Origin of the sequence: Desulfovibrio sp. 7SRBS1 (genome assembly GCF_049723905.1) — a bacterium.
Classification (GTDB): Bacteria; Desulfobacterota; Desulfovibrionia; order Desulfovibrionales; family Desulfovibrionaceae.
In genome coordinates, this window is sequence record NZ_JBJKFD010000001.1 from 2,410,224 (window position 1) to 2,467,894 (window position 57,671).

47 protein-coding genes (1 of these 47 only partly in view) are annotated in these 57,671 nt (G+C 57.0%); 27 read left to right on the top strand and 20 right to left on the bottom strand.

Going from position 1 to position 57,671, the window contains the following annotated elements; genetic code table 11:
- Window positions 1–873, bottom strand: the 5' end (the start) of a protein-coding gene (locus tag ACI0FJ_RS10960) for a dipeptidase (protein ID WP_424303099.1). The gene continues 873 nt to the left of window position 1, outside the view; the window shows 873 of its 1,746 coding nt (coding positions 1–873); the start codon lies at window positions 871–873; its stop codon lies off the left edge, out of view.
- 764 nt (window positions 874–1,637) lie between these two features.
- Between ACI0FJ_RS10960 and ACI0FJ_RS10965 the strand changes: the two genes are divergently transcribed.
- The gene (locus ACI0FJ_RS10965; protein ID WP_424303102.1) at window positions 1,638–2,738 is read left to right on the top strand and encodes a linear amide C-N hydrolase; all 1,101 of its coding nucleotides are present in this window, start codon (window positions 1,638–1,640) and stop codon (window positions 2,736–2,738) included.
- A gap of 166 nt (window positions 2,739–2,904) precedes the next feature.
- Here ACI0FJ_RS10965 and ACI0FJ_RS10970 read toward each other — a convergent pair whose 3' ends face one another.
- Window positions 2,905–3,801, bottom strand: coding sequence for an AEC family transporter (locus ACI0FJ_RS10970; RefSeq protein WP_424303104.1), 897 nt, complete (start codon window positions 3,799–3,801; stop codon window positions 2,905–2,907).
- Between the two features lie 153 nt (window positions 3,802–3,954).
- Here ACI0FJ_RS10970 and ACI0FJ_RS10975 point away from each other — a divergent pair, with 153 nt between their 5' ends.
- The gene (locus ACI0FJ_RS10975; RefSeq protein WP_424303107.1) at window positions 3,955–4,842 is read left to right on the top strand and encodes a LysR family transcriptional regulator; all 888 of its coding nucleotides are present in this window, start codon (window positions 3,955–3,957) and stop codon (window positions 4,840–4,842) included.
- Between the two features lie 66 nt (window positions 4,843–4,908).
- Here ACI0FJ_RS10975 and ACI0FJ_RS10980 read toward each other — a convergent pair whose 3' ends face one another.
- The 5 genes from ACI0FJ_RS10980 to ACI0FJ_RS11000 all read right to left on the bottom strand — a co-directional run bounded on the left by ACI0FJ_RS10980 (window position 4,909) and on the right by ACI0FJ_RS11000 (window position 10,185).
- On the bottom strand, window positions 4,909–5,481 hold the full coding sequence (locus ACI0FJ_RS10980) for a UbiX family flavin prenyltransferase (RefSeq protein WP_424303110.1): 573 nt from the start codon (window positions 5,479–5,481) through the stop codon (window positions 4,909–4,911).
- Window positions 5,482–5,954: 473 nt separating this feature from the next.
- Window positions 5,955–6,626 carry a S1 family peptidase gene (locus ACI0FJ_RS10985; RefSeq protein WP_424303113.1) on the bottom strand — a complete coding sequence of 224 codons (672 nt, stop codon included), beginning with the start codon at window positions 6,624–6,626 and terminating at the stop codon, window positions 5,955–5,957.
- A gap of 2 nt (window positions 6,627–6,628) precedes the next feature.
- Entirely contained in the window at window positions 6,629–7,537 is a 909-nt protein-coding gene (locus ACI0FJ_RS10990) for a glycine betaine ABC transporter substrate-binding protein (RefSeq protein WP_424303116.1), read from the bottom strand.
- Between the two features lie 24 nt (window positions 7,538–7,561).
- Window positions 7,562–9,199, bottom strand: coding sequence for a BCCT family transporter (locus ACI0FJ_RS10995; RefSeq protein ID WP_424303119.1), 1,638 nt, complete (start codon window positions 9,197–9,199; stop codon window positions 7,562–7,564).
- Between the two features lie 335 nt (window positions 9,200–9,534).
- On the bottom strand, window positions 9,535–10,185 hold the full coding sequence (locus ACI0FJ_RS11000) for a flavodoxin family protein (protein WP_424303121.1): 651 nt from the start codon (window positions 10,183–10,185) through the stop codon (window positions 9,535–9,537).
- Window positions 10,186–10,387: 202 nt separating this feature from the next.
- Here ACI0FJ_RS11000 and ACI0FJ_RS11005 point away from each other — a divergent pair, with 202 nt between their 5' ends.
- The 5 genes from ACI0FJ_RS11005 to ACI0FJ_RS11025 all read left to right on the top strand — a co-directional run bounded on the left by ACI0FJ_RS11005 (window position 10,388) and on the right by ACI0FJ_RS11025 (window position 14,597).
- On the top strand, window positions 10,388–10,819 hold the full coding sequence (locus ACI0FJ_RS11005) for a winged helix-turn-helix transcriptional regulator (protein WP_424303124.1): 432 nt from the start codon (window positions 10,388–10,390) through the stop codon (window positions 10,817–10,819).
- A 242-nt stretch (window positions 10,820–11,061) separates the two neighbouring features.
- Window positions 11,062–11,805, top strand: a complete 744-nt coding sequence (locus ACI0FJ_RS11010; protein WP_424303127.1) for a (Fe-S)-binding protein — start codon at window positions 11,062–11,064, stop codon at window positions 11,803–11,805.
- A 5-nt stretch (window positions 11,806–11,810) separates the two neighbouring features.
- Window positions 11,811–13,265: a LutB/LldF family L-lactate oxidation iron-sulfur protein gene (locus tag ACI0FJ_RS11015; RefSeq protein ID WP_424303130.1), complete on the top strand. Its 1,455-nt coding sequence runs from the start codon at window positions 11,811–11,813 to the stop codon at window positions 13,263–13,265.
- Window positions 13,258–14,010, top strand: a complete 753-nt coding sequence (locus ACI0FJ_RS11020; protein WP_424303133.1) for a LutC/YkgG family protein — start codon at window positions 13,258–13,260, stop codon at window positions 14,008–14,010. Before ACI0FJ_RS11015 ends, ACI0FJ_RS11020 begins: the two co-directional genes overlap by 8 nt.
- Before the next feature lie 233 nt (window positions 14,011–14,243).
- The gene (locus ACI0FJ_RS11025; protein ID WP_424303135.1) at window positions 14,244–14,597 is read left to right on the top strand and encodes a DUF3024 domain-containing protein; all 354 of its coding nucleotides are present in this window, start codon (window positions 14,244–14,246) and stop codon (window positions 14,595–14,597) included.
- A gap of 234 nt (window positions 14,598–14,831) precedes the next feature.
- Here the strand turns inward: ACI0FJ_RS11025 and ACI0FJ_RS11030 are convergent, their stop codons facing one another.
- From ACI0FJ_RS11030 to ACI0FJ_RS11050, 5 genes are all read right to left on the bottom strand, one after another.
- Window positions 14,832–15,116, bottom strand: coding sequence for a hypothetical protein (locus ACI0FJ_RS11030; protein ID WP_424303138.1), 285 nt, complete (start codon window positions 15,114–15,116; stop codon window positions 14,832–14,834).
- A gap of 386 nt (window positions 15,117–15,502) precedes the next feature.
- A complete protein-coding gene (locus ACI0FJ_RS11035) occupies window positions 15,503–16,375 on the bottom strand; it encodes a hypothetical protein (RefSeq protein WP_424303141.1) in 873 nt (290 codons plus the stop codon).
- A gap of 236 nt (window positions 16,376–16,611) precedes the next feature.
- Window positions 16,612–17,133 carry a universal stress protein gene (locus ACI0FJ_RS11040; protein ID WP_424303144.1) on the bottom strand — a complete coding sequence of 174 codons (522 nt, stop codon included), beginning with the start codon at window positions 17,131–17,133 and terminating at the stop codon, window positions 16,612–16,614.
- A gap of 24 nt (window positions 17,134–17,157) precedes the next feature.
- Window positions 17,158–18,141 carry an arsenic resistance protein gene (locus ACI0FJ_RS11045; protein WP_424303147.1) on the bottom strand — a complete coding sequence of 328 codons (984 nt, stop codon included), beginning with the start codon at window positions 18,139–18,141 and terminating at the stop codon, window positions 17,158–17,160.
- 68 nt (window positions 18,142–18,209) lie between these two features.
- A complete protein-coding gene (locus ACI0FJ_RS11050; protein WP_424303150.1) occupies window positions 18,210–18,428 on the bottom strand; it encodes a hypothetical protein in 219 nt (72 codons plus the stop codon).
- Window positions 18,429–18,513: 85 nt separating this feature from the next.
- Here ACI0FJ_RS11050 and ACI0FJ_RS11055 point away from each other — a divergent pair, with 85 nt between their 5' ends.
- The 5 genes from ACI0FJ_RS11055 to ACI0FJ_RS11075 all read left to right on the top strand — a co-directional run bounded on the left by ACI0FJ_RS11055 (window position 18,514) and on the right by ACI0FJ_RS11075 (window position 24,336).
- Window positions 18,514–19,194, top strand: coding sequence for a Crp/Fnr family transcriptional regulator (locus ACI0FJ_RS11055; protein ID WP_424303153.1), 681 nt, complete (start codon window positions 18,514–18,516; stop codon window positions 19,192–19,194).
- 49 nt (window positions 19,195–19,243) lie between these two features.
- On the top strand, window positions 19,244–19,855 hold the full coding sequence (locus ACI0FJ_RS11060; protein ID WP_424303155.1) for an HD domain-containing protein: 612 nt from the start codon (window positions 19,244–19,246) through the stop codon (window positions 19,853–19,855).
- Window positions 19,822–20,835: a DUF1566 domain-containing protein gene (locus tag ACI0FJ_RS11065; RefSeq protein WP_424303158.1), complete on the top strand. Its 1,014-nt coding sequence runs from the start codon at window positions 19,822–19,824 to the stop codon at window positions 20,833–20,835. Before ACI0FJ_RS11060 ends, ACI0FJ_RS11065 begins: the two co-directional genes overlap by 34 nt.
- 632 nt (window positions 20,836–21,467) lie before the next feature.
- Entirely contained in the window at window positions 21,468–23,129 is a 1,662-nt protein-coding gene (locus ACI0FJ_RS11070) for a SulP family inorganic anion transporter (protein ID WP_424303161.1), read from the top strand.
- A gap of 289 nt (window positions 23,130–23,418) precedes the next feature.
- Window positions 23,419–24,336 (top strand): sensor domain-containing diguanylate cyclase, encoded by a 918-nt coding sequence (locus ACI0FJ_RS11075; RefSeq protein WP_424303164.1) that lies wholly within the window; start codon window positions 23,419–23,421, stop codon window positions 24,334–24,336.
- A gap of 375 nt (window positions 24,337–24,711) precedes the next feature.
- Here ACI0FJ_RS11075 and ACI0FJ_RS11080 read toward each other — a convergent pair whose 3' ends face one another.
- From ACI0FJ_RS11080 to ACI0FJ_RS11115, 8 genes are all read right to left on the bottom strand, one after another.
- On the bottom strand, window positions 24,712–25,713 hold the full coding sequence (locus ACI0FJ_RS11080; protein ID WP_424303166.1) for an ABC transporter ATP-binding protein: 1,002 nt from the start codon (window positions 25,711–25,713) through the stop codon (window positions 24,712–24,714).
- Window positions 25,714–25,731: 18 nt separating this feature from the next.
- Window positions 25,732–26,703, bottom strand: a complete 972-nt coding sequence (locus tag ACI0FJ_RS11085) for an ABC transporter ATP-binding protein (RefSeq protein ID WP_424303169.1) — start codon at window positions 26,701–26,703, stop codon at window positions 25,732–25,734.
- Window positions 26,700–27,587: an ABC transporter permease gene (locus tag ACI0FJ_RS11090; protein WP_424303172.1), complete on the bottom strand. Its 888-nt coding sequence runs from the start codon at window positions 27,585–27,587 to the stop codon at window positions 26,700–26,702. Before ACI0FJ_RS11090 ends, ACI0FJ_RS11085 begins: the two co-directional genes overlap by 4 nt.
- 9 nt (window positions 27,588–27,596) lie before the next feature.
- On the bottom strand, window positions 27,597–28,571 hold the full coding sequence (locus ACI0FJ_RS11095) for an ABC transporter permease (protein WP_424303175.1): 975 nt from the start codon (window positions 28,569–28,571) through the stop codon (window positions 27,597–27,599).
- A gap of 66 nt (window positions 28,572–28,637) precedes the next feature.
- On the bottom strand, window positions 28,638–30,206 hold the full coding sequence (locus ACI0FJ_RS11100; RefSeq protein WP_424303178.1) for an ABC transporter substrate-binding protein: 1,569 nt from the start codon (window positions 30,204–30,206) through the stop codon (window positions 28,638–28,640).
- A 334-nt stretch (window positions 30,207–30,540) separates the two neighbouring features.
- Window positions 30,541–33,540, bottom strand: coding sequence for an ATP-binding protein (locus ACI0FJ_RS11105; protein WP_424303181.1), 3,000 nt, complete (start codon window positions 33,538–33,540; stop codon window positions 30,541–30,543).
- Window positions 33,541–34,622: 1,082 nt separating this feature from the next.
- Window positions 34,623–35,033, bottom strand: coding sequence for a hypothetical protein (locus ACI0FJ_RS11110; RefSeq protein ID WP_424303184.1), 411 nt, complete (start codon window positions 35,031–35,033; stop codon window positions 34,623–34,625).
- A 244-nt stretch (window positions 35,034–35,277) separates the two neighbouring features.
- Complete coding sequence (locus tag ACI0FJ_RS11115) at window positions 35,278–37,536, bottom strand: methyl-accepting chemotaxis protein (protein ID WP_424303186.1); 2,259 nt, start codon at window positions 37,534–37,536, stop codon at window positions 35,278–35,280.
- A 409-nt stretch (window positions 37,537–37,945) separates the two neighbouring features.
- Here ACI0FJ_RS11115 and ACI0FJ_RS11120 point away from each other — a divergent pair, with 409 nt between their 5' ends.
- The 15 genes from ACI0FJ_RS11120 to tssD all read left to right on the top strand — a co-directional run bounded on the left by ACI0FJ_RS11120 (window position 37,946) and on the right by tssD (window position 57,548).
- On the top strand, window positions 37,946–38,938 hold the full coding sequence (locus ACI0FJ_RS11120) for an HD-GYP domain-containing protein (RefSeq protein WP_424303189.1): 993 nt from the start codon (window positions 37,946–37,948) through the stop codon (window positions 38,936–38,938).
- A gap of 177 nt (window positions 38,939–39,115) precedes the next feature.
- Window positions 39,116–40,291 (top strand): PLP-dependent aminotransferase family protein, encoded by a 1,176-nt coding sequence (locus ACI0FJ_RS11125; RefSeq protein WP_424303192.1) that lies wholly within the window; start codon window positions 39,116–39,118, stop codon window positions 40,289–40,291.
- A 282-nt stretch (window positions 40,292–40,573) separates the two neighbouring features.
- Complete coding sequence (thyX, locus tag ACI0FJ_RS11130; RefSeq protein ID WP_424303194.1) at window positions 40,574–41,209, top strand: FAD-dependent thymidylate synthase; 636 nt, start codon at window positions 40,574–40,576, stop codon at window positions 41,207–41,209.
- A 598-nt stretch (window positions 41,210–41,807) separates the two neighbouring features.
- Window positions 41,808–43,235, top strand: coding sequence for a chromosomal replication initiator protein DnaA (dnaA, locus tag ACI0FJ_RS11135; RefSeq protein WP_424303197.1), 1,428 nt, complete (start codon window positions 41,808–41,810; stop codon window positions 43,233–43,235).
- Between the two features lie 103 nt (window positions 43,236–43,338).
- Window positions 43,339–43,533, top strand: a complete 195-nt coding sequence (locus ACI0FJ_RS11140) for a hypothetical protein (RefSeq protein ID WP_424303200.1) — start codon at window positions 43,339–43,341, stop codon at window positions 43,531–43,533.
- Window positions 43,534–43,662: 129 nt separating this feature from the next.
- On the top strand, window positions 43,663–45,528 hold the full coding sequence (locus ACI0FJ_RS11145) for a potassium transporter Kup (protein ID WP_424303203.1): 1,866 nt from the start codon (window positions 43,663–43,665) through the stop codon (window positions 45,526–45,528).
- Window positions 45,529–46,281: 753 nt separating this feature from the next.
- Window positions 46,282–46,842, top strand: a complete 561-nt coding sequence (locus tag ACI0FJ_RS11150) for a type VI secretion lipoprotein TssJ (RefSeq protein ID WP_424303206.1) — start codon at window positions 46,282–46,284, stop codon at window positions 46,840–46,842.
- A 1-nt stretch (window position 46,843) separates the two neighbouring features.
- Window positions 46,844–48,232 carry a type VI secretion system baseplate subunit TssK gene (gene tssK / locus ACI0FJ_RS11155; protein ID WP_424303209.1) on the top strand — a complete coding sequence of 463 codons (1,389 nt, stop codon included), beginning with the start codon at window positions 46,844–46,846 and terminating at the stop codon, window positions 48,230–48,232.
- Between the two features lies 1 nt (window position 48,233).
- On the top strand, window positions 48,234–48,929 hold the full coding sequence (locus ACI0FJ_RS11160; protein WP_424303212.1) for a DotU family type IV/VI secretion system protein: 696 nt from the start codon (window positions 48,234–48,236) through the stop codon (window positions 48,927–48,929).
- 20 nt (window positions 48,930–48,949) lie between these two features.
- Window positions 48,950–52,411: a type VI secretion protein IcmF/TssM N-terminal domain-containing protein gene (locus ACI0FJ_RS11165; RefSeq protein ID WP_424303215.1), complete on the top strand. Its 3,462-nt coding sequence runs from the start codon at window positions 48,950–48,952 to the stop codon at window positions 52,409–52,411.
- Entirely contained in the window at window positions 52,408–53,241 is an 834-nt protein-coding gene (locus ACI0FJ_RS11170; protein WP_424303218.1) for a TagF domain-containing protein, read from the top strand. The genes ACI0FJ_RS11165 and ACI0FJ_RS11170 overlap by 4 nt, the downstream gene beginning before the upstream one ends.
- Complete coding sequence (tssA, locus tag ACI0FJ_RS11175) at window positions 53,232–54,845, top strand: type VI secretion system protein TssA (protein ID WP_424303221.1); 1,614 nt, start codon at window positions 53,232–53,234, stop codon at window positions 54,843–54,845. The genes ACI0FJ_RS11170 and tssA overlap by 10 nt, the downstream gene beginning before the upstream one ends.
- Before the next feature lie 77 nt (window positions 54,846–54,922).
- The gene (gene tssB / locus ACI0FJ_RS11180; RefSeq protein WP_424303224.1) at window positions 54,923–55,411 is read left to right on the top strand and encodes a type VI secretion system contractile sheath small subunit; all 489 of its coding nucleotides are present in this window, start codon (window positions 54,923–54,925) and stop codon (window positions 55,409–55,411) included.
- 11 nt (window positions 55,412–55,422) lie between these two features.
- Window positions 55,423–56,910 (top strand): type VI secretion system contractile sheath large subunit, encoded by a 1,488-nt coding sequence (gene tssC, locus ACI0FJ_RS11185; protein ID WP_424303227.1) that lies wholly within the window; start codon window positions 55,423–55,425, stop codon window positions 56,908–56,910.
- Between the two features lie 170 nt (window positions 56,911–57,080).
- Window positions 57,081–57,548: a type VI secretion system tube protein TssD gene (gene tssD, locus ACI0FJ_RS11190; RefSeq protein WP_424303230.1), complete on the top strand. Its 468-nt coding sequence runs from the start codon at window positions 57,081–57,083 to the stop codon at window positions 57,546–57,548.
- The last annotated feature ends 123 nt before the right edge of the window (window positions 57,549–57,671 follow it).

Consider the following 57,671-nt stretch of genomic DNA (forward strand, 5'->3'; position numbering starts at 1 on the left):
GGGATGATGAAATTCAACGCCGCCATAGACCTTGGTAAAATCAAGCGAGCCGTCAGCGGGTTTCCACCACCCCTTCTTTTCCGCTATGTCAAATATGTTTTTGGAGTAGCGCATTTCATCAGGTTTGCCCGTGATGATATCGCGGATGCGGAACTGGTTTGCCGCTATGAAGAATTCATCGTCGGAAAGCCGTTGGGCCACCCAAATCCCGCCTGTACCATCCATGTCATATCCGCACATCTCTATGACCCAGGCTTCCTCCGGATCACCGATTGCCAAGGTTTCCCCGGTTCCATAGTAGCCGTACTCATCAATCAACGCCCCAATAAGATCCACGGCTTCCCGGGCAGTTTTGCATCGCTCCATGGCAACCCTTCCAAGTTCCGCTGAATAGAAAATGCGTTTCCCCGGTTCCGGCTGGGGGTGGACTTTGGCCTTGTCGGTGCATTCGCCCATGATGAGCTGATGTTCGTTGATCACCGCATACGCCGAATCAATGTAGGCATAGGTGTGCGTTGCCTGGGGGATGAATCCGAGGGGCACACTCGCGGGCACGCCAGGGGAATCGTACCCGGGCCCGAATTGCTTTGTATTGAGCCGGATGGTTGCACTCGCCCCATATTCCGGTTTGTAGCCAAAGGCGTTGGCGGCATAGAAAACAGCCCGTTTGGAACCTTTGGGATGATCCATTGCAGGGATGTAGATTGCCCTTGGGTCCGAAATGCCGTCATTGGTATGACTGACCATGACAGAGCCATCAACAGATGCGTCTTTGCCGACGGCCATGATGGTGCAGGCGGCCGTAGGGGCGGCAGAGAGGAAGAGAGTGAGAAAAGAGGCAAGACAGATCATGATGCCGGGAATTTTTTTCATTTTATACCTCATTGGTATATGATTGAATGACAGCTTTCATGCACTTCAACTTCATTATATAATAAAAATTGTTTTGGGTACTCCGTCAGACTCTATTATTGTACAGAGAGAGTATTCACCCGACACTCGTCGCCTTTGGCAAGGTGACTGCTTCTCCCCCCCAAAAGCCGCTCCGCCGAAACGGACATTGGGCACAAAACCAGCGAAACATCTGGAACGTCTGGAACCTGCGGAACAGGATATCTGCATAACATACTTAAATTATTGAAAGTAGCCCATGCTCTCTCACGCCGGCAACAGAGGGCAAATCCCTTTGGGGTACCTAAGTAAAAAACGCCCGGCTCACATATGTTTAGGGGGCATTGGGTACCATCATGCCCGCAACAATATTTTTCCCCTATCCCGAATAACCTGCAATTCAGCCCTTTTCTCCTACTCCCCCCAATAATTTCCCCTGCATCCTGCTGACTCTTTTTCCGATTCGGCCTACAATTTGCTCAATGGCAATTTCAGGTGACGGCAAACGAAAACCCACGCCATTTCGTTGCGACAAGGGGATGCAACCTTCCCTCGGCAACTGGCTTGCCGGAATGAAGGAACGCGCGTTTTTCGCAGCTGTCATGCCCGATGGTTCCTTTTAAAAGCCCGTCAAAAAGGCCGTCAGCTCCCCAGGAAAAGCCAAAACTCAGCAATCAGCCACAAACGCCGATGGCCCCAGGCGCACACCGCTTGGGCCAAAGAATACCCGGGAAACAGGAGAACACATGAAGATCAAACGATTCGCGATTCTGCTCACCATGATGACAGCCATAACGACGGCCATAGCCTTTGCCCCTGTGGCCAATGCCTGCACCGGCATAACCCTGCACGCCAAGGACGGAAGCATTGTCCGCGGCCGCACAGGGGAATTCGGCACACCGCTCAACATTCGCCTCATCGTCATCCCCAAAGGGATTGCAATGGACGGCGGTGCCATCAACGGAGCAAAGCCCAAAAGCTGGACAACCAAGTACAGCATGGTGGGAGTCAATGCCCACGGCAAATCCGCCGCGCTCGACGGCCTCAACGATGCGGGCCTGTCCGTTGCCGCGTTCTACTTCCCCGACTATGCCGAATATCCGGAAGTCTCGGCTGCGGATGACGGGAACGTGGTCAGCCCCTTGTATTTTGTGAACTATCTGCTCACGCATTGCGCCACGGTGGACGAAGTGCGCAAGGCAGCGGGCCACATCAAGGTGGCAGGTGCCAAGCTGAAGGATTGGGGCGGAATCGTCCCTCCGTTTCACTGGATTGCGACCGATAGCTCCGGCGGCTCCATCGTCATCGAGCCGGTCGGGGGCAAACTCGTTATCCATGAGAATCCTCTGGGCGTAATCACCAACTCCCCGACGTTCGACTGGCACATGACCAATCTCCGCAACTTCATCTATCTGAACCCGCTCAACGTACCGCCTGTAAAACTGGACAAAATCGAGTTCAAGCAGCTGGGGCAGGGAACGGGGCTGGGCGGCATGCCCGGCGACTTCACTCCCCCTTCCCGCTTTGTCCGCGCGGCCGTGTTTTCGCAATCGCTCTTTCCCGTAGCCACAGCCACGGAAGCCATGCTCCAGGCCTTCCACATTCTGAACCAGTTCGACATTCCACAAGGAGCTTCCGTGGGAATGGTTGACGACAAGCGCGAGGCAGACATCACCCAGGCCACCGTGGTCGCGGATCTCAAGAACCTCAAGTATTATGTCACCAATTACTATAGCCGCCGGATCAAGATGGTCGATCTTAATCGGCTTGCCCCCCATGGGGACAAGATCATCCAGATAGATCTTCCAAGAAAGGAAACCATCGACGATCTGACGCCGACCAAATAAATCACGGCCCGGGGGCTTGCGATACCCGCGAGTCTCCAGACTGCTGCCAAATCCCGAATCGCACCACCTCAAAAAAACAAGGCCGACGCAAAGGTATCCCCTGCGTCGGCCCTGTTTTTTTACACCAATAAAAATCCCGGCTCGCCCCCTTTTCGGGCTGCCACCATCAGATAAGGCAATATAAGAGCGGCAGCGTTGCAAAGGCCACCACCATCCCCAGGCTCACTGTTGCTGCGGCCAGTTCCGGCAGCAAATTGGCGGCCATTGCCAGGGCACCTGCCGTAACCATGGGCGGCATGCCCGCTTCAAAAATAGCGATATCGGACGACATGCCGTGAAGCCCCAGCAGGCGGCACAAAAGCAGCGCGACAAGGGGAGCCACCATCAGCTTGACCACCAGCCCGATGCCCAATGGTTTCAAGATCATCGGGCTCAAACGTATCCTCAGCTGAAAGCCGATTGCCGTCATAACCAGCGGTGTAAGCATCCCCGCAAGCATCTTCAGGCTTTCCAGAACCGGCGCCGGATACGACCACGACCGAAGCCCCAGCCCTGCCAAAAGCGCCAGCGTGGGCGGAAAAAGAACTGCCCGCCCAATAACGCGGGAGAGTCTGATCTTTGTGTCATTTCCGTACAGAACCAGGATGATCGACCCGTATATGGCCAATATGAGCATCGTGCCCACCTGGTCGTAAATTATCAGCGAGGGAATCCCGCCCTCCCCGAAAAAGGCCATGACCATCGGAACTCCCATAAAAGAGGTGTTGCCGATGGGTATGACGAGAAGAAGCACCCCGATTGCCTGTCTGGACCAGTTGAAAAATTTCCCCGCCCAAAGCACCAACGACGCGGACAAGAGCAGCATCACCCATGGAATGATGGCAGGAAGAATCATCTCGCTCGAAAAGACAACCTGGGGAATTTTGAGGAGAATGATGGCCGGCAGCGCGACATAGAGCGCAAACATATTGAGCACATGCGCCGTTTCCTTGGGAAACACGGAAAGGCGTCTGAACAAGGCACCGATTACGACAAAAACACTAATAAAAATAAACTGTTCCACTTTTGACCTGCCAAATAAGAACGTCAGAAAGGCAGCCTTATAGGTTATCAAAAAAAATCAGTCGACGAGTAATATTGACAATAAGATGTGCAAATATGCACAACACATCTGTCGGCAACCACATTGCGGCAACCGTACAAAGGAGGACTCGCCGTGGAGGCAAATTGGAACGACATACGCTTTTTCCTGTCCGTGAGCAGAACAGGGTCATTCGTGGCCGCGGCGCAGCATCTTGAAGTCACCCACAGTACTGTTGCGCGGAGGATTTCATCCCTGGAAACGGCCTTGCAGACGGAACTCTTCATACGCACCGAAAGAGGCTGCACTCTGACGGCTTCGGGCCATAAATTGATCCCACTGGCCGAGGATATGGAGCGGGCGGCCCTTAATTTTCAGGAGCGTGTCCCGGAAGAAAAAGGGCTGCTTTCCGGTAAAACGCGCATAGGCTGCCCCGACGGATTGGGGAATTGCTTTCTGGCCTTCGAGTTCAAGCCGTTGCAGGAACAAAATCCACTCCTGGAAATCGAGCTTGTCTCGGTTCCCATCTACTACAGCCTGTCCAAAAAAGAGGTGGATATCCTCATCACGGTCAAGAAGCCGACTGCCAAGAAAATAATCGTGGAAAACATCACCAGTTACAAACTGGGTCTGTTTGCCAGCCGGGCGTATATGAAGGGCAAACCGCCCTTATCCTCTGTTGACGACCTCAAAGACCATCCGTTGATAAGCTACATCGACGACCTGCTCTACGATCAGGAACTGCACTTTCTTGAGGAAATTTATCCCCAGGCCAGGACGTGTTTTCGCAGTTCGACGGTTCTGGCCCAAATGAACGCCATAAAAGCCGGAGGCGGAATAGGTGTTGTGCCCTGCTTCATGGCCCGGAAGGAAAACGATTTGCTGCAAGTACTTCCTGAAAAATACGCCCGGAGAAATTTCTGGGCCCAGGTCAATCCGGATTCGAGCAAACTCGCACGTGTAAAAGTCGTAATGGATTATCTGATCGAGAGGGTGCGTTCCAAACAAGAGTTGTTTGTTTGAATTGAAGGAGCAACAGCAGCCCGGACACAAGGACATTCCTTCGAGCCAGGTATGCCCCACTCCGCTTTATTGATCCTTTTCCGGCATCCCGTTCCAGCGGGTAAAAATATCGTTCTCTATGCCCATGCTGTCCATTATCCGCCCCACCATCATGGCGACGAGATCATCAAGGGTTTGCGGATTATGGTAGAAACCGGGGCACGCAGGTACGATGCCCACGCCCAGGCGGGCGAGCTTGAGCATATTTTCAAGATGGACTGCGTTGAGGGGGGTCTCGCGGACAGCAAGAACAAGATTCTTGCGTTCCTTGAGCATGACGTCTGCGGCGCGGCAAAGGAGATTGCCCGCAAGGCCGGAGGAAATGGCTGCCAAAGAGCGCATGCTGCACGGTGCCACGGCCATCACGTCGGCCCGGAAAGAGCCGCTGGCAACCGGAGCCGTGATATCATCGACAGGATAGAGCGCGTGCACCAGAGGACGGACAAGATCTTCTCCCGCGCCGCATTCGTGTTCCAGAACCTTCCAGCCGTACTTGCTGACCGTGGCGTGGACTTCGTGGCCGTAAGCGGCCAGTTCCTGGAGCAGACGCAGGCCGTAGACCGCGCCGCTGGCTCCCGTTATCCCTACGATTATCCGCATATGCACCTCATATGGACCTCCCGACGGATTGCGCGCCCCGTCGCAGTGTAATGGTACCTGTTTTGCTCCCTACCGTTAAGCCCGGCAAAACACCACTTTTAACAGATAACCGGAATGGGCGGCAAAATGCGCCCGCCTTTGCGGCAACGCTGTGTCGCGTCCGTTTCATCCGGACCGAGCATGGCATTAAAAAAAACGATTGATTACAAAGTTCAATCTGGCAGGCTGCTCAAAAAAGTACGAGAACCACAAGACTCACCGTCGTAAAAAAAACTCAAGACCGACGCGTATTTTCAGATATGCGAGGGTTTGAGTTTTTTGAAACAACGACGCTCTCGTGCCTTTGTCAGCAGCCTGAGCGCTTATGGGGAACCATGAACGCTTATTTTTACGAAAATCAGGAGTCGAAAAGAACCGATGGCAGCGACTTGCAGGTGCCCAAAGGCTGTCTGCGCAATACCGTCAGCTGCACACTAAATAATTTCCAGCCCCTCTTTTTCCATGAGCTGTGCCCCGTATTCGATGGACACGGCATAGGAGAAACTGGTGGGCATGCTTCGTTCACTATCGGTGGGGGATGCCTCCAGGCTGTCGAATTGCCCGCTCAGCACACCGATGACACGCATGTCCTCCACATTGATGAGCGGTCCGCCGCAGCTTCCCGGATGTATCCGGCTGTCGAACAGGAGCAAACGGGTATCGTTGGCAGAAAGGATCTTGGCGCTGAGCACGGCCTGCTGCAGGACCTGGCTGTAGATGCAATGAAATCCAAATGCATAGCCCAGGCAGGCAACGCTGGAACCCCGCTCGGTCGTTTCCGGCATTCCAATGACATGGTCGGGCATGTTGATTTCGACATCTTCCTCAATAGCCAGCAGGGCAATGTCGCGTTCAAGGTCTATTTGGGCCACGCGCACCGGAATGGCGCGAAAAGAGGAGCTGCTCACCGGCAGAAAGTCGTCATTGGCTGGGATGGGAACAACCAAAAGATTGTCCTGCCTGGTAAGCGCGTGGGCCACGGTAAGCAGGTAGCCTGCAGGATTTACCAGAAAGGCCGTGCCCAAAAATATGAGCTGCTCCTTCTCATCCATTTTGTACAGGCTCATGCAGGCATTTTTATACCGGGTATTTACATCTTGAAACATTTCTATTCTCCGGAAAGTGAGGCGGGCAACCAGGATTGCACACGTTGTGGATGGGTACGCATCCAGCGCAGGGCTTTGTCGTACGGGAAGAGTCCGTCATCATCCTGTATCCAGAGCATGAGTTGGCCTATCTCGTCGGAAGTCCAATGAAAGTTGTTCAGCACGGCGTAGACTTCCGGATCGTCCTTTTCCAGCCCCTTGCGCACAATGGTACTGATATGGCCGGTTTTGCCGAAAATGCCTTTGGGGTCGTCCAGGAATTTCAAATCCCAGCGGGCAAAGCTCCAATGGGGAATCCACCCGGTAACAACCACCCAGCGCTGATGGCGGATGGCATGGGACAGCTCGGCCACCATGGAAACTTCACTGCCCGGTTCCAGGCGAAACTTCTTGCCCAGCCCGTAGGCCTTGATGGCTTGCCGCGCCTTGCGCATGATGCCCGCTCCCGGCTCGATCCCCACAATGCGATTCTTGTACTTGGCGGCATTGTCCGCCAGCTCGGGAATGGACTTCGTGGTCAGGTAGGTCCGGTTGCGCAGGCCTGTTCCGGTGGTGAGGCGGCCTTCGGTCATGTTGGGAACTACCAGCCCGATGCGGGTGCCTTCCAGATTGGGGCCCAGGTCGAGAACCCTGCCCCCGTATTTGGCAAAATAGGTTTCGTGCGTGTCGGGCAGCCAGGCCGAAAGCATGGCATCCGCCTGCCCTTCGGCCACCATCTTCCACATGCCCTCGGCATCGGTTTCAACCAGGTTTACGGATCGTCCCAGCTTTTTCTGCAGCACGGCCTGCATCAGAGTGGCGCTGGCAATTGACGAGGACCAATCCGCATGGACGAGAGTAATGGGGCCTTTGGCAAAAGCCGAACACACGACCGCGAAATTGAGTAGAAAAACAATGAGTAGCGTACGCATATCTTTTCCCTCGGTGAGAGTGTGTTACCAGAGACGACGATGTCCGAAAGTCTTTCCTTTGGGCAACGGAGTACGCCGAACCTGAAAACGCGTCGGCTGCTTGTCCAGTTCCATGGTGAATTCCTGCGGTCCGCTATAGTCCTTGAGCCCTTTATACAGGGCCACGCACATGCCGAGCAATATGACGGCAAATGGCAACCCCGTGGTAATGGTTGCGGTCTGCAAGGCGACAAGGCCGCCTCCGGCCAAAAGGGCTGCAGCCACCACGCCTTCCAGAAGCGCCCAGAACAGGCGGGAAAGCACGGGAGGATTCGGGTTGCCCCCCGAGGTGATGATATCAATGACCATGGAGCCGGAGTCGGACGAGGTGATAAAAAAGGTTATGACCACGACCACGCCGAGAAAGCAGGTCACATTGCTCAGAGGAAAGTTCTCCAGCATTACGAACAGGGAGATGGGAATGTTCTCCTGTACGGCCTTGGCAAGGCCACCGGCTCCGAACATTTCCAGATAGAGCGCAGTATTGCCGAAAATGGTGATCCACAGGAACGTGATGAAACTCGGGATGAGTAATACGCCCAGAATGAATTCTCGGATGGTTCGGCCATAGGAAACGCGGGCAATGAACATGCCCACGAACGGCGACCAGGCAATCCACCATGCCCAGTAAAAAATGGTCCAGCCATGCTGCCACATGGTACGCTCGTACGTCTCGTTCCAGGTGGAAAGCTGGGGCAGAAACTGGATATAGTAGCCGATGTTTTCCATCACGGCATTGAGAATGAACAACGTGGGGCCGAGGATGAGGACAAACAGCACCAACACACCCGCGATGGTGATATTCAATTCGCTCAGACGGCGGATGCCGCTGTCCAGCCCTTTGACCACGCTCCAGGTGGCTATAGCCGTGATCCCGGCAATGAGCATTATCTGGACCGAGACGGATTGTTCCACGCCCCACAGGTGCCCAAGCCCGGCGTTGACCTGTTGCACGCCAAGCCCCAGAGAGGTTGCCACGCCGAACAGCGTCGCCACCGTTGCCATGATGTCGATGACATTGCCGATGGCGCCGTTAATGCGGTCCCCGAACAGGGGATAAAAGGCCGTGCGGATGGAAAGGGGCATGCCCTTGTTGAACGAAAAGAACGCCAGGGCCAAACCCACTATGGTGTACACCCCCCAGGGGTGCAGCCCCCAGTGCAGAAAGGTGATGTCCATGGCCTTGCGCGCAGCCTCTATGGTGCCCGGTTTGGTAAGGGGGTTGGCCACAAAATGGAACATGGGCTCTGCCACGCTGTAAAAGAGCAGGCCGATGCCCATACCGGCGGAAAAAAGCATGGCAAACCACCCAAGGGTGGAAAACTCGGGCTCGGCATCGGGCCCGCCCAGGCGGATATCGCCAAAGCGGCTTGCCAGCAAAAGCAGCACAAAGACGAGCACGATGTTCATGGTGGCGATGAAAAACCAGCCCGCATAAAGGGACATATAGGACTGCAAGATCTGGAATACATTTCCCAGCAGGGATTGGAAAAAAATGGTCACGGCCACGAACAGAATGACGAGCCCGGCCGAGCCAAAAAACACCCAGGGGTGGATGTCCAGATGATACCATTCGTTGTGTGTGGATTCTGATTCAGAAGTGTCGTGGGCTTGATTGCTCATACGTTTCCTTTTTGCCAGCCTTTTTCAAAGCATAAATGGGCGGATATCAAAAAAAATTTCTTTAATGGCCCATCTCTATGGCGTCGATGCCTGGAAACAAAATGCGCCCATATGCCCAATAGCCTGTCATTATATGGACGGAAACTTATACGTCATCAAGCCACATGGGTCAAGGAAGCCAAAGGATGACTGTATTAAATCACGCTTCCTTGTGTTCCAGAGAACAACTGCTGAGCAAACCATCTTCAATACATAGATCCGCCATTCTGCTGCAGGAAGCCGCTCCCAAACGGAGCGGCCCCCTGCCCCAAAAGGCCAACAGGACAAATGCGAGCCTATTGTACCATCGAGGCCCCAATCTCAAAGGCTTTCTGCTTATCCAGGGGGAATTGCCTCTCCCTGTAGGCCTTTTTTTCCTCTTCGGAAAAGCGTTCCATCTTGTACTTGGAAAAGTCCTCGACCTGGCAGGTATTGTAGGCATGCAGAATCTGTGGTTTGGAAAAGACCCTCTCCACAAAAAGCTCCATGGAGTTCAGCTTGTCCTGAAAATTCATATCCACCAGCTGCTGCTCCGTTACATTCATGGTATAGATGAACGCCGTGGGCATCTTCTTTTTCGCCAGGGAAGAGTGGGCGACATCATAGGCAATCTTGGGGAAGAGAAACCGCTCCAATAACGAACGCAGATGCCCAGTTATGCTATAAAAATAGATGGGACTGCCAAAGATGATGCCGTCGGCTTCCGACAGGCGCTCCAGAACCGGCGAGAGGTTGTCTTTCAGTACGCATTTCCCGTAGCTGGCTCCGCCGTCCCGCTTGCACTCCAAACAGCTGATGCAGCCTTTGTGGTCGTAATCATACACATGGAGAAGCTCTGTCTCCACCTGCCCGTTTCCAGCCTCGCGAGCGCCCTCCAAGGCGGATTCCAAAAGGGTTGCCGTGTTCATCCTTTTTCTTGGGCTTCCATTCACAGCATAAATTTTCATGGCAATCTCCTTCTATTGATCCTGCAGACAGTTGAAATCACGTGGCCGTTTCTTCATTGACTCGTATGTGTAGCAGGCATACGAATAAAAAGTAATATACGCATCTTTTTCTTCCTTACTTTCCCTGGTGTGCGCATGGCAGACCATGCCCCCGCCAAGGGGCACGCCAACTGCCTTGTCGTTACGCAAAGGAAGGGAACGGATGCGACGCCAGCCCATGAAAAACCATGCCCAGGACCCCAATAACATGCCCAAGAAAAGAATTGACGACACCTGCCTTCCCCAAGAGAAGTCGCTTTATTCCAGGGAAGAAAAATGTCCCATCCTCTACACGCTCGATATTATCGGAGGAAAATGGAAGCTGCCCATCATCTGGGCTTTGGCCAAACAAAAAGAGATCCGCTACAACGCGCTGCGGCGGAGTGTGGTCGGCATCAGCAACATGATGCTCACCAAATGTCTGCGGGAGCTTGAGGAAAACGGCATTGTCCAGCGTATGCAGTACCCGGAAATTCCGCCGCGGGTCGAGTACTCCCTCACCGCACGGGGGCAGGAACTTCTGCCCTCGCTGAACAATCTCTATGAATGGGGCAAAAAACAGATAGAATTCACCGGCCTTCAGCAGGCCGAATAACCAGGGGCTTCAGCCCTTTTTCCAAAGAAAAACCCCTCCCCAAAATGACGCGGAAAATCCCCGGACACTCCCCGCCCGCGTCTTTTTTTATTCCGCAGTGTTCTCTTCGGCTTCCACCCTTGCCCCCCGCAATACAGAACCGGCGCGGCAATACAGCCATGCTACGAACTTGCAAGTTCCAAAAGATGGGAGCATCATACCGCCCCCTGTGAATCAACACCTTTCTATCTACAGACTATCGTATGAGAAACCAACACATCACTCTTTTTGTCCAATGCCTCGTGGACTCTCTGCGCCCCGATGTGGGCGATGCCATGGTCCATGTATTCGAAAAACTGGGCGTACCCATGAACTACCCGCCCGACCAAACCTGTTGCGGACAGCCCGCCTTCAACAGCGGCTACCGCAAGGAAGCCGTTACGATGGCCCGCCATTTTCTGGATGTCTTTGAAGATGCCGAGGCCATTGTCTGTCCGTCCGGATCATGTGTGCACATGGTCCGCCATCACTATCTGGATCTTTTCAAGGACGATCCGGCAGCGCTGCTCCGTGCCCGCAGCGTGGCCGAACGGACCTACGAATTCACCGAGTATCTCGTGGATGTGCTGGGCGTGACCAATCCCGGCGAACAGCTGGGAAGCCGCTTTGACGGCAAGGTCACCTACCACGACTCCTGCCACCTTTCCCGGGGCCTCGGCATCCGCCGCCAGCCCAGGCAGCTCATGGAGAACATTCCGGGACTGCACCTTGTGGAAATGGAAGACAGCGACCATTGCTGCGGCTTTGGCGGCACATTCAGTGTCAAATACCCGGAAATTTCATCGGCCATGGTCGAAACCAAGGTTCAGCACATTCTGGACACCGGAGCCGATGTTGTGGCCGGGTGCGACGTCAGCTGCCTGCTGAACATTGCAGGCTACCTGAAGCACATCAATTCTCCGGTCCGGGCCATGCACATTGCCGAACTTCTGGACACCGGAGCGTAGCCGCCATGCAAGAACACAGCAAAAAATCCTACAAAAAGCTGGCCAGGGAAGCCATGGGCAACAAGCGGCTGCAGGCCGCCGTCCAGATGATCCAAAACGGCTACGGCAGAGGCGCCCAGGTGGTATGGGAGAACGAGATGGACCCGCAGAACGTGCGCACAAAGGCCAAGGCGGCCCGTCTGCGCACCCTGGAACATCTCGACATCGTCCTGGAACGGCTGGCGGAAAAAATCCGGTCGCGCGGCGGCCATGTCTATTTTGCGGAAACCGCGGAAGACGCCCGCAACTACTGTCTGGAAGTGGCGCGCAAGCACAACGTCCACCGCGTGGTCAAGGGCAAGTCCATGACCTCGGCGGAAATCGAGGTGGACCGCGTTCTGGAAGCCGACGGCATAGAGGTGGTGGAAACCGACCTCGGCGAGTTCATCATCCAGCAGGCAGGGGACGCGCCCTCGCACATCATTGCCCCGTGCATCCACATGGACCGCCAGCAGGTGGGCAAGCTTTTCGAAGAAAAACTGGACATCCCCTACACCGACGATCCGCCCACCCTTACCAAGGCGGCGCGCAAGGCACTGCGCGAAAAACTGCTGACCGCGGAAATGGGCCTTTCCGGCTGCAACATCGCCTGCGCCGAAACCGGCCACGTGGTGCTGGTTTCCAACGAAGGCAATATCCGCATGTCCACCACCATGCCCAAGGTGCACATGGCCTTCATGGGCATGGAACGCGTGGCCTCCACCCTGGCCGAACACGACATGCTGCTGCGCCTGCTCTGCCGTGGTGCCGCGGTGCAGAAAATAGGCACCTACGTCAGTTTTCTGGGCGGCCCGCGCCAACCGGGCGAACCCGACGGTCCCGAGGAATTCCATCTGGTCATCGTGGACAACGGCCGCATGAAGATGCTGGCCGATCCCCGCTTTCGCGAAGTGCTGGCCTGCATCCGCTGCGGTGCCTGCCTGAACGTCTGCCCCGTGTACGGGCGCATCGGCGGCCACGCCTACAACTCGCCGTACAGCGGTCCCATCGGGGCCGTGGTTACACCGCTGCTCGACGGCGTCAACAAACACGCCGATCTGTGCCAGGGCGAAAGCCAATGCGGCGCGTGCAAGGATATCTGCCCCATGGGCAACGACCTGCCGCGCATGCTTTCGGAACTGCGCCACATGCTGGCCTACGGCGACAGCTATTGGGGCGTCAAACCGGCCAGCCTGTCCGACTCCCTCACCTTCAAGGCCTGGGCCGCGGCCATGTCCAGCCGCACAAAGTACAACGGACTCATCAAATGCGCACGCATGGTGCAAAAGCCGTTCGTCAAAAACGATGCCTTGCGCATGCCCCTTGGCCCGCTGCACAAATGGAACCGCACCCGCACCTTTCCGCCCCTGGCAAAGCAGACCTTTGCGGAACGCTGGAAAACCATACACGCCAAGCGCCAGAAGGAGGCGGGCAATGAATAATCAGGATGCATTTCTGGCCAGAACCCGCTCGGCACTGGGCAAGGTGCGCGAGAATGCGCGGCCCCAAGATGCAAAGAACGGCTACTTCACCTCCGAGGCCGACGACGCCCTTCTGACGCTGCTGGACGGAAGACACCGGACCCGCGACGAACAGCTGGACCTGCTGGCCGTGCTCAAGGAATCCGCCGGACCTCTGAACCTCCAGGTGCACGAAGTGGCGACCATGGCCGATGCCGCCGAAGGCATTGTGGGAATAGCCCGCACCACCGACACGGAATGGGGCGGGAACAAGCAGATAACCACGCACGACACCCCGTTCATGGCCGAACTCGACCTGGCCGCCCGTCTGAAAAATGACGGCATTGCCGTGGAAGTTTCCAGCCTGCAACCGGGCGAGGACGAACTGGCAGGCAAACAGCGCCTGCGCGAACAGGCCATTGCCTCGTACATCGGCGTCACCGGCGGCGATTGGTGCGCCGTGGACTGCGGAGCGCTGGTCATACTTGCCGGACCGGGCAAGGCGCGGGCCACGTCGCTGGTGCCATCGGTCCATATCGCGGTGCTCAGGCTGGACCAACTGACCGCCGACCTCACGGAAATATATGCCCACTTCAAGGAACGGGGCGAACTGCCCATTTCGGTGAACTTCATCTCCGGCCCTTCAAAAACCGCGGATATCGAGGCCACCCTGGTGCACGGAGCGCACGGACCGCGCGAAATGCATATCTTTGTGGTCACGGACTGAACACAAGAAATTCACACAATGCAAAAGGCCCCCGGACGCACAGTCCGGGGGCCTTTTGCATTTGAAGATCCCAACCGAACGAGCTTGGACCAAGGGGAAAGGCAATGCTTTGGCTCTGTTGGATTGACAAACCTGTCGCCCCTTTATCAGCAGCCGGGGTGATGATACTCTGAACATCGGTAATTCAAGGTTGCACAGAGACTCTCCTCAAGTTCCTCACCAAAGGACAGCCCATGGCGTTCAGCGAATTCGAACTGTACCGCTCCCGGAAGATACTTGCGAATTTCTGCAAAACCTACGGGCCGCCGCTCCAAATTCGCCACCAGGTTGCCTGGGGATACTACGTGGACGAACGCGGCCAGAATGCGGATCTGTTCGAAATACGCCCCGACCTTCTGGACACCACCAAGTTCGCCACAAAGCCGTTTGCCAGGGCGAAATACATCAAATCACGCGGGATATGGAAAATTTACTGGAGGCGTGGAAAAGGAAAATGGGCAGCGTATGAACCGTGCCCATACGCGCTCACGCTGGATGACTTTTTAAAATTGGTACGAGAGGACTCCTGCGGCTGCTTCTTCGGCTGACGGCCCGAAACTACCCCGAATTCCCCCGAATTCCAAAATCAAAAAAGACAGGGGGCGCGGCCGTTCAATTCACCGCATCATAAATGCGGCAGTGGGCGCGGCACGTCGCATTAGGGGCATAGCCCGCCTTGTCGCACCTGCAATTGAAAAATTTCCAGAGGCGGGCGAGTCTGAAAACCGCATTTCAGATTGCGGTCTTCCACAAAACAGGGAGCTGTACTTTGTGAAGGGCCCCTACAGGTCGTCCACGCCCTCCAGGAGTTCCATGGCGCGTCCCATGGTGATTCCCATATGGGCACCCTGCAGTTCGGAACTGCTGGCGGCGCCTATTTTGGCAAGCAGTTCGTCGGGATCGTACGACGAGACATTGACGGTATCTGTACCGGTACGAGCCTGAGACACTTCCCCTTTTTCAGAGGTACGCAGCTTGGCGGATGCGATATTCTCGCTCAGGGCTTCGCGCAAAGCCTGCAAACCTTCCAAAGAAGATCCCTGTGTCGAACTGATCTGAAAAGCCATCTTGCGCTCCTTTTTTGCATGTTCGCCGATAAAATCCGGACCGTCTGCACACAATACCGTTCCGGATGAAAAGATCTGATGCTGCCAAATTTTCCGGCGAAATCGTCAAGTTACCGACTGTCCAGGAACCTTTTGCAGCCCTTTGCGCTCATCCGCGCATGTGGTGCTGCTGGTTCCGTTACTGAGTCAGCGGTTCTTTGGATGATTCAATCGGCTGATATTTCAGGGAATTACCAAATATCCCATCTTTTTCAGCCGGGCAGCGCTGTTTTCAGCATTTCGCGCAGTGCGCCCAAGCACACACGCTTATCGGGAAAACATGCAAAAACCAGCCCAATTATCTGCGCCCAGTTCTCTGCGCGCCATTATCTGCAAAAACAAATTTCCTATACGCCGCATCCCTCCCCGGCAACGGTTTCCATATACTCCCGGACCTTCTTTACGGGCAGGTGTTGGAGCATGGCATCCAGACATGCAGCATGGCTGTAATGATGAACCAGCCCCGCTGACGGAAGCACGGCATACTTGTGCTCCCCCTGCAACACAGAATTCACAATATATTCATCCACAACCGGACTCCCATCAATCCGACTGCACGGAAAGGGAAGCATTTTTTCAATCATCTTCCTGCTGTACAATACACAATTGATGATGATGTTGTCCGTGTAGAAGTATTTTTGGAGAAAAGAGTCTTTATACTTATTCATAAAACCATCGGAAACAACAGCGTCCCACAGTGCAATATGAAACGCTGGATCGTCGTATACTTTGGAATTTTTTGCCAAATTATAAATTTCAGGGGAATAATTCCTCAAAAAACTATGGAGGCATACACGGCCTGTTATACTCACAGGGCTTATGCATCCAGCCATAAGTACATCTTCAGTATCTTTGTGCAGATTATATGCAGACAACAGATGGTCCAACCAGTATGGAGTAACAAACACATCCTCGTCTATTTTTACAACACCTGCATCAGCATGCTTTTTGATGAGAATATTTTGCGCCTGCATAACCGCAGGGACAAGCCCTCTGGGACTACAATGCACAACATCAACATGATCATACTTTTTTGAAAAAGAAATGATGCTTTCCATATGATCTGCATCAACTTCATTTTCAAGAATATAAATTTTTTCAAATCGATGTATATTTGTGAATTTTTCCAAACACCATACACAGAGATCAAAACAATCTTTTCTATGTGATGTAAGGAGAACAAGCGCAGGATGGGTAATTTCAGGCTCTGTCGTTTGCATTGGCCCTCTTTTACGTTTTCAGTTGGCGTATAACGACCAGCCTATGCCGTAAAAGTATCAGAGACAAGTACAATAAAGTCGCTTTATTGGAGATTTCCAGTCCCCCTTCATACACCCTGAAAAATGCAGTGGGCAGCCGGAAACTCCTTTCCCCTGCCTCCCAAGGTGTCAAAATGCCGCATAGCCGGGGCCGCATCCCAAACGGACACGGCCCACAGGCTCTTAACTCGCCTTACTCAGACGTTTTTCTTTTCCCGAGACGTCAGCGGCACTACCATGACAGGCACGGGGCAGTGCTTTACAACCTCCTGGGCCACGCTCCCAAGCACCAGCCCGAGTACGCCGCCCTTGGCATGGGTTCCCATGACCACAAGGTCGAAGCCGCCGCTCTCCACCTCTTTCAAAATCTCCTCGGCCGGATCACCGCTCACCACGTGCACGGCGGCCTGGGCAAAATGGGCAGGGGAAGCCAGACGGTCGAACTCCTGCGCGGCCATGGTTTCCAGCCGTTGGTGGATGGCCTGCGCGGCCTGGCCGGTATCGCCCTTGTCCAGCCAGTGCGACGCCTCCTCGCCAAAGGCCTCCTCCAAATCCAGCCCCGCCTGTTCGCTGAACATTTCCAGGGAATCGGGCAGCACGTGCAGGACGGTCAAATCCGCGCCGAACCGTTCGGCAACCATTGCCGCATGGCCAAGGGCGTGCAGGGCCGAGGAAGAAAGGTCGGTAGCGTAAAGTATCCGGGTAATTTCGGGCAGCATGTTCGCCTCCTTTGGCACCGCCAATCAGGCGGTCTGTTGTTCGGTGCTCTGGCGGCCGAACAGGTTCGGGGTCAGCTTGACGTACCAGGCAGCCGACTGCACCTGGATGATGTAGGCCGCAGCCACCACCAGGGCGGCGTCCGCGCCCTGTTCACCAAAGGCGTTCATGGCAATAGCCAGGGCAATGGACAGATTGCGCATGACCGACCCGTACACCATGGCAATGGCGTCGTTTCTGGGCAGAAGCCACCTGCCCACCAGGGTGCTGAGGGTAAAGTTCACCGCGTACAAAATGACCAGGGGAACGAGAATTACCAGCAGCAGGGACGGCGAATGGGCAATGGTGCGCGCCTTGAGCGCCAGGGCAACAAACACGATGCCCAGCACCCCGATGGTGGACAGGGGCGGAAAACGAGGCCCGATGAACTTTTGAAAATGTTCCTGCCCGTTTTTACGAACCAGCCAGCGCTGGGTTGCATAGCCCAGAACCATGGGCAGAAAGACGATGAAGAAAATCTGCTTGAAGACCAGCCCCACGTCCACGGCAATGCTCTCGCCCATAAGGACCTGCACATACAGCGGCGTCAGCAGCGATCCGCCAATAAGCCCCACTACGGTCATCTTGACGGCGGCGGCCATGTTGCCCTTGGCAAAACCGGTCCAGGAGATGGTCATGCCGCTGGTGGGCAACAGCCCGGCCAGAAGCAGCCCAAGCGCCATAAAGGGCTTATCCGCAAAAAACATGCGGCCGATGCCCCAGGCCAAAAAGGGAATGACGGCAAAGTTCACGAACTGGGTAATCAGCTGGGCCTTGCCGTCGCCCCCCTGAAAAACCTGCCGTATCTTGAGCGTAACCATCATGGGGTAGACCATGAGAAAGGTGAACGGGATGATCAAGTTCCGAAGCCATCCGGCATTGGTAAAGATGCCAAAGACAAAGCCCAGCACCATCATGGTGGGAATGGCCAGGGTGAGGTTTTTGGTGATTTTCCGTAATACGTGCCACATATCAGTCTCCGTTTTCAGGTGCGGGGCCCAAGGCCCGTGCCGCGCGGCTTGATGAACCGCCGTTTGGCTTATTCGTTACCGGAATCGCCCATTTCCATTGCCCGGCAATCCGGGTCGGAACAGCAGGGCGCGTCCTCGGTGCGGTAGGTCATAACGCCGCTGCGCACCGGTTCGACAATAAAGCGGTTGTCACACTTCGGGCAGTCCGCGTACATTGGCGCATATCCGCCCGCATGGTCGACCGATTGGGCCGCATGGCAATATGGGCATTGGACTTCGTACTTCATGGCAGATACCTCCCGTATGGTTTCGGGCAGAATGCCGCAGAACAAAATTAGGCACATTGATTCCGATCAATGGGAGAGAGAAAAAATGACCGTTACGGAAAAAATAAGGGCAATACGGGCAATTCCCCTGTTCTCGAAGCTCGACGACGGCCAGGTGGAAGCCCTGGCCAAAGCCGCCACCATTGAAACCATTCCCAAGGGGGGGCTGTACTTCAGCGAACAGAACTCGTCGTTGGGGTTTCACATCCTTGTTTCCGGGCGGGTGAAACTTTTCAAAATGGCGGACGACGGCAAAGAACAGACCATCTTTCTGTTCGGACCGGGCGAGCCCTTCTGCCTCTGCTCCATGTTTTCCGACGGCAAGCTCCCGGCCAGCCTTGCCGCCCTGGAGGAAAGCCGGGTGCTGGTCATCTCGCCCGACCATTTCGAGCAACTTTCCGCCCAAGACCCCTCCCTGCTTTTGACCATCATGCGCGTGCTGTCGTACCGTCTCAAGCAGGCCATGGACATGATCGACGCCCTCTCCCTCAAGCCGGTGCCGTCCCGTTTGGCCGCCTATTTTCTGACGCACGTCCAAGACGGACGCGTTCACCTGGGCATTACCCAGCGGGAATTTGCCAAGGTTATCGGCGTAACGCCCGAAGCCCTGTCCCGCGCACTCAAGCGCATGGCCGAAGCCGGGCTGATACGGCAACAGAGCGACCACATCGAGCTGGCGGACGTAGACGGCCTGCTCGAATGCCGGGAAAGCGGCTGCACCATCTGAGGCCTCGCCAAACAACAAACACGGCGCAACACGCCCTCTGGGAGTCTCCATGAATCCCCCCGATGCTTCCATTGCCCAAGATACGGACGTCTTTCCCCTGCTCGATTTTCTGCGCCGGGCCGAAGCGCTCAAAACCACCTTGCGCACGGCCAGACTTTCCTCGGGCCGTCAGGAAAGCACGGCCGAACACAGCTGGCGGCTGTGCCTCTTCGCCATGCTGGTGCAAAAGCACTACCCGGCCCTCGACGCCCTGCGCGTGCTGCAACTCTGCGTGGTGCACGACCTGGGCGAGGCCATCCACGGCGACATCGCCGCCCCCGACCAGCTAGGCCAGCACGAATCCAAAAGCGGGCAGGAAAAGACCGATCTGATAGACCTGCTGCGCCCCCTGCCGCAGGAGATGCAGGCCGAACTCCTGGACCTGTGGGAAGAATATGAATATGCCCGCAGCCCGGAAGCACGGCTGGTAAAGGCCCTGGACAAGCTGGAAACCCTGGTGCAGCACTCGCAATGCAGCCAGCCCGAATCCGTTCTTTATGATTTCAACCTGACCTACGGCGAAAAATATACCGGACTGGACGAGTTCATCCACCAATTCCGCGAAGCCGTGGACATGGAGACACAGGCATGTCTGCTGACTCGAATGACCAAGGCTATCTGAACACCGGGCAGAGCCTCTGCCACGATGCAGACGGCCAAGTGATGGACTGCGCCGGCTCCGGCCAGGACGCGGAGTTCGGCCCCGGGGCCGCATGGCCCGAACCTCGGTTTACTGTGCAAGACGATGTGGTGCGGGACAATCTGACCAGGTTGGAGTGGACGCGCAACGCGCTGCTGCCCGGCTTTCCCCTGGCCTGGAGCGAGGCCCTGGACTTTGTGGAAGAGCTGAATGGGAAAAATTATGGCGGCCACGCGGACTGGCGTTTGCCCGACCGCCGGGAAATGCGCAGCCTGATAAGCTACGGCGCACGGGTTCCGGCCCTGCCCCCGGACCATCCGTTCACAGACATGCGCTCGGCCTGGTTCTGGACCGCCACCACCTATGCGGGCGATCCCGACTATGCCTGGTACGTGCACACGGAAGGCGGCCGCATGTTTTACGGGCGCAAGGACGGCTACTTTCTGGTGCTGCCCGTGCGCGGGCAAAGTCCGCTGCTTCCGGCCACAGGGCAGACAACTTCGTACGACGAGTCCGGACCTGATGACGCCAGGCGGGACGACACCGGAAACAACACCCCCTGGCCTTTGCCCCGCTTTGTGGCCTCCGACGATTCCGTTCTGGATAAACTGACCGGGCTTACCTGGACCCGCAACGCCAACCTGACAAACGGCACCGTAAACTGGGAAGAGGCCTTTGCCCTGGCCGACCGGCTGAACAGCGAACATCACGCCGACTGCACAGGCTGGCGCCTACCGACCATCAACGAGCTGGAAAGCCTTGTGGACGCCTCGCAGACCGTTCCGGCCCTGCCTGCCGACCATCCTTTCACCAACACAGGGGAAGTGTATTGGTCGTCCACCAACAGTGCGTTCGAGCCGGACTGGGCCATGTGCCTGTACCTGCACAAAGGTGCGGTGGGTGTGGGGTTCAAGCGGGGGGAGCCGTTAAACGTGTGGTGCGTTGCATCATCAGGCGGCTGAAAAAGGCACGATAACGGCGTTGCTTCGGAGACCCCGACCCCTCGCGTATATAAAAATACGCGTCGGTCTCGAGTTATCCTCCCGCCTTGTTCTCATACCTTTTTCAGCCGCCTGCCGGAGAATGTATACACTCTGTTGCTATCAAAAAACTAAGGCAAATGGCACTGGCACGATAACGGCGCTGCTTCGGAGAACCCGACCCCTTGCGTATATAAAAACGCGTCGATCTCGAATTATCCTCCTCCCTTGCTCTCATACCTTTTTCAACCGCCTGCCGGAAATTTATACGATCTGTTGCTATCAAAGAACTAAAGCAAATGGCACCGCTTGGGAGACCCCGCCCCCTCGCGTATCTGAAAAATATGGTCGATAAAGAAAATTTTCAGGCTGGTGTGGCGGGCTTTCCAGACGGGCCATGCGCTTTTTTCCCGCGGACGATGCGGCCTGGCAAACAAAATCAAAAAAAATAGCCAAAAAAGTAATAAATTCCACCCCCTTGACAGATGTGCGACTCCATGTATAGGGCCTAGCCCTCATTTCTTCCGCGCGAGCCTCCAGACTTCGGCCCTTCACTACATTCCGGCCTCTTGCCTGCGCCCCACGGAGTAACCACATTAAACCGGGGTCACTTCATGTCCTTTTTTCATATATCCGGCCTTCAACCCTATAGACCTGCCAGTTTCAAATTCCTGCGCAAAGGGTATTCCCTGCCCAACCTGCGCAGCGACCTAGCCGCCGGTGTCACGGTGGGCGTGGTCGCCCTGCCCCTGTCCATGGCCTTTGCCATCGCATCGGGAACAACGCCCGAACGGGGGCTCTTCACGGCCATTGTTGCGGGTATCATCATGGCCCTGCTGGGCGGCTGCCGTTTTCAGATCGGCGGTCCCACCGGTGCATTCGTTATTATCATTTCCGACATCATTGCCCGCCAGGGATACGACGGGCTTGTGATCGCCTCCCTCATCGCCGGGGTCGCCCTGGTGCTGATGGGGCTGCTGGGCATGGGCAAGCTGCTCAAGTTCATCCCCTACCCCGTTACCACAGGCTTTACCTCGGGCATCGGGGTGCTCATATTTTCCTCGCAAATAAAGGACTTCTTCGGCCTGCCCGTGGCCAACATGCCGTCCGACTTCATCGGCAGGCTGCACGCCTGCGCCCTTGCCCTGCCGTCATTGAGCGTCCAGACCTTGTGCCTTGGGCTGCTGACGCTGCTGACCATGCTTGCGGTGCGCAAATACATTCCGCGGGTTCCGGCTCCCTTTGTAGGCATTGTGGTCGCCACGCTGGGCGCCTGGGCGCTGGGGCTGGACGTGGAGACCATCGGCAGCCGTTTCGGCGGCATTCCGGCCAGCCTGCCGCACCCCAACACTACCCTGGACTTCAACGTGGACATGCGTTCGCTTATTCCGGACGCCATGACCATTGCCGTGCTGGCAGGCATCGAATCCCTGCTGAGCGCCGTGGTGGCGGACGGCATGAGCGGCGAACGCCACGATTCCTCCACCGAACTGGTGGGGCTGGGCCTTGCCAACCTGGGATCGGTGCTGTTCGGCGGCATCCCGGCCACAGGCGCCATCGCCCGCACGGCCACGAACATCCGGGCCGGTGCCTATTCGCCTGTTTCCGGCGTCATCCACGCCCTCACCCTGGTCTTTTTCGTGGTGGCCTGCGCGCCCCTGGCCTCTCTCATCCCCCTGGCGAGCCTGGCTGGCGTGCTCATGCTGGTGGCCTGGGACATGAGCGAACCGTACAGGTTCAAACGGGTGCTTTTCGCGCCCCTGTCCGACTCGCTGGTCATGGTAACCTCCTTTGCTCTGACCGTGTTCGTGGACCTTACCGTGGCCGTGGAAGTGGGCGTGGTGCTGGCCGCCATGTTGTTCATGCGCCGCATGAGCGAAGTTACGGACATCCACCTGCTGGATACCGGCCTGCCCGACGAGGAAAACTACAACGCCAAGACCAACCGCCGCAAAATCGTGGTGTATGAAATAACCGGCCCCCTGTTCTTCGGCGTGGTACAGCGCTTTTTGGGCGTAATGAAATTTACCCGTGAAAACCCGGAAGTGCTGGTGCTGTGCATGCGCCAGGTGCCGAGTATAGACGCAACCGGCGTGGAAGGACTGGAAACGGTTATGAAAAACGCGGAAAACCGCGGCATCCGGGTCATGCTTTCCGGGGTCACCCCCGCGGTGCAGGATGTGCTGAACCGCATCGGCACCGTGGACAAGATAGGGAAAAACAACATCTTCCCGGACTTTTCCACTGCCGTGGCCAAGACCATTGCCGCGCACTAACACGGGAAAAACCAACCGGTTTTCCGCCACAACGCAATAATTCCGCCGGGTCTGCCGCAAGCAGGCCCGGCCAATAAAGGCCCGTAATCTTTTCAACACCCTGTGGAAAAGACATCATAACGCGCTCTTGTCATGCCTTGCAGGGCCGGTTTTTAAAGAAAAAACTGTCCTCCCCGCCTTCCCTTTTTTCCCCAAAGTATTTATTCCGAAAACTTGCCTAAACCGATTCTAATAAGATAAATTCTTTTTTGATTTTTTAGTTTCAGTCTCAGTTTGAGAGAGGAAAAAAATGGACTGCTCCATTTACAAAGATTTGCTCGAAACAATCACCGACGGCGTCTACTTCGTCGATCTCCATAGAAAAGTGACATATTGGAACAAATCCGCCGAACGCATAAGCGGATATGCTGCCCAGGAAGTTCTGGGCAGCTACTGTGGTGACAATATTTTACGCCACGTCGATGACAAGGGGAATCAGCTGTGCCTTCGTAGCTGCCCCCTGTCCGCAACAATGAAGGACGGGGAAAAAAGAAATAGAAATATTTATCTGCACCATAAATTGGGACATCGCGTTCCTATTTCCATACAAACACTTCCCATGCGGGACGCCGAAGGAAACATCACCGGAGCAGCAGAAGTTTTCGCCCCCCATGAAAACATACATATGTTCAGCGAAATAAGCCAACTACGCCAAGAAGTGCTGACCGACCCCCTTACCGGAATAGGTAACCGACGGTATGCCGACATCACCCTGGAACGGCTGGAACAGCGCATGCGGACCCACAACGTCGCCTTTGGCGTATTATTCATAGACATCGACAACTTCAAACGCATCAACGATACGTGGGGACACCACGTAGGCGACCAAGCCTTGAACATGGTGGCCAAAACCCTGACTGCGGGGCTCAGGCCGCTGGACGTTACCTGCCGCTGGGGAGGGGAGGAATTCGTCGTCCTGATCAACGATGCGACCAACGAGGTGCTGGAGACCCTGGCTGAACGTCTTCGCATGCTGGTGGAACAGTCCTGGATGAACCACCAGAACAAAAAGGTCCAGATGACGGCCTCCATTGGCGCAGCCCTTTCCGGTCTGGAAGAACCCGCCCTTTCCGTTGTCCAAAGGGCGGACAAGCAACTCTACCTGTGCAAGAAATCAGGACGCAATTGCATTCATATGGACGGGAAAAAAATCTGTACATGCCAGTAGGGCCGCTGCCGTCACAAAAACCGCCGCACACCACGTCAGCCAGATCCACTCCCCCGGCATAAAAACAACTGTTTGGGGTACCCCTTCGCCCAATTCCCCCCATGCCCCCGGCGAAACAGAGGATTGCCAGCTTCGCCCCTTTGCTCCCTTGAAGACCGGGGCACAAGATTGAGAGCCCCTGAATGATCAATACGAGCGGCTATTGTAAATAACCGTTCGCACTCCAAAATTCTCCTCCCTTTCCCCCATACGAAACGCCCACGGAGCATGCTCCGTGGGCGTTTCGTATGGGGATAACGTGGGGGTTCGGGGGAGATCATCTCCCCCGGCCGCCGGAGGCACTTCTTCTTTCCTACTCTTCCCCTTCTGCTTCCCCTACCCGTCCAGATGACACCTGGCCCAGCGGCCCGGCGCAATTTCCCTTGTCCTGGGCACTTCCTGCCGGCAGATGTCCATGACATGCGGGCAGCGCGGATGAAAATGACACCCGGCTGGTGGGTCGAGTGGCGAAGGAATCTCCCCGAGCAGCGGGGCAAAATCCACGCCGCGCTTGTCCAGGCGGGGAATCTCGTTGAGCAGCGCCTGGGTGTAGGGGTGAAACGGCGCCTCGAACAACTCATCCACCGGCGCGGATTCCACAATACGGCCCAGATACATCACGGAAATGCGGTCGGAAATATGCTCCACCACGCCCAGGTCGTGCGAGATGAAGAGGCAGGTCAGGTTGTATTCCTCGCGCAGGTCCATAAAGAGATTGAGCACCTGGGCCTGAATGGAGACGTCCAGGGCGGCAACGGATTCGTCGCAGACCAGGCACTCTGGCTTTACGGCCATGGCCCGGGCAATGCCGATGCGCTGCCGCTGGCCGCCGGAAAACTGGTGCGGGTAGCGGCTCTTGTAGCCGGGGTCCAGGCCGCACTGTTCCATGACGTGGTCCAGATAGTCGTCCAGCTCCCTGGCCGTGGTCAGGCCGTGGTACAGCGGGGCCTCGCCAATGATCTTGCGCACGCGCTTGCGCGGGTTGAGCGAGGCAAACGGGTCCTGAAAGATCATCTGTACATTGATGGAATAGTCCAGCTTTTGGGCCGGGGTCATTTCGGCCACATCCTGGCCCTTGTAGAAGAGGCTGCCCTCGGACTGCGGGAGGATACCGCTGATGATGCGCCCAAGTGTGGACTTGCCGCAGCCGGATTCTCCCACCAGGCCGACCACCTCGCCCGGATCAACGTGCAAATTGACGCGGTCCACGGCCTGCACCCGCTCCTCGCGCAGGTTGGAGCCAAGACGGCGGGCAATTTTACCGGCAAAGTCGAGTTTTTTCTCGAAAACCCGGCTGATGTCCCGGCACTGGATAAAAGGCGTTTTGGAATCAGTCATATATCGTCCGTATACTGCTTACGATTGTTGGCCGGGATGGAAACACCGTACCTTGCGTCCGTCCTCGTATTCGGTGACGGGCGGTTCCTTGAGGCAGACCTCCGTGGTGCGCGGACAGCGCATGCGGAAGGGACAGCCCGGAGGCAGGTCGATGAGCGACGGGGTCGTGCCCGGAATCTGGTACAGCCGGGAACCATGGCGGTTGCGGCTGGGCACCGAGCCGATAAGCCCTTCGGTGTAGGGATGCAGGGGCGCGTCCAGCACCTGCTGCACGTCGCCTTCCTCGATGATGGCCCCGGCGTACATGACGGCCACGCGATGGGCCAGCCCGGCAATGACGGTCAGGTCGTGGGTAATCCATATCAGGGCCATGCCGGTCATGCGGCAAAGCTTCTGCATCTCGAAAATAATCTGGCTCTGGATGGTCACGTCCAGGGCGGTGGTTGGCTCGTCCGCGATAATCAGGTCCGGCTTGTTGAGCAGCCCCGTGGCAATGGCCACGCGCTGGCGCATGCCCCCGGAAAACTGGTGCGGATAGGCCTTGATGCGTTCTTCGGGCGAAGGAATGCCGACCATGCCGAGGGCTTCGATGCAGCGCCTGCGGGCCTCGGCCCGGCTCACCTTTTCATGGGCGCGGATGGCCTCTATCATCTGGGTGTCGATACGCAGCACCGGGTTGAGGGTCATCATGGGGTCCTGAAAGATCATGGCCACGCGCGCACCGCGAAAGGCCTGCCATTCTGACTCGCTCTGGGTCAGCAACTCCCGGCCCTTGAACTTGATGGAGCCTCCGGCCACGCGTCCGGGCGGGTCCACAAGGCCCATGATGGAAAATCCGGTAACGGACTTGCCGCTGCCCGACTCGCCCACAATGCCGACAACCTCCCCCTTGTTCACGGAAAGGGATATGCCGTTGACCGCCTTGACCACGCCCGCGCGGGTATAGAAGTTGGTCTGTAGATCCTTGAGTTCGAGAAGTGGCGTGTTCATCGTTTCAACCTCGGGTTCAGCACGTCACGCAGCCGGTCGCCGACCAGATTGATGCAGACGATGAGAACAAGCAGGGCCACGCCGGGATAAAAGCTTATCCAGTAATAGCCGCTTTGCAGGTATTTGAAGCCGTTGGCGATAAGCAGGCCCAGCGAAGGCTGGGTAATGGGCATGCCAAGGCCGAGAAAGGACAGAGTGGCTTCCAGGGCAATGGCCCCGGCCACCTTTACCGTGGAAATGACAATGAGTTCGGGCGTACAGTTGGGCAGTACGTGGCCGAACATGATGCGCCGTTGCGGCAGAGCCAGACAACGGGCCGCTTCCACATATTCCTTGTGTCGCTCCACCAGCACGTTGCTGCGGATGGCACGGGCATAATAGGCCCACTGCACCATGACCAGGGCGAGGACGATCTTGTCTATGCCCTTGCCGAGAATGGCCAGCAGTATGAGCGCCACCAGAATGGCGGGAAAGCTCAGTTGGAGGTCCACGGTGCGCATGATGAAGGAATCTATCTTGCCGCCCTTGTACGCGGCCCACAGCCCGATGACGGAACCGATGACCAGGGCGATGATGGTGCTGACCACCCCCACGCCCAGGCTGATGCGCAGGCCGTAGAGGATGGAACTGAACATGTCGCGGCCCTGGCTGTCCGTACCCAGGGTGTAGGTGATGGAACTGTCCATGGACTTGCTGCCCGGAGGCAGTTTCCCGTCCATGATGTCGATGGCCATGAGGTCGTAGGGATTCTGGGGCGAGATTACAGGCGCCAAAAGCGCCACGCCGACGATGATAACCAGCAGGATAAGCCCGATGGTTGCGGTACGGCTCTCAAAGTATTCCTGGACGGCCTGCCAGAAGAGGGATTCGTGTTTTGCTGCCATGTCGCCGTCCTATCGCACGTCGCCCAGGCGTACCCGGGGGTCCAGAATCGAATACAGGATGTCCACAATCAGATTAATGATGATGAACATGGTCACGGTGATGAGCAGGTAGGCAACAATGATGGGCCTATCCAGCACGCCGATGGAGTCGATGACCAGCTTGCCCATGCCCGGCCAGGAAAAGATGGTTTCCGTAACCACGGCAAAGGCAATGAGGTTGCCAAGCTCCATGCCCAACACGGTGACGACAGGGATCATAATATTTTTCATAACGTGCAGGCCGATGATGCGGGTCTTGGAAAGGCCCTTGGCCTTGGCGAACTTGACGTAGTCCATCTGCAAGTTTTCCTGCACCCCGGCCCGGCTCAGCCGGATGGCCAGGGAGGTCTTGAACAGCGCCAGGTTGGCGGCCGGAAGCAGCAGATGTCTGAGCCCGTCCCAGGTGAGGAAACTCAAGGGAATGCCGAAGACATCCACGGTTTCGCCCCTGCCGCCCGAGGGCAGGATGTTGAAATAGACGGAAAAGATGATGATGAGCATGAGCCCCACCCAGAAGGTTGGCAGGGAAAAGCCCAGGATGGAGAAGCGCATGATGTTGCGGCCTATCCAGTTGTCGTGCTGGATACCGGCTATCATGCCCAGGGGAATGCCTATGAACACGGCCATGAACATGGCTACAAAGGCCAGCTCCAGGGTGGCGGGCAACCGTTTGAGGATGATTTCCAGGGCCGGTTCGTTGTAGACAAAGGAATTGCCGAAATTCCCGTGTATGGCCCCGTCGAGAAAGATGAAATATTGTTCCCAAAGCGGCTTGTCCAAACCGAGATCGTGCACGGCCCGGGCGTATTCCGCCGGGGTGGCGTCGGGCGCTATGAGGATGTCTATGGGGTTGCCGATGTAGAAGACACCAACAAACACCAGCACGGACATCACCATCAGAACCACGGTGCTCTGGGTGATGCGGCGAATGAGAAAAGCGAGCATGCGTCTTTATGACTCCGAGAAGAAAGGGGCGCTTAAGCGCCCCTTTCCAGTTGACATTGGCAAGATCTAGTCGACCTTGATTTCGCGCGGAAGCGTGTAGCCGTCAGTACGTCCGTTGTAGCTCAGCCCCTTTTTGGAGCCCCAGACGTTGACCTGATAGTGGATGGGAATGATGCCCACGTCGTTGATGCCTTCTTCCGTGGCTTCGATGATGAGCTGGTTGTGCTTTTCCGGGTCCACGGTAACCAGGGCCTGTTCAAGCTTCTTATCCACCACGGGGTTGGAGTAGCGTCCGCGGTTGGAGGAGCCGAAGCCCTTTTCCTTGTCGTAGGTGTGCAGCAGCGCGCTGATGCAGTTGGACTGCTCGCCGGTATCCGTTGCCCAGCCCACCAGCATGAGGCTGAATTCCAGGTTGGAGGCTTTGCCGAAGTACACGGCCTTGGGCATGGTGTTCACTTCGGTCTTGATGCCGATTTTGGTCAGCATCTGGGCAATGGCCTGGGCGATGTCCGCGTCGTTGACGTAACGGTCGTTGGGACCGTGAATAACAATCTTGAATCCGTCGGGATATCCGGCCTCGGCCAGCAAGGCCTTTGCGCCCTTGGGATCGTATTCTTCCGGCCGCAGCTTGAGGCTGGTGCCTTCGTAGCCGTCGGGCACCATCTGGCTGGCGGGAACGGCCAAATCTTCCATGATGCGGGCCACGATGGCGGGACGGTTGATGGCCTTGGAAATGGCCTTGCGCACACGCACGTCCTTCAAGGGGTTCTTGATCTTGTTGCCGTTGTTGTCCGTGACCATGGGCGTGTCGTCACGGTCGGAGTCCAGATGCAGATAAATGAGCCGGGTGGAAGGCGAATTGGACAGCACCAGGTTCGCTTCCTTGCCCAGATGTTTGACATCGGCGGGCGGCACAAAGTTGATCAGATCCACATCGCCGGATTTAAGCGAGGCCACGCGGGTGCCGTCGTTGGTAATGGGCCGGATGATGATCTTTTCCCAGGGCAGTTTCTCACCCCAGTAGTCGTCGTTGCGCTCGTACACGATCTTGTCGCCACGCACCCATTCCACCAGCTTGTAGGGGCCGGTGCCGATGGCGGCTTCACCCGAGTTGAAATCCTCGGTGCCCTTGCCCTCGGCATTTTTCTTGGAAACGATGGTAAAGGTCGTGAACATGCGGGGGATGAGCGGCGCGGGTTCTTCCGTATGGATGCGGACAGTGTACGGATCGACAATCTCCACTTCCTTGATGGCACTTACCGCAAAGGTAAAGGAGGAGGGACTGTTGGGCACTGTGGGGATGCGTTCGAAAGTGTATTTGACGTCCTCCGCCGTAAACGGGGAACCGTCGTGAAATTTTACGCCCTTGCGCAGTTTGAATTCCCATACCGTGTCGGAAACAGGGGTCCAGGACTCGGCCAACCCCGGCTCCAGCCGCTGACGATTGTCCTGCCGGACCAGCTGGTCAAAGATGTACAGGGCCTGCTGGTTGTTGCTCTGCACATTGTGGAAATGCGGATCAAGCGAGGTGGGTTCGCTTTTGAACCCGAGGACAAGCTCTTTGGCCGATGCCGCGGTACCAGCCAGCACAAGACACAGAACCAGAGACATGACGAGCGTGAGTTTGCTTCGCATCGTTCCTCCTAGAGTTTTCTACAGAATAGTATGAACGAGTCGCATAAATATACGTCAAAATCAATAAAAACAGATAACAAAGGCGCAAAACATGCGACTTCAGCAAACCATTAACCTACTACAAGCTGTAGCAATACGCATTTCTTGACCAATAAACAGGTGTCCTACCACAAGGTTCCCCCCATCCCCCAAATACAAAGCCGACGGAACATGTTCCGTCGGCTTTGTATTTGGAATGCGGGAGCTCGGGGGAGATGATCTCCCCCGACCGCCGGAGGCACTTCTTCCCTCTTTTACTGGCCCCCGACCGGTGGAGGCACATCTCCCCTCTCACTCAGACAATTTTCACATCTACTGCCAAGCGAGACAGTTCCTCGTCCAGATCGGCCAGATTCACGGGCTTGGGCAGATACCCGTTCATGCCCGCCTGGAGAAACCGCTCCTTGTCCCCATGCATGGCATGGGCGGTGAGTGCGATGATGGGCGTGGCCGACTTGACCCCGTAGCGTCCCGGATCGCGTATGGCGCGGGTGGCGGAAAGTCCGTCCAGAACAGGCATCTGGATGTCCATAAGCACAGCGTCGAAATACTGCTCGTGCAGCCGGGTAAGGGCTTCCTGCCCGTTGATGGCAAGGGCTGCGGAATGGCCCAGCTTGTCGAGAATACGCTCGGTCATTTTCAGGTTCATCATGTCGTCGTCCACCACCAGCACATGCATGTGCCTGCGGGCACCATGTTCATCTTTTGCGGCTTCCGCCCGGGCTTCATGAGGTTCGGCATTGCCAAGGGGCAGGCTGATGAATATCGAAGTGCCCTCTCCTTCCTGGCTGGTAACGGAAATGGAACCGCTCATAAGCTGGATGAGATGGCGCACGATGCCCAGCCCAAGGCCGGTGCCCTGATATTTTCTGGTGTCCGAGTCGTCGACCTGGGCAAAGGCTTCAAAAACATAATCCAGCTTGTTTTCCGGTATGCCGATGCCCGTATCGGTAATTTCTATGAGATACCGCCCTTGCCCGGGGCCGGAAAGAGCATCCACCCGGATGGTGACGCTTCCCTGGTCCGTGTACTTCACGGCATTGCCCACAAGGTTGGAAAGCACCTGGTGCAGCTTGCTCTCGTCCCCAACCAAAAGGGAAGGGATATCCGCGTCCAGTGCCATCTCCAGATGCAGTCCCTTGGAGCGTATTGCGCTGGAAAAACTGTCGGCCACGGCCTGGATGATGGCGCGAAGATCGAACTCCTGTTCCAAAAGCGGCATTTCCCCGGACTTGAGCGTGGAAAAATCGAGAATATCGTTGATGATGCGCAGCAGGTTGCGGCTGGAAAGCATGGCCATATCCACGTAGTTCTGCTGTTCCACAGCCATTCCCGAGCGCGCAAGCAGTTGGAGCATACCGAAGACCCCGTTAAGTGGAGTACGCAGTTCGTGGCTCATGTTGGACAGGAACTGATCCTTGGCCTTGTTGGCTGCCTCGGCATCGGCAAGGGCTTGTCTGTGCGCCTCATCCTTGATCTTGCGCTCGGTCACATCCCGGGCAATGCCGCACAACCCGACAATATGCCCATCCTGATCGTACAGAGGGGTCTTGATGGTATGGAAAGCGCGAAGCACGCCCTTTACGGGAAGACGAATTTCGATCTCCACGGTCTTTCCGGCAAGCACCCGCGCATCCGATTCCATAATGTCGTTGCCATCGGTCTGGCCAAAGACTTCTTTGTCGGTCTTGTTCTTGATGTCGCCGAACATTCGCTCCATAACCGGATTGATCGCCGCATACCGCCGGTGCGCATCCTTGATGTAGATAAAGTCCCGAGCCGATTCAAACACGGCGCGCAGGCGTTCTTCGCTCATGCTCAGCTTTGCCCCGGCCTGGATGCGATCGGTCACATCGTGGACGATGGAATACAACATCTGCTTTCCGCGCACCTGTACCGGGCCGCTGTACACCTCCACAAACCTTTCCTCACCATTTGCCAGACGGTGGATGAACTGAAAGGCCTTGCATTCCAGGCCCATGGCCAGCCCCATGCGCCGTTTGATTTCTTCTTCGGAAAGCACATTGATATTTGATATATGCAGCGAGGTAAGCACCTCGTGGCTGTATCCATAAAAATCAATTGCCGCCTTGTTGGCGTCACGAATCTTTCCGGTAGCTGGCTCAATAAGCAGCATACAGGAATTGTTGTCGTAAAACAGAGACTTAAAAGTATCGGCATCCTGTTTCATTTCAACACCCATCCCCTTGATTCTTCGATTCACTATCCATAAAATGGCAATCGTTCCCAACAATGCGAGCAGCACAATCGCCGTAGGCACGACAACTATGGAATATTCTTCAAGAATTCCTTGCGGCCTGTTGCGGACCTCGGCATTGGGCGGCACCCGCCCCAGGCTGATGCCGTGCTTGCGCAACGCGGCATAATCGAAGACCATGCGGTTGGCATTTTCTCCTTCCACCACTGGAATGTCGGCTAAGGAAATGCCGCGCAGAATGGAGAGAACCATCCGGGCAGCCAACCGTCCCTGGGTTTCTTGACTGATGATTTTTCCGCCCACCACACCTTCGCCAAGACCATGCTCCCACATATGAAAAACAGGATGGCCGGAACCAATAAGAATCTTCAGCCCTTCGGAAAAGTCCACAGTCTTCCCGCCTCTGTCCTTGTAGGCGGACAGCAGCAGAACAGGCGTTGAATCGGGGAATGTCTCCAGGCGGGAAGCCAGGGACGCAAAGGTCATCCGGGCAAGACTAAGCACCACGAAACGGATACCTGGGGCTTCGGCCATGCGGGATTGCAGACTGGCGAGATCGCTCCGCCCACTGGTCGTGTCGTCGCTTACCACAAGCACGGTGGAGCTCCCCGTCATCGAGGCAGCCATCTTTGCCGTCTGGAGCAGCGAGGCCGATTCGATGACTCCAGTGATGCCGGGGTCCTTTGCCATGGTCCGAGCAAGCCCTGCATCATTAACCCCAAAGAATACCAACGGTGCATTGTGGAATAGCTGTCTGTGGGCCAAGGCAAAGTTGAAGGCGTTGTCGTCCGCCGTCATGATCACATCATAAGAAGCAATACGTTCCAGCTTTTCCTGAAGGGCCTCACCAAACTTTTTGATGTGCTCATCCGAACTGAACCGCTTGCTGTCCATAAACTCTACATCCAAGGACACGCCTTCCGGCGCAAGCACCTCCAACACTCCCTTTGTCTGCTGAAAAAAAGTGGGAAAACCAGGATGATAGGAACTCAGAAGCAGTACACGTCCATTACCTGCCGCCTCGGCAGGGGCCAGCAACAGGAACACGAGGAAAATACCTAAAAGAACTTGGCGCATGCCAGGACCTCATCTGTCATCGACACAACGTAAAAAGCCGAAGTTTTTTTTCCTTTTTATCACGGCATTCTATGAGATGCACGTATTTTCCTGAATTCACTCCATCCCCGCGAAGCCACGGGGAGAAGGGGAAAAGTCCACCTGCGTTAAAAAATTGAAAAAAGTTAATAAATCCAAACGGACAAGCAAATGAAAACGGGGAGACTTTGGGGCTGCACACTGCAGACGAACATACAAGTTATAATACGCCAGAGAAAAGGCAGCGGACTCTCCCCCTTTGCAGCAGTCGGAAAAACAGGCTCCGGCCTCCCATAGACGGCACAAAAGGGAGGGAACAGGATTCGAGTTGGTTACGACAACAAGCACAATAATTACCCGTTTATTTGCTGTAAGAGACGAAAGTTGCTGGAGTGACGGACACCCTCCGCAGGCAGAGCCAAAAGTGGGAATAATAAGGTTGAGGGCAACTTGTCCATTGCTTTGACCAAACTGCGAACCGCAGGCGGAACAAAACATCAAACAGCTCAAAGCCGATACGTTTTCCTCAATAAACTAAAATTCGAGTTGGCCGAGACAACAAGCGCAAAAATTACCAGTTTCTTTGCACTAATCCACCTCCCCAGGCGGTTCAAAAGGAATTGAGAGCGAGGCGCCAGGGAAATGCCATCGCGGAGTGTGCTCTTATGCACATGAGCGACTGTCATTTCCCGCAGCAACGAAGCTATCGGTTTCTTTTCAGCAGCCTATGACTCAGGTGGCTCAAAAGGAATCGAAAGCAAGGCGCCAGGGAAATGACATCGCGGAGTGTGCTCTTATGCACATGAGTGACTGTCATTTTCCGCAGCAACGAGGCTATCGGTTTCTTTTCAGCCGCCTGAAAAGAAAAATCCGACCAGACGTCCAGATCTGGTCGGATTTTCCAGGGAGAAGAGGAAAGCGACAGGTATCGCATTCAATGTGTTCTACGTGATAGTAATAATACCTATTTGCAAAGTATGGCAAGTAAAAAATGTACCGTTTCAATAAAACGTATCACTTTGGTGTGAAATACGCAGAACGTACGCAATAAAAAGCCAGCTGGTTCAGCAGGCGGCGTGCGCCTCGCGGATACGGTCGCCGACATAGCTCACGAGCTTTTCGTCCGCGTCCGGGTCCAGATCGAAACAAACAGCGTCTTCGCCCATCAGTCCGCCCGGCGCGTACTCCCCCATCTCGTCGGGATCGCTGATCATGGCTTCATAAAAACAGACAGACAGCCACCGTTCATCCGGATCTTCAATCACGTCCACCATGACGAACAGTTCCTTGTCCGTCTGGTTGGCGTGCTTGCCGCGCAGGGAGTAGGTCACTCCGGGCCGGGCCACGAAATTCAGGGCCGTCCCGTCCAGACCAGCCAACAGATTGCCGAGCTTTTCGAACAACGCCTTGGCAGGCGACTGCCCCTTCCAGCCCTCCAGAAATTCCACCATGTCCGTGGGAAACGCAGCGCTCATAACAACTCCGCAGGATTTTCACATCAATAGGAAGCGGCACATGGGCCGGAACACTCAAAACACCGGGCCTGCCGCTTAAGCCGCGGCTGTGCCCGTCCGTCTGGCTATCAGAAATCCCCCCCTGTCGTCCAATGGGCAGGTGGCAGATAAAGTAATTTCAGGGGGCGAGATGGCAGCAGACTGAAGCGGCGGAGCCCGAAGACTCCGCCGCTTTTGGTCGGTTATATGAAGAGTGAGGAATTGCCTACGAACGCCCTTCTTCCTTCATGCGCGTTATGAGCTCCTGAAGGATGTGCACCTGATTGGCCAGCTTGTTCACCGCATCGGCAGACTGGGCCATGGCCTCTGCGGTCTCACTGGAAATCCGGTTGATGTCACCGACGTTGCGGTTGATCTCTTCACTGGTAGCGGACTGTTGCTCCGCTGCCGTGGCAATGGAACTGATCTGGCTGCTGTTGGACGCTGAAAGCTTCACGATTTCATTGAGCGAGCCGCTGGACTGATTGGCCAGGTCGGCAACCGATTCAATGGCCGAATTCGCCTTGTCCACATGCTCTATGTTCTTTCGCGTGCCTTCCTGAATGCCGCGAATGGCCTGCCCCACCTCTGTGGTGGCACCCATGGTCTTTTCCGCCAACTTGCGGACTTCGTCGGCAACAACGGCAAACCCGCGTCCGGCATCGCCTGCCCGAGCCGCCTCGATGGCAGCGTTGAGGGCCAGCAGGTTTGTCTGGTCGGCAATGTCCGAAATGACATCCATGATCTTGCCGATGTCGTCGGCCTTTTCGCCCAGAACAGCCATGTCTTCCATGGTCTGGCGCGACGATTCCTGAACAAAGGAGAGCTGCTCAAGCACCTGGCCCACCAGATTGGAGCCCTGGTCCGCCTTGACCCTGGCATTTTCCGCGGCTTCCGAAGCCTGCGAAGCGTTTTGGGCAACCTCAAGCACGGTGGCGTTCATCTCTTCCATGGCTGTGGCCACTTCGGAAACCTGATGGGTCTGCTGGTCGGAACCCTGACGCGAAACCTCCACCTGGGTGGAAAGCTGCGACGATGCGGACGAAACCACCTCGACGATCTTTTCCAGCTCCATGGCGGCCTGCAACTTGCCTTCCTTTTCCGCCATTTCGGCCTTCTGCTTGGCCTCGTGGGCCTCCTTCATGGCCACGTTGGCCCGTTCCGCTTCCACTGCCGCCTGCTTGCTCTTTTCCTCGGCCTGGCCGATCATTTCCTTGAGTTTGACAACCATGACTTCCAGAGCCTTGGCCAATACGCCGATTTCATCGGCCTGGTTTACATCCAGATGTTCATCAAGGTTCCCTTCCGCCACGGCTTCGGCAAAGGTCACGGCCTTGCGGATGGGACGCACAATGCCGCCGGTAAGCAACCACAAGACAATACAGGCAATCAGGGCAACGGTCGTACCGGCACCAATGCCGATGTACACGTTTTTGGCTGCGTTTTTCTCCATGGCTTCGTTCAGGGCGAGCGCCTCGGCAAAGACGACATCGCGAGGCACTTCGATAAGCACGGACCAGGGCGTCCCGGTCCTGCCCAGCGTTACGGGAGCCTGCGCCTTAACAAGCCCATTGCCCTGCCCGAGATCCACAAAGGAGTCTCCGGACTTGGTCGTTTCCACAACCTTTTCCCAGCCCTCGTAGTTGGTTTCGCTCAGCGGCTGCCCCACGGTGTCGGGGTTGGCACTGTTGGCTACCACGATGCCCAGGTAGCTGATGACTTTAACGGTTGCCTTCCCGTCGTATAAATCCTTTGCCAGTTCTTCGCACAAATGTTGCACAAAGTTCAGCCGAAGGTCGGTACCGGCAATACCCAAAAATTTTCCATTCTGCTTGATGGGAGCCGACATGGTCGTCAGCCAGTCTTTCTTGCCCTGAACAATATACGGGAACGGATCGAGGATGTTTTCCACGCCTCGTTCCTTGGGATTGAGAAACCAGCCGCCCTTGCGCACGCCGTTCTCATGTTTGCTGGTATCGTCATAGCCCACCAGCACCTGCTGGGCGATCTTTCCGTTTTTATCCCTGTTCCAGTACGGCACGAAACGCCCCGTGGCGTCGTGCCCCTTCTGGGCCTCGCCCGCGAACAGGGAGTCGCGGCCATCCAATGCGTTCGGCTCCCAGGCGCTGTACGCTCCCAGAAACTCTTCGTTGTCTTTCAGAACCTGCAGCAGGATGTTGCTGAACAAGTCACGCAAATCAAGGCCATATTTGTCGGTGCGTATGGTCTTGAACGCGGAGGCAATGGTCCTGGCCGTAACGATATTGGTTTCAAGCTTGGACTGGATAAACCCTGCTTCGCTGGAGGCAAGAGCTTGCAGGCTGATTTTGGTCTGTTCCTGGATAAGTTGGTTGACCCTGCCGGTGACGAACGTCTGCGTTCTGCTCTGGAAAGAAATCTGAAGCCAGAGCAGAACAACGGTTGTCGCCAAAAGGCAAATGGCCGACATAAGCACTATTTTCAGTTTGATAGATTTGATCTGCATACAACCTCCGCAGCTCACGTATTTTATCCCAAAAAACGTTTACGGTTACCAACCATTTCCCGTGCCCACCCAAGTGCACAGACGGTATTCCTCACAAAAAACATTGCATCTTCACGATGAAAAAAAACACTACAGCTGCGGAGAATAAAAAAGCCATTATAATAAATCCGAGACGATTATTTACAGACCTTTTTTTGACAAAAAAATATTTACGATCAATGCGGATGTGATATATATTTGACTTTCTCTTCGTTCCGCCCCCTTTCTTCCTGACGTTTATCTGGTCACCCATCAGGCTCGGTTCTCGGGGAGGAGTTTCCAATTTGGCTGGGAGATTCAACCCAATGGTAACAAACTGAAGGTAATTGTAGCCAGCGAAAAAGAAAAAACATGCTCGGCAGGCAGACGCATGAAGTCAAAACTTCAATCACATACCAAGCTCTTCCAGGAATACTACCAGATCAGTTCGAATATTTTCGACCGACTGCCCAGAACCCGGGTTGACCTCGACTATTTTGTCTTTGATGAATCCGTAAGCCGCATGCAACACAAAATGCGAAAAGGCGACTTCGTCCCCCGGGAAATCCACGGGGAGCTTGAGGAATGCTGCAAGCTCGGCACCCTGTTCGTTTCCCGAAAAGACCGCTGCGTCTACATGCAGTACATCAGCCATCAGCTCGATCTGGTGCTTATGGACGACAACCTGTTGGAAAAGGAAATCACGGATATTTTCATCAGCGCCTTCAACCAACGGCTGGAAAGCTTCTTCGAGCAGCCCCTGCGGTCCAATCTGGACCTGCTGCGCGAAGACATCGCAGTACTTGTCGAGTATTTGCTTGAAGATCCCGTCCATATAAAGGCACTGGTCCGGCGAATCAGCTACGAGCATACACTCGTAACACATTCCATAAGCGTAATGATCCTGGGCCTGCTGCTGTACATGCGCCGCCGCAACCACGTATGCACCCGGCAGGACCTGCAGGAGCTGGCCGAAGGGCTTTTGCTGCACGACCTGGGCATGACCAAGATCCCCGGTTTTGTTCTGGGCAAACAGGGACCGCTGCAGCACATGGAGATGGAATCCGTGCGCCAGCATCCGCTCATCGGCCTGCAGATGCTTAAAAAACTGGGAGTGGATTCGCACCTGACCCTGCACTGCGTATTGGACCATCACGAACGTCTCAACGGCACGGGCTACCCCAGAAGCCTGTATGGCGACCAGATAGGACAACCCGCCCGCATTGCCGCCGTGGCGGATTCATTTGCCGCCATGACTTCCAAACGCCACCACTCGGACGCCAAACGTGTGGACGACAGTGCGCACAATCTGGCCCGCGACCTGGCCCGCTACGATGAAAAGATAAGCAAGAGCCTGCTCTGTTTTCTTCTTACCGGACAATAATTTTTTCTTGCTCTTCCTGCCTTTTTGGGCGCAATATTTTTTTTTACGCGCCGGTCGACAGACACCCCGAATCTCTGGCTCCAGTCGGACAGCATGTGCCGCATAGCTCCGACAACACCACGCCAGACCGTACCTGATCCGCACCAGCACGACACCTATTCATCTATGGAGAAACCCATGCAGTTTGCGCAACGCATGAGCGGGATACACCGCTCGTACATCCGGGAAATCCTCAAGGTGACAGCCAACCCGGAAATCATTTCTTTTGCCGGCGGGCTGCCCAACCCCAAGAGTTTTCCTACCGACCAAGTGGCCCAGGCCGCCCAGAAGCTTCTGACAGAACGCGGCCCGGACAGCCTGCAGTACTCCACCACGGAAGGCTTTCCCGCCCTGCGCGAGTTCATTGCCAACCGCTACCGCGCCACCTACGGCCTGGACGTGGGGCCGGACAACATTCTCATTACCACCGGGTCGCAACAGGGGCTGGACCTTCTGGGCAAAATTTTTCTGAACCGGGGCAGCGACCTGATTCTCGAACGTCCCGGCTACCTGGGAGCCATCCAGTGTTTTTCCCTGTTCGGTCCCAACTTTCTCACCGCGGACACGGGCAAGGAAGGTATCGACATCGACCAGCTGGAAGAATTGCTCAAAAACAATTCCCCGGCCTTCATGTACTGTGTGCCGAACTTCCAGAACCCCTCGGGCGTAACCTACACCGAGCAGACCAGAAAGGAAGTGGCCCGGCTCTCCCGCGAGTACGGACTGCTGGTGGTTGAAGACAACCCCTACGGCGAGTTGCGCTTCATGGGCGAGGACGTGCCTCCCATTGCCAAATATATGGACGGTCACCCCTCGGTCATGCTGGGCACCTTTTCCAAGATCGTCTCCCCGGGCATGCGCGTGGGCTGGGTCTGCGCCCCCGAAGAGATCATCGACCAGATGGTCACTGCCAAACAGGCATCGGACCTGCACTCGTCCACGTTCAACCAGCTGCTGCTGCACCAGTACCTGAGTATGTTCAACCTCGACGACCACATCGAGACCATCCGCACCATGTACCGGGAACACCGCAACGTGATGGTGGAGATGGCGCACAAGGTCTTTCCGGACAGCGTCTCCTTTACGGAACCGGAAGGCGGCATGTTCTTGTGGGCCGAACTGCCCAAGGACGTCAGCGCAGCCGAGCTGTTCGACAAGGCCATTGAACAGAAGGTGGCCTTTGTGCCCGGAAAGCCCTTTTATGTGGACGGCACGGACAACACCTTCCGCCTGAACTTTTCCAACGCCGCCCCCGAAGGCATACGCGAAGGGATGACCCGTTTGGGCAGGTGTTTGGAACAGGCCATGGCCTAGCCCCGAACAAGGCGGGCCGAACAAGACGGGCCGGACGGTCGGCGCTGGGAAAACCCCTTTTTCCCCCATAACCGTCCAAGCGGCCCCCGGACAGCAAAAGCCGAACGCGCTTGTCCGGCAAGGGGAGGCAACCGGCCGCTAGCGGCATTAAAACACTAATGATTCCAAAGGCGTGAAACATTTCCAGACAATGGGGATGATTCACGCCTTTTCTTATGCAACGCCCTTATGTATGTTGCAGGCGACGATTTTCCCAACCAAAAAAGCCTGGAGACCGCCCCTATGCAAGTGATCGCCCCCTCGTTTGAAATCATGCACTTTCCCGAAGCGGAAAGCATATTGCGCCACCTGGAGCTGGCCGGGCGGGTCTGCTACAAGTCCGAAGACAAAATAACCGAAGAATCGGCAGGCAATTTCATCAGCCGCATTGTCCGCTCCGGACACGAATCCGTCATAGAACACGCCGCGGCCACGGTCCGCTTTGTCTGCGACCGGGGCGTCAGCCACGAGCTGGTCCGTCACCGCATCGCCTCGTTCAGTCAGGAATCCACACGCTACGCCAACTACGCCAAGGACAAGTTCGGACGGGAAATAACCGTTATCCGCCCATTTTTCTGGGCCGAGGACAGCCAGGCCTATGCCGTATGGAAAGAAGCCATGCTGGCGGCGGAAAAAGCCTACCTGGAACTGACCGACGCCGGAGCGCGTCCGCAGGAGGCGCGCAGTGTTCTGCCCAACTCGCTCAAGACAGAAGTGGTCATGACCGCCAACCTGCGTGAATGGCGGCACATCTTCCGCCTGCGCTGCGACGGGGCATCCCATCCGCAGATGCGCGAACTGACCATTCCCCTGCTGGCCGAATTCAGCCGCCGTCTGCCCGAGCTTTTTGCCGATCTGCACGAACATTTCTCCGCCTAGAGAGACCCGAAAAACAGAAGTATCCACCTTCCTACGCCGTCCCGGTCGGCTTGCATTGCAAGCCGACCAGCGGGCGGATACTGCATTTTCCTCCAAAAATTCTCCGAAACTGGTCCTAACCATCGGAGAATTCTTTGCCCTCCCCTTTTCCAGCCTCTTTTTCGACTTCCATCTTTTGATAAATATGGAAAAAAGTGCCCTATCTATTACAATTATGCATATTTAAATCTTTGTATTTCAGCATGTTAAAACGTAATTATTACGACTGATCGTCTTTCTTCAGCAATTACGCCATGTTTGTTACAAGTGTGCGTATCTTGAAAAACAAAAATAATTTTGAGGAAAACGAAGAAAACGGAATATTGCCCTGTGGAAAACTATTTCACCAGATGTTGAACCAGCTGGGGATGAATGGATAAAGTAGTGCAACTCTGCCGCTTTGCGCGGGATACGTAAATACACGGGCATACCGGCCCCCTAGATGTTCTACTTTAATTTCATATAGTTACGCTGTAGATAATTTTCGGCAAAGCTCCCGGACAACAAACTTCTATCCCTCTTTGCTCATATTACAAGATTTAGGCTAGAGCTCTTCTCCATGAAGCACGAATGGGACCACGTTCAACAAATTCTGGAAAGCAGATTGAATCCCGGCCTCTACAAGGTCTGGATCAAACCCTTGTCCGGCAAGGTGAATGGCAAAGTTCTGGAGCTAACCGCTCCCAATGGCTTTGTCGCTTCCTGGGTGCGGGACAGGCTGCTCGATTCCATAGAAGACGCCACCTGCTTCGCCCTGGGACAAGACATGAAGGTATGCATCCAAACGGCGGCCCCCAAGGCTGCCCCAAGGAAAGCCAAAGAGGTTGCCGCACCCAAACCCTCCAACCCCAAACTTTCCAGCCCTGCCAGCAATATGGCCGGGCGCACCCACATCATACACTCACCATATGCTTCGACTCCCTTGGGCGGACCCGGCACATACAGGCCTACCGACTCAAGCAAGGACAGCAGCTGGCTGTTCAATTTCGACGACTTTGTGGTCGGGCCCAGCAACCAGCTGGCGCACGCCGCGTCCATGGGCATCTGCCAAAACAGCTTGTCCGTAGATAAACTCTTTCTCTCCTCTGCACCGGGGCTGGGCAAGACCCACCTCATCCAGGCCATTGGCAACGAACTGGCCAGCCAGGCCAACCGCTCCGTGCGCGTTCGCTATCTGACCGCCGAAGAGTTCGCCACCTGCATGGTCGTCGCCCTCAAGATGCGGGATATCGAACGTTTCAAAAGCGAATTCCGAGACCAGGTGGACCTGCTCCTGCTGGAAGACATCCACTTTCTGCAGGGCAAGGAAAAAATCCAGGGCGAAATGCTGGCCACACTCAAGGCGCTCCAGTCGCGCGGCAGCAAGGTGGTTTTCACCAGCTCGTTCCTGCCCCGGGAACTCTCCGACGTGGACGACCAGCTGGTCTCGCGCTTCAGCTCCGGCTTTCTGGCCAACATTGAAGCACCCGACTTTGAAACACGCCGCCGCATCATCGAGTTCAAGGCCAACAACAGGTTCATGGTGGACATCCCCACGGATGTCTCCGCCCTTTTGGCGGAACGCATCGACAACGATATCCGCCAGCTGGAAAGCTGCCTGAAGAACCTGGTGCTTAAAGCCAAGCTGATGAACGAAAAGATCACCTTGGAAATGGCGGAACAGATTCTGGCGAACTATGCGTCCCACCTGCAAAAACCAGATCTGGAACGCATTATCCGCTGCGTATGCGAAGTTTTCTCGCTGACGCCTCCGGACCTTTCGTCCAAAAGCCGCAAGCAGCAGATCGTCACCGCACGCAACACCGCCTTTTTTCTGGCTCGCCGCCACACCGATCTCTCCCTCAAGGATATCGGGCAGAAGTTCAACCGCAGGCACTCCACCGTGCTCAAAGGCATCACCCGCCTGGAACGCGAGGTCAACCTGCAGACTCCCAAAGGCCGCCAGATCCAGGACGCAATGAACCGCATGCCCATTGCTGGGTGCTGATCAGACCCAGCCGATCCGACGGGTTGCCCACGGCAGCCGCCACCGACTCCACCGCACACCACCAACATTTCGGAATTTTCCCGGAACGCAGCACGCTCCCCCAATGATACGGGGAGACGTTGATACGGGCAGTCTTCGCGTCCGCAGCACACACTGCCGCCGCGAAGACTGCTCCCGTCAATGTCGGCCCGAGCCTCCCCTGCCCGCAGTCCCCTTGGCGAGCGTCTGCGCCGCCATCCGCTGGCACCGCCGTATGCAGACCATGCCCCCGGCCTACAGCCCTCGCCCCGGCACCTGAGAACAACCAAAGAACAAAACGTTCTCGAAGAAAAATCTATATTCCCTACGCCTCCTTGGAATTTTCTTTTTTATTCCCCCGTTGTGCCGACTTGGGCTACACTGCGCCCAGCATGTAAGGAGATATCGCGTGAATAACTCAAATCAAAATACCGACGAAACGCCGCCGCAGATTGTCCTTTCCCTTGCCGCATTGGGTGTCGTGTTCGGAGACATAGGCACCAGCCCTCTGTACGCCTTCAAGGCCTGCTTCAACGGCCCGCACGGTCTGCCCCTTACCCCGGAAAACGTGGTGGGTATTCTTTCCCTTATTTTCTGGTCGCTGCTGGTGGTCATTGGCCTCAAGTACACCACCTTTGTCATGCGCGCGGACAACAAAGGGGAAGGGGGCATCTTCGCTCTGTTCGCCCTGCTGCCCGCATCCGGCAAAAGGTACAAGACGGTCATGGCCGTGGCCCTGTTCGGCGCGGCCCTGCTGTACGGCGACGGTTTCATAACCCCGGCCATTTCCGTCCTCTCGGCCCTGGAAGGGCTGGACGTGGCCACCCGTGCCGCCGACGCCTATGTGGAACCCATCACCTGCGTCATCCTGTTCGTCCTGTTTCTGGCCCAACGCCACGGCACCTCGCGCATCGGGTCCATCTTCGGCCCGGTCATGCTGCTCTGGTTCCTGGTGCTGGGCGTACTCGGCGTACGCACCATTGCCCTGCACCCGGACGTTTTCGTGGCCCTCAATCCCATGCAGGCCGTGGACTTTTTTCTGCGCAACGGCGTGGCCGGGGCCGTGGTTCTCGGGGCCGTGGTCTTGTGCGTCACCGGTGGCGAGGCCCTGTATGCCGACATGGGCCATTTCGGACGCAAACCCATTGTTCTGGCCTGGTACTGCCTGGTTCTGCCCGCCCTGTGCATCAACTATTTCGGCCAGGGCGCGCTCATCCTGACCCACCCGGAAACCGTTACCGATCCCTTTTACGGCCTGGTTCCCCGCATGCTGCTCTATCCCATGGTGGGGCTCTCCGCCCTGGCCACGGTCATTGCCTCCCAGGCCGTTATTTCCGGCGCCTTTTCCCTTACCCGGCAGGCCATACAGCTGGGCTACCTGCCGCGCATCGTGGTGACGCACACCTCCGAATCCTCGGAAGGCCAGGTCTATTGTCCGGCCGTCAACTATGTAATGATGGTCGTGTGCATCATCCTGGTGCTGATCTTCCACAATTCCGAAGCCCTGGCCGGTGCCTACGGCATGGCCATCACCGCCACCATGGTCATCACCACCTGGCTGTTCGGGCTGTACCTGCGCTCCATCCGGGGGTGGAGCCTGCCCGCCGTACTCGGCCTGTGCACCGTGTTCATGGTCTTCGACCTGGGATTCTTTGCGGCAAACCTCACCAAGCTGACCGCCGGTGGATGGATTCCCCTGCTGGTGGGAGCGGCCGTTATGGGGATAATGCTCTCCTGGCGCAACGGACGCCGGGTCACGCGGCTGCAATTGGAAGAAATGCAGATGAGCGAGGAAGACTTTCTGGCCGAAGTACACAATCGGCAACCGCCGCGCGTCCCCGGAGCCGGCGTTATCCTCACGGTCTCGCCCATCAATATACCGCCCATCCTGGTCCGCCATTTGCGGCTGAACAAGGCGCTGCACGAACGGGTCATCCTGCTCTCCATCATCACCGAACCCGTCCCCCGCGTGGAATCTTCCAAGCGCCTCGTCATCCGCATGATGGATGACGGACTGGTGCGGGTCATTGCCCGCTACGGATTCATGCAGCAGCCCAATGTGCCCCTGACCCTGGCCAATGCCTACAACGCGGGCCTGCAAGTGGACCCGGGCGACATTACCTATTACCTGGGGCGCGAACTCTTTTCCTTCGACAGCATGCGGCGCGGACGGACCCTGTATCGCTTTATGGCCATCAACGCCGTCAACCCGGCCCTGTATTTCGGCATTCCGCGCTCCCAGGTCATTGAAATGGGTATTGCCGTGAACGTCTGAGCTGCCCGCATCGGGCGCCAATGGGCGCTACAGACGCCAATGGGCGCTACAGACGCCAATGGGCGCTACAGACGCCAATGGGCACCAATGGGCGCATGACCCGATGGATATCTTCAAGAGGCCGCCTCTGTCCGGAGGTGGCCTCTTTTTTAAGCAAAGTGCCAACCGCCAACAGACAACCGCCAACAGACAACCGCTAACAACGGATGCACTCTTCCTTGTTGCACGAAATCAATAACATGTTGATATAAAAAGACTTATCACATTGGCACAGAATGTGCTTTGTCTTGAGAAAACCAGGTCGGGCGAGGACGAGGCACGAATTGGGGGGGTGCCGCTTTCCCGGCCTGGTTGCATTACATTCCAGGTTTCCTTTCCCACGGCCTTGCGGGGAGGATGCCTGGCCTTAGTCATTGCTGGAAATAAAGTGTCCAATCAGCTGAAAAGATCCCTATTGTAAGAAAAAAAACATCCATATGTCTTTATCTGGATTGAATAGTGCGGTAGTTTTCCTCTAACGGTCCGAATTTATTCGACCACTGAACATCCCGGGGGATGCTGTCTTTTCCGGCCATGTCCGCAAATGGCAAGACACGAAACCGCCATTGAGGTTGTGCCCATTGCGTCGCCTGTCCGGGCAACGTCTGGGAAAGATGCCACCCCAATTGAATACTCTTTGATAAAAAGGGCTGATCCAAGTATATTCCGCGTCGTAGTACATTTGCCTGCAACCTTATAGCTCAGGTTGATGCCATGCCCCACCGCATGATTCCGGTGCTCCTCATCCTCCTTTTGGCAGCTGTTGCTTCCGGCTGCTCCGGCTCAAGTTCTGGCTCTGCAGCCGCCGGGGCCGGGGCCGATTCCATGTGGGCCTACCAGCCCAATTCCATCCAAATCCGCTTCAAATCCGACCCGCAACTGAACATGTACGACGGCAAGGCGCACGCCCTGACCATCTGCCTGTACCAGCTTGGCAAGCCCAATGCCTTCAACGACCTGGCCCAATCGCCATCCGGGATTGGAAAACTGCTGGAATGTTCGCGTTTCGACCAGACCGTCTCCCTGGCCCAACAAATTTTCATCCAGCCCAACGAGGACAAACTCCTCTATCTGGACCGGGGCGAAGGCGCAAAATACGTGGCCCTGGTGGCCGGGTACTATACTCAGGACCCAATCAGCGTCACCCGGCTCTACCAGATTCCGGTCAAGACCACCTCGGAAGGCTGGCTCTTTCCGGACGTAAGCGAGTCCCCGGAAACACTTTTCGTCAATCTGCTGCTCGGCCCCAATGAAATTCAGCGAATAGGGAGATAATGTGGACGGCGACAAGCCCATATACTGGCACCAGGGGTTGTTTCTCCAGCCCCAGCACCTTCAGATGCAGGACATGCACGCACAGTTCCGGACCCGTCCGTACCGCGAACATGGCCAGCCCCATTTCTGGGGCGTGGCCTCTCTGGAGATACTCAAGTCCTCCCTGGACAACCGGCGGTTCGAGCTGCTCAACTGCGAACTGCTCTTTCCCAACGGAATCCTGGCGACCTTTCCCGGCAATGCCGTTATTGCGCCGCGCTCGTTCGACGAAGCCTGGGTGGAAGGGGAAAAGCCCTTCACCATCTACCTGGGGCTGCGCAAATGGAGCCGGGACGGACGCAACGCCACCCTGGTGGATACGGAAGACGATGCCGGGCAGGCCGCCACTGTCTTTGCCGTAAACCGCAACACCACGGACATACGCGACGCCCTGGACGACGGCCCGCCCGCCAAGGTCCAGGAAATGCGCTATGTGCTCAAGATTTTCTGGGAAAACGAGCTGGAAAAACTGGACAACTACCATCTCATTCCCGTGGCCCAGCTGGAACGCACAGGCGACGAGGTCACCCTTTCCCGTCACTTTGTGCCGCCCTGCCTGAACATGGACGCCTCGCCCTGGCTCACCCGGATGCTCAAGGAAATCCGCGATGAAATCTCGGCCCGGGCCCGCCAGCTGGAAACCTACAAAAGCCCCAAGGCCAGCCAGGTCTTCGACTTCGACATTGGCTATCTGGTCTTTCTGCTGGCCCTGCGTACCCTCAACCGGTACGTGCCCATGCTGGCCCACTACTCGGAGACGGGGAAGGTGCATCCCTCGCAGGTCTATCTGGCCCTGCGCCAGCTCATCGGCGAAATGACGACCTTTTCCGAAGGCATCTCCGCCACAGGCGAGACCACTACAGGGGAAATGCGCATCCCCCCGTACAGCCACACCGACCTGTGGCACTGCTTTTCCGAGGCCCACAGCCTCATCGGCAAGCTGCTGGACGGCATCACCGTGGGGCCGGAACATCTCATCAGCCTGACCTATTTTGATCCGTATTTCATTGGCGAGCTTCCGCCGCACGTCTTTACCGGAGACAACGTCTTCTGGCTCATCGTGCGTACTTCCAAGGATGCCGAAGAAGTGGCCGACGCCATGGGCAATCTGGTCAAACTGGGCGCGTCCAGCACCATTTCCACGCTGCTGGCCCGCTCCATCCCCGGCATTCCCATGGAATATTACCCGGCGCCGCCGCCAGGGCTGCCCCGGCGTTCGCACTCCCTGTACTACCGCATAGAGCACAGAAGCCCGCAATGGGACGAGGTGCTCAAAAGCCAGATGCTTTCCCTGTACTGGGTGGACCCGCCCGAAGACGTATCTGTGGAAATCGTGGTTTTGAGGAGATAGCATGGCATTGGTGGACTGCTTTACAAGGGTACTGGCCTACGTGCAGGTGGTGGCCGCCGGAAAAGCTCCCGGCGAGGTCACCTACGAGACCGTGCGCAAGGACCTGGAAACCCTCTTCGCCAGCAGCGAAGACCGGGCCGTGGCCCTGGGCGTGCAGCGCGAACTCTTCCGCCGGGCCGAATTCGCGGTCTGCTGCTGGATAGACGAAACCCTGCTGGCCGTTGACTGGTCAGGACGTGAGGAGTGGCTCAAGCGCCCCCTGCAGCGTGCCCAGTTCAACACCATCAACGGAGGCGAAGAATTTTTCAGCCGCCTGGACGAAGCCCAGAACCGCGAGGAAATGGAGCTTGTCGAGGTATTCCACGCCTGCATTTCCCTCGGCTTTACCGGCCGCTACTACCAGGAAAACCAAAAGGCCCTGCTGGACGAAATAAGCCTGGCCCAGGCCAAACGGCTGTACGGTCCGCTGGCCGCGTCCATTGCCGAACAGGCCGGAGACGAGGTTGCAGAACCGCTTTTCCCGGATGCCTACGGCCAGGATACCGCGCCCGGCAAACGCCCGCTCATGGCCTACAGATTTCTGGACCCCGGCGTCCTGGCCATGCTCGTTGTTCCGGCCATGGCCGTGCTGGGGCTCTTTTTCTACTACCGTCACGAGCTGAATCGGCTGCTTGAACAAATGCTTAAAGCCGTCTGAGGACAAAGACCGGATACCACATGATGAAATACGTCCACATCGTACTGAAAATCCTGCTCTGGCTTCTGCTGCTCGGGCTTCTGGCCGTGGGCGTCTGGCTGCTCATGCGCTGGCGTAACTGGCCGCTGTGGATGGCCGGAAGCGTCTACGGCGGCGTGCTGGCCGTTGTGGCGGCCATTGTCCTTCTCCGCAAATGGCTTATCCGCAGGCGCGAGGAAAAATTCGTCCGCCGCATCATAGAGGAAGACGAAGCCGCCATTCTGGGTGCACCGGCCCAGGACCGCCAGCACCTGCGCGATTTGCAGGAACGCTGGAAGGAAGCGGTCAAAATTCTCAAACGCTCCCATCTGAAAAGATTCGGCAACCCGCTGTATGCCATTCCCTGGTATGTTATTCTGGGCGAACCCGGTTCGGGCAAGACCTCGGCCATCAAAAGCGCCCGCCTGACCACGCCGCTCACCGAAGTAAGCCCCACGCCCGGCATTTCCGGCACCCGCAACTGTGACTGGTGGTTCTTCGACCAGGCCGTGTTTCTGGACACGGCAGGCCGCTACAGCGTGCCCGTGGACGAACACCGCGACAAGGAAGAGTGGGGGAAATTCCTTTCCCTGCTGGCCCGCTACCGCCGCCGCGAGCCGCTCAACGGGGCCGTGGTGGCCATTTCCGCCACCAGCCTGCAAAAGGACGGCGAGGAAGTCCTGACCGACACGGCCAAAGCCCTGCGCCGCCGCATCGACGAAATAACCCGCGTCATGGGCGCGCGCTTTCCCGTCTATCTGCTCATCACCAAAATCGACCAGATTCAGGGATTCGACGCTCTGGCCCAACGCCTTCCGGCCAAGGCGCTGGATCAGGCCATGGGCATGACCTTTGCCCAGGGCACGGCCCCCATGACCGCCCTGCAGCAGGCCCTGGACTCGGTGCTGGGAAGGCTGCACCTTGTGCGCAACACCCTCATGGGCACCAGCCGCACCCCGCTTATCCCCTCGGCCCTTGTGCTGCCCGACGAACTGGAAGAACTCCGCCCCGGCCTGGAAACCTTCTGCCGCGCCGCGTTCGAGGAAAACCCCTATCAGGACAAGCCCTTTCTGCGCGGACTCTATTTTTCCAGTGCCCGCCAGTCCGGCCACGCGGAGAGCACGGTCTTCAAGGAAACCGCTGCCATGAACGGTTTTGGGGCAGACATTCCCGAAGACAGCCGTGGCATGTTCCTGCACGACCTGTTCGCCAAGCTGCTGCCCAGGGACCGCTACCAATTTACGCCCATCCGTGATTTTCTGCGCTGGCGCAGAACCACCAAGGGCATGGCCGTTACGGCCTGGCTGCTCTTCTGCCTGGCCGCCGCAGGCATGTTGACCGTTTCCTACCGCATCAACCTCGACGCCATGCAGGCGGTTTCCGTCCAGAGCGTTCTGCAACAGGGCAACCAGACCCAAGGCCAGTTCTTCACCTCCATGGACGTGCTGCGCCGCGAGCTGACCACCATGGACCAGCGCAACCAAAGCTGGCTGTTGCCACAGATCACCCTGCGGCAAAGCACCAAGGAAGCCGCACGGCTCAAAAAATACTACGTCAGCAATTTTCGGGACCATATCCTCAGCCCGTTGAACAACGGGCTGGAAGCCCATCTTGTGGAGTTCACTCCCCAGACCGATCCGACCATGGTGGGCGAATTCATCGCGCACTTTCTGCAACGCATCGATGCGCTGCAGGCCCGGCTGGACGGCAAAACGGATACGCAGGCCCCCTTCTACCCCCACTTTGTGGCCAGTTCGGAAAAACTCTCTCCCAACGTCTTTTCCCAGTTCGGGCCGCTGTATATGGCCTACCTGCAATGGAATACGGATACCGACTCCCTGCAGGAGGAGCTGCACGTACTGCGCTCCTGGCTGGCCCATGTGGTGGGGCTGGACGACCTGGACGTCCGCTGGATAGCGGCCTGGGTAAATACCTCTCCCGCGCTCAAGCCGGTCACCCTCGAACGGTTCTGGCAGGGCGGCAACTATCAGGACGACAATCTGCCACAGGTGGACCGGGTCTATACCAAGGAAGGCAAGCTGGCCGTGGACGCCTTTATCCAGCAATTGCGCGACGCCCTGGGCGATCCCCAGGACTTCAACCACAAGCTGGAGCCGTTCCGCAGCTGGTATGCCCGCAACTACCGGGACCAATGGCTGGCCCTGGCCAGCGCCTTTGACCAGGGGCAGTCCCTTTTGAGCGGCTTTTCCGACTGGCGCGGGGAGGCCTCGGCCATGTTCACCACCAACAACCCCTATGCCCAATTCATAGCCCTTGCCGCAGAGCAGATAACCGCCGTGCCGTACGATCCCAAACACGACCGGTGGATCGATCTTGTTGAGGATATGAACGACGTGCTCAACACGGCCCGTCTGCAAAAGCAGCAGCTGTCCCAGAACAAGGCGGAATCCCTGGCCAGCAAGGGCCAGCAGGTGGTGCAATCCATCACCCGCGATATCGCCTCGGGCAATGCCACGGCCACCCAGGCGTTGCAGGAAAAGGTCAAGGCCTTTGACGCCTATGCCGAAGCGCTCAACAAGCTCTCCGACGTCACCGCGTCCGACGAGGTGGCCTACTCCCTGGCCTCGCAGGTCTTTCCCTTTGGTCTGGCCCCGTCCAACAGCAAATCGCCCTTTCACGAGGCGCACAGTGCCCTGTTCATCATGCAGTCGCTCATGGGACGCACCGGCAACGGCGCAGACGTGGTCTGGAACATCATTTCCGGCCCACTGCGCTATCTCCTCGACTACACCTCCATGGAGGCCTCCTGCCATCTGCAGGCCCTGTGGGAGGAAAACGTCCTGGCCGAAATACGCGATGTGCCCAAGACCAAACGCAACAGCCTGCTCTACGACAAGCAGAAAGGGCTGGTCTGGACCTTTCTGGACAAGGACGCCGGCCCCTTTGTGGGCAGCAAAAACATGGTCTACTACCCGCGCAAGGTGCTGGGTGTGAGCTTTCCGCTGGAAAGCGACTTCCTGGCCTTTCTGGAACAGGCCGGAAGCGTCAGCCGCATTGTGCAGGACCAGTACAGCGTGGACGTGACCACCCTGCCCACCAACGTCAACGACGGAGCCAAGCTGGAACCGCGCTCCACCACCCTGACGCTGCAATGCGGGGAAAAACCCCAGCGGCTGGTCAACTACAACTACCCGGCCAGCCAGACCTTTACCTGGACTCCCGCAACCTGCGGCGAGGTGGAATTTGAAATAGACTTTCGCGGGTTGAAGCTTACCAGGCGCTACCCCGGCAACCAGGGCTTTGCGGACTTTCTCCTGGATTTCCGCGACGGCGCGCGCCGCTTCACCCCCAAGGATTTTCCCGGACAGGAAGCTGATCTGGCCCGTCTGGGAGTGAGTGAAATAACGGCACGGTACAAGATCAGGGGGGCCAGGCCGGTCCTCAGCCTTTTGGAGAAAGAACCGGCCAAAGTACCGACCAGCATAGCCTACTGCTGGAAATGAAACCCGAGGCAAGCTGGCGTTTCGCCGCCATGGGGAAACACCCCGGAGCGGGCGACTACATCCACCTGGGCGACGAGTTTCTTCTGGCAGGTGCCATGGCAAGCTGGATGGGCCGGGCATTCGACCGGGGCAGCATAGACCCGGACCGGATGAATCCCCAATCGGGCGCCATGTTCTGGAGCAAAGGCGGAACGCATGGCGAGTTGGCCTGCGGCGTTCTGGCCCCAAGCTGGGACAGCGTGGGCCGTCCCTACCCCCTGATGGTTGTCGGCAACGGCCCGCTGGCTGGCTGGCCCCAGGAAAGTTGGACAGACTATTGGGACCTGTTGCCCGTGGCCCTGTCCGCAACCTGGCAGGCCATGACGGAAATAGCCTGCGGCAGGAAAGGCGCGGTGGATTACCTGCAACGCAAGGTGGCGGGTCTGCCCGCGCCGCACGGCGACTGGCTGGCCCACTCGGCCCAGCGCCGCGACCGGCTGCACGACGCCGACAAGCTGCCTTGCCCCGTGCCGGATGCGCAGGCCAAGCAGCTGTTGCTTACCCGGGGCATGCTGCCCATGCAGGCCGCACATCCAATGGACGGGCACCCACCGGATGGGCAGCCAATGAACGGGCAGCCAGTAAAGGGGCAGCCACGCGGCGAAGACATTGTCTGGCTGTGGCATGCGGCGCTCAAGAACTGGGCGGGCGGAGTCCTGCACCCCGAAGCGGCCCTGGCCTGGTGGAACGACGGCGTTGTCCGGCTGCTTCTGCTGCGCCGCCCCATGGTACCGGCGGACATGAAGGCCATGTTGTACGGAACTGATACAGAGGAAACTCCATGGACCTGAAACGATGCGGCACAGATCCCATCAGCCCGGAGAATCCGGCAGGCGAAGACATTGCCTATGATCCGGATTTCGAGGCGCTGCAGGCGGAGATCGACAAGATGTCCATTGCCAGCGCCGAAATAACGGGCACGGATTGGGACAAGGTGGTCGCCCTGTGTGAAACCATCCTGGGCAGCAAGTGCAAGCACCTGCTTGTGGGGGTCTATTGCTGCGTGGGGCTTACCCGCACCGGGGAGCTGGAAGGCTTTGCCCAGGGGGCGAACCTGCTGGCCGACCTCATACGAAATTTCTGGGAAGACATGTTTCCTCCCAAGCGCCGCATGCGCGGACGGCTCAACGCCTTGCACTGGCTCATGGAAAAGCTGGAGGCCTTTTTCCTGGGATACGAGCCCCAGCCCCTGCCCGGCGCACTGCTGGATACTGCGCAAAAAGCACTGCTGGATCTGGACGAAGCCGTCTCCCAAGCCTCGGAAGACGCCCCCATGATGCGGCGTCTGAGCCAATATCTGGACCGGATGCCCCGCCAGCCCGATCCGAAGCCCCAACCGGAGCCGCAAACCGCTCCGCCCGCGGCAACGGAAAGCAAAGAAATTCCGGCTCCTGCGCCCACTCCAAAACCAGCGCCCGCTTCCAGTCCCGCCCCCAGCCCTGCAGCAGCAGCGGCCAAGGTGAAGATACCCGACGTTCCCCAGAACGCCGACCCGTCCACCGAGGCCGGAACCGAGGCGCTCATCACCTTTGCCCTGGGCCAGCTGGATACGGCGGGAAGGGCCATTCTGGAACGCAATCCCATGGACCCACGCCCCTACCTGTACAACCGCATGGCGGCCTGGAACACCATCCGCACCCTGCCCCCGACCCAGAACGGCACGGCGGAAATGATCTGCATGGACGACACCCTGCCCGAACAGATCGAGCAGCTCATCAGGGACGGCGAACTGGCCGGAGCTCTGAACACGGCGGAATCCCAGCTGCAATCCTACCCCTACTGGCTGGACCTCAACCGGTTGAGCGCCGAAGCCCTGGAAAGGATGGGGGAAAAAGGCGCGCAGGCCCTGGACGTGGTCTGCCGCGAAACCACCCGTTTTGTGGCCCGCGTTCCGGGCGTGGAAAATATTTCCTTTGCCAACGACATTCCCTTTGCCGACGCCAAAACCAGGGCATGGCTGGAGAAAAACGCCAAAGCCGCAACCTCGGGAGGAGGAACTTCCGATCCCGTGGCCGCCGAGGCCGACAATGCCTTGTCCCACGCCCGGAATTTGTACGGCGAGCAGAAGACTGTCGAGGCATTGGACCATTTGCAGCAAGGGCTGGACAGCGCGGGCCACGGACGGGCCAAACTCGTCTGGCGCATGGCGCTGACCCGTTTTTTGGTGTATGCCGAACGTAGCGACCTGGCATCTCCCATGGCGCGCGCCCTTGTACAGATTTTGGACGACGTGGGTCTGGAAGAATGGGACCCGACGCTGGCCCTGAGCGCCCTGAGCGCTGCATACCAGGCCTTGTCCCAAACAGAGAATGAAACGGAAAACGCACTGGCAGCGTCGGTTCTGGCCCGCATTGCGCGGCTCAGCCCCTCGCAGGCCGTCCGGCTTAATGGCTGATCAACCGGCTCGGGCGGCGCTCCTGCGGCGCACGGTGCCAAGACCTTTTTGCCGCGCACCCGGCAAAGGAGGAGACCATGGGTAAAGAAAGCTCCATTGCTCCCAAGGAACGTGTCAACATCACGTACAAGCCTGCCACTGGCGATGCCCAGGAACAGGTCGAACTGCCGCTCAAGCTTCTGGTTATGAGCGACTTCACCATGCAGGCCGACGACCGCATGGTGGAAGACCGCGATCCCATCAACGTGGACAAGGACAACTTCAACGACGTGCTCAAGGGCCAGGGCCTGTCCCTGGAATTCAGCGTGGGCAACAAACTGGTCAACGAAGAAGACGCGGAAATGCCCGTGAACCTCAAGTTCGACAACCTCAAGGACTTCGAGCCCGACGCCATTGTCCAGAAGGTCCCCGAACTCAAGAAGCTCATGGAACTGCGCGAAGCGCTCAAGGCGCTCAAGGGCCCCCTGAGCAACGTCCCGGAATTCCGCAAAAAAGTTCAGGAGCTGGTCGGCGACAAGGATGCCCGCGATAAAATTCTCAAGGAACTCGGCATCGAGGAAGGCTAAGGAGAGAGCACATGGCTGAAGAACAAAAAGATCAAGCAGTATCCCAGGCGCAGGCGCAGGCGCAGGAAGGCTCCCTTTTGGACGAAATCGTCCAGGCCACCAAGCTCCAGCCCGCCGACGACGGCTACGCCCTGACCAGGGCCGGGCTCTCCGCCTTCATCGAAGAGCTGGTAAAGCCCGAACACGAAGGAGCCAAGGTGTCCGGCGCAGTGGTCGACGACATGATCGCCGAGCTGGACCGCAAGCTCTCCATGCAGACCGACGCCATCATCCACAATGAAAAATTCCGCAAGATGGAATCCACCTGGCGTTCCCTCAAATACCTGGTGGACCACACGGATTTTCGCGAAAACATCAAGGTGGAAATCCTCAACGTTTCCAAGCAGGACCTGCTGGACGACTTTGAGGACAGCCCGGAAGTGCCCAAGTCGGGCCTGTATCGCAGTGTGTACACGGCGGAATACGGACAGTTCGGCGGCCAGCCCTACGGCGCCCTGATCGCCAACTACGATTTCGGCCCCGGACCGCAGGACATGAAGCTGCTGCAGTACACGGCGGCCGTGGCCTCCATGGCGCATGCCCCGTTCATTGCCGCGGCCGCGCCCAAATTCTTTGGCGTGGACTCCTGGCAGGAACTGCCCAACCTCAAGGACCTCAAGTCCATTCTGGAAGGGCCGCAGTACATCAAGTGGCAGAGCTTCCGCGAATCCGAAGACGCCCGCTATGTGGGCCTCACCCTGCCCCGCTTTCTGCTGCGCCTGCCCTACAGCCCGGACACCGTGCCCGCCAAAACCTTCAACTACGTTGAAAACGTGGCCGAGAGCGACGAGGACTTCTGCTGGGGCAACAGCGCCTTTGCCTTTGCCGGTCGGCTTACCGACAGCTTTGCCAAGTACCGCTGGTGCGCCAACATCATCGGCCCCCAGGGTGGCGGCACCGTGGAAGACCTGCCCGTGTACCAGTACGAGGCCATGGGCGCCATCCAGACCAAGATCCCCACGGAAGTCCTGCTTTCCGAACGTCGGGAATTCGAACTGGCCGAGGAAGGCTTCATTGCCCTGACCATGCGCAAGGGCAGCGACAACGCCGCGTTCTTCTCGGCCAACTCCTGCCAGAAGCCCAAGTTTTTCGGCACCTCGGCTGAAGGACGCGATGCCGAAACCAACTACAAGCTGGGTACGCAGCTCCCCTACATGTTCATCGTCAACCGCCTGGCCCACTACATCAAGGTGTTGCAGCGCGAGAACATCGGTACATGGAAGGAACGCGGCGACCTGGAAGCCGAACTCAACAAGTGGATAAGCCAGTATGTGGCGGACATGGACAATCCCGCACCTTCTGTCCGCAGCCGCCGCCCCCTGCGTACGGCCCAGATAGAGGTCAACGACGTTCCCGGCGAACCGGGATGGTACAGCGTGGGCATGAAGATACGCCCTCATTTCAAGTACATGGGCGCATCCTTCACCCTGTCGCTGGTCGGCAAGCTGGACAAGAGCTAAGCAGCAGCTTTTTCGGGCTCCCCTTTTGTTGGGCTTTGCGCCAACCTTATTGGCACTGCCGTCCGGGGGGATCGGCAGAAAGCCAGCAGTACCGGGGCATTCGAAAATGGCATGCTTTTTGGTAAGGGCAAGAACAGCAGAACACCCATAACACCGCAGGAGGACAGGTAATGGCAATTAATGCATACGCAAAGATCGGCGGCTACAAAGGCGACAGCACCCAGGCTGGCGACAAGAACGAAAAGTTCACGGTCTACAAGATCGACCACAAGGTGGAACTTCCCGTTGATCCTCAGACCGGCCAGCCCACGGGCAACCGCATCCACGGCCCCTTTTCCATCACCGTGCCCAAATGCGCGGGCGGGGTGGAAGTGAAAAAGGCCATGTGCTCTGCCGAGCCCGAAAAGCTGGAAGTGATAATCAGCCACTTCAACCCACAGAAGACAACGGAAATATACTACGAAATCACCCTGACGGACGCCATCGTATGCAAGATCGAGGACGCCACGTACGATACCCTCGATCCCAAGTACACGAAGTACCCTGATCTGGAAAAGATCTCCTTTACCTATTCCAAGATCAAGTGGACCGACAAGGTGGACAACAAGGAACACGAAGACAGCTGGGAAAACGCGTAACCACGCGCCCGGACTTCCGGGAGGGACCGCAAGGTCCCTCCCCGGATGAGTTGGCATGATTGGGACGCATCCGGCCTTGGGATGCACTCATTCGTCAACGTGTTCCGACAGTTGCGGCAGAGT

What these genes read in the sequence shown, in the direction of transcription:
- thyX (WP_424303194.1), top strand. Translation starts at nt 40,574, where the DNA reads ATGCAAGTGATCGCCCCCTCGTTTGAAATCATGCACTTTCCCGAAGCG.
- ACI0FJ_RS11080 (WP_424303166.1), bottom strand. Translation starts at nt 25,713, where the DNA reads ATGACTGATTCCAAAACGCCTTTTATCCAGTGCCGGGACATCAGCCGG.
- ACI0FJ_RS11160 (WP_424303212.1), top strand. Translation starts at nt 48,234, where the DNA reads ATGGCATTGGTGGACTGCTTTACAAGGGTACTGGCCTACGTGCAGGTG.
- tssB (WP_424303224.1), top strand. Translation starts at nt 54,923, where the DNA reads ATGGGTAAAGAAAGCTCCATTGCTCCCAAGGAACGTGTCAACATCACG.
- ACI0FJ_RS10985 (WP_424303113.1), bottom strand. Translation starts at nt 6,626, where the DNA reads ATGTTTCAAGATGTAAATACCCGGTATAAAAATGCCTGCATGAGCCTG.
- tssC (WP_424303227.1), top strand. Translation starts at nt 55,423, where the DNA reads ATGGCTGAAGAACAAAAAGATCAAGCAGTATCCCAGGCGCAGGCGCAG.
- ACI0FJ_RS11110 (WP_424303184.1), bottom strand. Translation starts at nt 35,033, where the DNA reads ATGAGCGCTGCGTTTCCCACGGACATGGTGGAATTTCTGGAGGGCTGG.
- ACI0FJ_RS11005 (WP_424303124.1), top strand. Translation starts at nt 10,388, where the DNA reads ATGCGACGCCAGCCCATGAAAAACCATGCCCAGGACCCCAATAACATG.
- ACI0FJ_RS11070 (WP_424303161.1), top strand. Translation starts at nt 21,468, where the DNA reads ATGTCCTTTTTTCATATATCCGGCCTTCAACCCTATAGACCTGCCAGT.
- ACI0FJ_RS11115 (WP_424303186.1), bottom strand. Translation starts at nt 37,536, where the DNA reads ATGCAGATCAAATCTATCAAACTGAAAATAGTGCTTATGTCGGCCATT.
- ACI0FJ_RS11095 (WP_424303175.1), bottom strand. Translation starts at nt 28,571, where the DNA reads ATGCTCGCTTTTCTCATTCGCCGCATCACCCAGAGCACCGTGGTTCTG.
- ACI0FJ_RS10980 (WP_424303110.1), bottom strand. Translation starts at nt 5,481, where the DNA reads ATGCGGATAATCGTAGGGATAACGGGAGCCAGCGGCGCGGTCTACGGC.
- ACI0FJ_RS11090 (WP_424303172.1), bottom strand. Translation starts at nt 27,587, where the DNA reads ATGGCAGCAAAACACGAATCCCTCTTCTGGCAGGCCGTCCAGGAATAC.
- ACI0FJ_RS11105 (WP_424303181.1), bottom strand. Translation starts at nt 33,540, where the DNA reads ATGCGCCAAGTTCTTTTAGGTATTTTCCTCGTGTTCCTGTTGCTGGCC.
- ACI0FJ_RS10990 (WP_424303116.1), bottom strand. Translation starts at nt 7,537, where the DNA reads ATGCGTACGCTACTCATTGTTTTTCTACTCAATTTCGCGGTCGTGTGT.
- ACI0FJ_RS11120 (WP_424303189.1), top strand. Translation starts at nt 37,946, where the DNA reads ATGAAGTCAAAACTTCAATCACATACCAAGCTCTTCCAGGAATACTAC.
- ACI0FJ_RS11020 (WP_424303133.1), top strand. Translation starts at nt 13,258, where the DNA reads ATGAATAATCAGGATGCATTTCTGGCCAGAACCCGCTCGGCACTGGGC.
- ACI0FJ_RS11150 (WP_424303206.1), top strand. Translation starts at nt 46,282, where the DNA reads ATGCCCCACCGCATGATTCCGGTGCTCCTCATCCTCCTTTTGGCAGCT.
- ACI0FJ_RS10995 (WP_424303119.1), bottom strand. Translation starts at nt 9,199, where the DNA reads ATGAGCAATCAAGCCCACGACACTTCTGAATCAGAATCCACACACAAC.
- ACI0FJ_RS11100 (WP_424303178.1), bottom strand. Translation starts at nt 30,206, where the DNA reads ATGCGAAGCAAACTCACGCTCGTCATGTCTCTGGTTCTGTGTCTTGTG.
- ACI0FJ_RS11030 (WP_424303138.1), bottom strand. Translation starts at nt 15,116, where the DNA reads ATGGCTTTTCAGATCAGTTCGACACAGGGATCTTCTTTGGAAGGTTTG.
- ACI0FJ_RS11050 (WP_424303150.1), bottom strand. Translation starts at nt 18,428, where the DNA reads ATGAAGTACGAAGTCCAATGCCCATATTGCCATGCGGCCCAATCGGTC.
- tssD (WP_424303230.1), top strand. Translation starts at nt 57,081, where the DNA reads ATGGCAATTAATGCATACGCAAAGATCGGCGGCTACAAAGGCGACAGC.
- ACI0FJ_RS11060 (WP_424303155.1), top strand. Translation starts at nt 19,244, where the DNA reads ATGAATCCCCCCGATGCTTCCATTGCCCAAGATACGGACGTCTTTCCC.
- ACI0FJ_RS11010 (WP_424303127.1), top strand. Translation starts at nt 11,062, where the DNA reads ATGAGAAACCAACACATCACTCTTTTTGTCCAATGCCTCGTGGACTCT.
- ACI0FJ_RS11065 (WP_424303158.1), top strand. Translation starts at nt 19,822, where the DNA reads ATGTCTGCTGACTCGAATGACCAAGGCTATCTGAACACCGGGCAGAGC.
- ACI0FJ_RS11025 (WP_424303135.1), top strand. Translation starts at nt 14,244, where the DNA reads ATGGCGTTCAGCGAATTCGAACTGTACCGCTCCCGGAAGATACTTGCG.
- ACI0FJ_RS11165 (WP_424303215.1), top strand. Translation starts at nt 48,950, where the DNA reads ATGATGAAATACGTCCACATCGTACTGAAAATCCTGCTCTGGCTTCTG.
- dnaA (WP_424303197.1), top strand. Translation starts at nt 41,808, where the DNA reads ATGAAGCACGAATGGGACCACGTTCAACAAATTCTGGAAAGCAGATTG.
- ACI0FJ_RS11125 (WP_424303192.1), top strand. Translation starts at nt 39,116, where the DNA reads ATGCAGTTTGCGCAACGCATGAGCGGGATACACCGCTCGTACATCCGG.
- ACI0FJ_RS11075 (WP_424303164.1), top strand. Translation starts at nt 23,419, where the DNA reads ATGGACTGCTCCATTTACAAAGATTTGCTCGAAACAATCACCGACGGC.
- ACI0FJ_RS11085 (WP_424303169.1), bottom strand. Translation starts at nt 26,703, where the DNA reads ATGAACACGCCACTTCTCGAACTCAAGGATCTACAGACCAACTTCTAT.
- tssA (WP_424303221.1), top strand. Translation starts at nt 53,232, where the DNA reads ATGGACCTGAAACGATGCGGCACAGATCCCATCAGCCCGGAGAATCCG.
- ACI0FJ_RS11000 (WP_424303121.1), bottom strand. Translation starts at nt 10,185, where the DNA reads ATGAAAATTTATGCTGTGAATGGAAGCCCAAGAAAAAGGATGAACACG.
- ACI0FJ_RS11040 (WP_424303144.1), bottom strand. Translation starts at nt 17,133, where the DNA reads ATGCTGCCCGAAATTACCCGGATACTTTACGCTACCGACCTTTCTTCC.
- ACI0FJ_RS10965 (WP_424303102.1), top strand. Translation starts at nt 1,638, where the DNA reads ATGAAGATCAAACGATTCGCGATTCTGCTCACCATGATGACAGCCATA.
- ACI0FJ_RS11170 (WP_424303218.1), top strand. Translation starts at nt 52,408, where the DNA reads ATGAAACCCGAGGCAAGCTGGCGTTTCGCCGCCATGGGGAAACACCCC.
- ACI0FJ_RS11140 (WP_424303200.1), top strand. Translation starts at nt 43,339, where the DNA reads ATGATACGGGGAGACGTTGATACGGGCAGTCTTCGCGTCCGCAGCACA.
- ACI0FJ_RS11045 (WP_424303147.1), bottom strand. Translation starts at nt 18,141, where the DNA reads ATGTGGCACGTATTACGGAAAATCACCAAAAACCTCACCCTGGCCATT.
- ACI0FJ_RS11015 (WP_424303130.1), top strand. Translation starts at nt 11,811, where the DNA reads ATGCAAGAACACAGCAAAAAATCCTACAAAAAGCTGGCCAGGGAAGCC.
- ACI0FJ_RS11055 (WP_424303153.1), top strand. Translation starts at nt 18,514, where the DNA reads ATGACCGTTACGGAAAAAATAAGGGCAATACGGGCAATTCCCCTGTTC.
- ACI0FJ_RS11035 (WP_424303141.1), bottom strand. Translation starts at nt 16,375, where the DNA reads ATGCAAACGACAGAGCCTGAAATTACCCATCCTGCGCTTGTTCTCCTT.